This is a genomic window from uncultured Gimesia sp. (assembly GCF_963972345.1).
In the GTDB taxonomy this organism is placed as follows: Bacteria; Planctomycetota; Planctomycetia; order Planctomycetales; family Planctomycetaceae; genus Gimesia.
The window spans coordinates 1-57,671 of sequence record NZ_CAXAVM010000008.1; the positions used below are offsets into that span (position 1 = coordinate 1).

The 57,671-nt window shown below is 50.2% G+C and carries 48 protein-coding genes (1 of these 48 running past the window's edge); 22 read left to right on the forward strand and 26 right to left on the reverse strand.

What is annotated here, in order from left to right:
* The 13 genes from AACZ40_RS02320 to AACZ40_RS02380 all read left to right on the forward strand — a co-directional run.
* Positions 1-996: secretin N-terminal domain-containing protein (locus AACZ40_RS02320; RefSeq protein ID WP_339673061.1), on the forward strand; the 996-nt coding region annotated here is incomplete at its 5' end.
* Positions 997-1,052: 56 nt separating this feature from the next.
* Entirely contained in the window at positions 1,053-2,735 is a 1,683-nt protein-coding gene (locus AACZ40_RS02325; RefSeq protein WP_291175907.1) for a GspE/PulE family protein, read from the forward strand.
* A gap of 60 nt (positions 2,736-2,795) precedes the next feature.
* Complete coding sequence (locus AACZ40_RS02330; protein ID WP_291175904.1) at positions 2,796-4,004, forward strand: type II secretion system F family protein; 1,209 nt, start codon at positions 2,796-2,798, stop codon at positions 4,002-4,004.
* A 93-nt stretch (positions 4,005-4,097) separates the two neighbouring features.
* Entirely contained in the window at positions 4,098-4,550 is a 453-nt protein-coding gene (locus AACZ40_RS02335; protein WP_291175901.1) for a type II secretion system protein GspG, read from the forward strand.
* 49 nt (positions 4,551-4,599) lie between these two features.
* Positions 4,600-5,220: a prepilin-type N-terminal cleavage/methylation domain-containing protein gene (locus tag AACZ40_RS02340; protein WP_291175898.1), complete on the forward strand. Its 621-nt coding sequence runs from the start codon at positions 4,600-4,602 to the stop codon at positions 5,218-5,220.
* Positions 5,217-5,684, forward strand: coding sequence for a hypothetical protein (locus AACZ40_RS02345; protein ID WP_291175895.1), 468 nt, complete (start codon positions 5,217-5,219; stop codon positions 5,682-5,684). The genes AACZ40_RS02340 and AACZ40_RS02345 overlap by 4 nt, the downstream gene beginning before the upstream one ends.
* Positions 5,681-6,589 carry a hypothetical protein gene (locus AACZ40_RS02350; RefSeq protein ID WP_291175892.1) on the forward strand — a complete coding sequence of 303 codons (909 nt, stop codon included), beginning with the start codon at positions 5,681-5,683 and terminating at the stop codon, positions 6,587-6,589. The genes AACZ40_RS02345 and AACZ40_RS02350 overlap by 4 nt, the downstream gene beginning before the upstream one ends.
* Positions 6,590-6,608: 19 nt before the next feature.
* Positions 6,609-8,300 (forward strand): type II secretion system protein GspK, encoded by a 1,692-nt coding sequence (locus tag AACZ40_RS02355; RefSeq protein ID WP_291175889.1) that lies wholly within the window; start codon positions 6,609-6,611, stop codon positions 8,298-8,300.
* Positions 8,301-8,369: 69 nt separating this feature from the next.
* Positions 8,370-9,857 (forward strand): hypothetical protein, encoded by a 1,488-nt coding sequence (locus AACZ40_RS02360; RefSeq protein ID WP_291175886.1) that lies wholly within the window; start codon positions 8,370-8,372, stop codon positions 9,855-9,857.
* A 54-nt stretch (positions 9,858-9,911) separates the two neighbouring features.
* Entirely contained in the window at positions 9,912-11,810 is a 1,899-nt protein-coding gene (locus tag AACZ40_RS02365) for a cadherin repeat domain-containing protein (protein ID WP_339673072.1), read from the forward strand.
* 367 nt (positions 11,811-12,177) lie between these two features.
* On the forward strand, positions 12,178-16,110 hold the full coding sequence (locus AACZ40_RS02370; protein WP_339673074.1) for a secretin N-terminal domain-containing protein: 3,933 nt from the start codon (positions 12,178-12,180) through the stop codon (positions 16,108-16,110).
* A 3-nt stretch (positions 16,111-16,113) separates the two neighbouring features.
* Positions 16,114-17,010, forward strand: a complete 897-nt coding sequence (locus AACZ40_RS02375; protein WP_291175878.1) for a hypothetical protein — start codon at positions 16,114-16,116, stop codon at positions 17,008-17,010.
* A 93-nt stretch (positions 17,011-17,103) separates the two neighbouring features.
* Complete coding sequence (locus AACZ40_RS02380) at positions 17,104-17,826, forward strand: BON domain-containing protein (protein WP_291175875.1); 723 nt, start codon at positions 17,104-17,106, stop codon at positions 17,824-17,826.
* A 4-nt stretch (positions 17,827-17,830) separates the two neighbouring features.
* Here the strand turns inward: AACZ40_RS02380 and yegQ are convergent, their stop codons facing one another.
* From yegQ to AACZ40_RS02400, 4 genes are all read right to left on the reverse strand, one after another.
* The gene (gene yegQ, locus AACZ40_RS02385; protein WP_291175873.1) at positions 17,831-19,198 is read right to left on the reverse strand and encodes a tRNA 5-hydroxyuridine modification protein YegQ; all 1,368 of its coding nucleotides are present in this window, start codon (positions 19,196-19,198) and stop codon (positions 17,831-17,833) included.
* Positions 19,199-19,269: 71 nt separating this feature from the next.
* A complete protein-coding gene (locus AACZ40_RS02390; protein ID WP_291175870.1) occupies positions 19,270-20,199 on the reverse strand; it encodes a sialate O-acetylesterase in 930 nt (309 codons plus the stop codon).
* A gap of 109 nt (positions 20,200-20,308) precedes the next feature.
* Positions 20,309-21,757: a DUF1501 domain-containing protein gene (locus AACZ40_RS02395; RefSeq protein ID WP_291175866.1), complete on the reverse strand. Its 1,449-nt coding sequence runs from the start codon at positions 21,755-21,757 to the stop codon at positions 20,309-20,311.
* Between the two features lie 9 nt (positions 21,758-21,766).
* Complete coding sequence (locus AACZ40_RS02400; protein ID WP_339673082.1) at positions 21,767-25,054, reverse strand: PSD1 and planctomycete cytochrome C domain-containing protein; 3,288 nt, start codon at positions 25,052-25,054, stop codon at positions 21,767-21,769.
* A 460-nt stretch (positions 25,055-25,514) separates the two neighbouring features.
* Between AACZ40_RS02400 and AACZ40_RS02405 the strand changes: the two genes are divergently transcribed.
* Both AACZ40_RS02405 and smpB read left to right on the forward strand, forming a co-directional pair.
* On the forward strand, positions 25,515-26,252 hold the full coding sequence (locus tag AACZ40_RS02405; RefSeq protein ID WP_291175860.1) for a hypothetical protein: 738 nt from the start codon (positions 25,515-25,517) through the stop codon (positions 26,250-26,252).
* 244 nt (positions 26,253-26,496) lie between these two features.
* Entirely contained in the window at positions 26,497-26,991 is a 495-nt protein-coding gene (gene smpB / locus AACZ40_RS02410; RefSeq protein WP_339673086.1) for an SsrA-binding protein SmpB, read from the forward strand.
* Positions 26,992-27,048: 57 nt separating this feature from the next.
* Here smpB and AACZ40_RS02415 read toward each other — a convergent pair whose 3' ends face one another.
* From AACZ40_RS02415 to AACZ40_RS02460, 10 genes are all read right to left on the reverse strand, one after another.
* The gene (locus AACZ40_RS02415) at positions 27,049-28,173 is read right to left on the reverse strand and encodes a PASTA domain-containing protein (protein ID WP_291175852.1); all 1,125 of its coding nucleotides are present in this window, start codon (positions 28,171-28,173) and stop codon (positions 27,049-27,051) included.
* A 229-nt stretch (positions 28,174-28,402) separates the two neighbouring features.
* Positions 28,403-28,903: an LPS assembly lipoprotein LptE gene (lptE, locus tag AACZ40_RS02420; RefSeq protein ID WP_339673090.1), complete on the reverse strand. Its 501-nt coding sequence runs from the start codon at positions 28,901-28,903 to the stop codon at positions 28,403-28,405.
* A gap of 68 nt (positions 28,904-28,971) precedes the next feature.
* Positions 28,972-30,420 (reverse strand): outer membrane protein assembly factor BamD, encoded by a 1,449-nt coding sequence (gene bamD, locus AACZ40_RS02425; RefSeq protein WP_291175846.1) that lies wholly within the window; start codon positions 30,418-30,420, stop codon positions 28,972-28,974.
* A 37-nt stretch (positions 30,421-30,457) separates the two neighbouring features.
* The gene (gene recO / locus AACZ40_RS02430) at positions 30,458-31,204 is read right to left on the reverse strand and encodes a DNA repair protein RecO (protein WP_291175843.1); all 747 of its coding nucleotides are present in this window, start codon (positions 31,202-31,204) and stop codon (positions 30,458-30,460) included.
* Positions 31,205-31,541: 337 nt separating this feature from the next.
* The gene (locus AACZ40_RS02435) at positions 31,542-31,850 is read right to left on the reverse strand and encodes a hypothetical protein (protein WP_291175840.1); all 309 of its coding nucleotides are present in this window, start codon (positions 31,848-31,850) and stop codon (positions 31,542-31,544) included.
* A 213-nt stretch (positions 31,851-32,063) separates the two neighbouring features.
* Positions 32,064-32,840, reverse strand: coding sequence for a hypothetical protein (locus tag AACZ40_RS02440; RefSeq protein WP_291175837.1), 777 nt, complete (start codon positions 32,838-32,840; stop codon positions 32,064-32,066).
* 62 nt (positions 32,841-32,902) lie between these two features.
* A complete protein-coding gene (locus AACZ40_RS02445) occupies positions 32,903-33,652 on the reverse strand; it encodes a peptidoglycan recognition family protein (protein ID WP_291175834.1) in 750 nt (249 codons plus the stop codon).
* Positions 33,653-34,052: 400 nt separating this feature from the next.
* Positions 34,053-34,955, reverse strand: a complete 903-nt coding sequence (locus AACZ40_RS02450; RefSeq protein ID WP_291175831.1) for a DNA-binding domain-containing protein — start codon at positions 34,953-34,955, stop codon at positions 34,053-34,055.
* On the reverse strand, positions 34,952-35,881 hold the full coding sequence (locus tag AACZ40_RS02455) for a DUF692 domain-containing protein (protein ID WP_291175828.1): 930 nt from the start codon (positions 35,879-35,881) through the stop codon (positions 34,952-34,954). Before AACZ40_RS02455 ends, AACZ40_RS02450 begins: the two co-directional genes overlap by 4 nt.
* A 125-nt stretch (positions 35,882-36,006) precedes the next feature.
* The gene (locus AACZ40_RS02460) at positions 36,007-36,540 is read right to left on the reverse strand and encodes a hypothetical protein (RefSeq protein WP_291175825.1); all 534 of its coding nucleotides are present in this window, start codon (positions 36,538-36,540) and stop codon (positions 36,007-36,009) included.
* A gap of 932 nt (positions 36,541-37,472) precedes the next feature.
* On the opposite strand from AACZ40_RS02460, the gene AACZ40_RS02465 reads away from it, so the two are divergent.
* The gene (locus AACZ40_RS02465; protein WP_291175822.1) at positions 37,473-38,285 is read left to right on the forward strand and encodes a DUF255 domain-containing protein; all 813 of its coding nucleotides are present in this window, start codon (positions 37,473-37,475) and stop codon (positions 38,283-38,285) included.
* 145 nt (positions 38,286-38,430) lie between these two features.
* Here AACZ40_RS02465 and AACZ40_RS02470 read toward each other — a convergent pair whose 3' ends face one another.
* Complete coding sequence (locus AACZ40_RS02470) at positions 38,431-39,327, reverse strand: hypothetical protein (RefSeq protein WP_291175819.1); 897 nt, start codon at positions 39,325-39,327, stop codon at positions 38,431-38,433.
* Between the two features lie 346 nt (positions 39,328-39,673).
* Here AACZ40_RS02470 and AACZ40_RS02475 point away from each other — a divergent pair, with 346 nt between their 5' ends.
* Positions 39,674-40,510 (forward strand): hypothetical protein, encoded by an 837-nt coding sequence (locus AACZ40_RS02475; protein WP_291175816.1) that lies wholly within the window; start codon positions 39,674-39,676, stop codon positions 40,508-40,510.
* A gap of 27 nt (positions 40,511-40,537) precedes the next feature.
* Here AACZ40_RS02475 and AACZ40_RS02480 read toward each other — a convergent pair whose 3' ends face one another.
* Positions 40,538-41,143: a methylated-DNA--[protein]-cysteine S-methyltransferase gene (locus tag AACZ40_RS02480; RefSeq protein WP_291175813.1), complete on the reverse strand. Its 606-nt coding sequence runs from the start codon at positions 41,141-41,143 to the stop codon at positions 40,538-40,540.
* 111 nt (positions 41,144-41,254) lie between these two features.
* Between AACZ40_RS02480 and AACZ40_RS02485 the strand changes: the two genes are divergently transcribed.
* The 3 genes from AACZ40_RS02485 (at position 41,255) to AACZ40_RS02495 (ending at position 43,835) form a co-directional block, all read left to right on the forward strand.
* Positions 41,255-41,986 (forward strand): hypothetical protein, encoded by a 732-nt coding sequence (locus AACZ40_RS02485; RefSeq protein WP_291175811.1) that lies wholly within the window; start codon positions 41,255-41,257, stop codon positions 41,984-41,986.
* A gap of 117 nt (positions 41,987-42,103) precedes the next feature.
* A complete protein-coding gene (locus AACZ40_RS02490; RefSeq protein WP_291175808.1) occupies positions 42,104-43,366 on the forward strand; it encodes a pyridoxal phosphate-dependent aminotransferase in 1,263 nt (420 codons plus the stop codon).
* A 58-nt stretch (positions 43,367-43,424) separates the two neighbouring features.
* Positions 43,425-43,835 (forward strand): VanZ family protein, encoded by a 411-nt coding sequence (locus AACZ40_RS02495; protein ID WP_291175805.1) that lies wholly within the window; start codon positions 43,425-43,427, stop codon positions 43,833-43,835.
* Between the two features lie 30 nt (positions 43,836-43,865).
* Here the strand turns inward: AACZ40_RS02495 and zwf are convergent, their stop codons facing one another.
* Both zwf and ispG read right to left on the reverse strand, forming a co-directional pair.
* Positions 43,866-45,425, reverse strand: a complete 1,560-nt coding sequence (gene zwf / locus AACZ40_RS02500) for a glucose-6-phosphate dehydrogenase (protein WP_291175802.1) — start codon at positions 45,423-45,425, stop codon at positions 43,866-43,868.
* 68 nt (positions 45,426-45,493) lie between these two features.
* Positions 45,494-46,639 carry a (E)-4-hydroxy-3-methylbut-2-enyl-diphosphate synthase gene (gene ispG, locus AACZ40_RS02505; protein ID WP_291175799.1) on the reverse strand — a complete coding sequence of 382 codons (1,146 nt, stop codon included), beginning with the start codon at positions 46,637-46,639 and terminating at the stop codon, positions 45,494-45,496.
* 207 nt (positions 46,640-46,846) lie between these two features.
* Between ispG and AACZ40_RS02510 the strand changes: the two genes are divergently transcribed.
* Positions 46,847-48,304, forward strand: coding sequence for a tetratricopeptide repeat protein (locus tag AACZ40_RS02510; protein WP_291175796.1), 1,458 nt, complete (start codon positions 46,847-46,849; stop codon positions 48,302-48,304).
* 84 nt (positions 48,305-48,388) lie between these two features.
* The gene (locus AACZ40_RS02515) at positions 48,389-48,781 is read left to right on the forward strand and encodes a PQQ-binding-like beta-propeller repeat protein (RefSeq protein ID WP_291175793.1); all 393 of its coding nucleotides are present in this window, start codon (positions 48,389-48,391) and stop codon (positions 48,779-48,781) included.
* A 32-nt stretch (positions 48,782-48,813) separates the two neighbouring features.
* Here AACZ40_RS02515 and AACZ40_RS02520 read toward each other — a convergent pair whose 3' ends face one another.
* The 8 genes from AACZ40_RS02520 to AACZ40_RS02555 form a co-directional block, all read right to left on the reverse strand.
* The gene (locus AACZ40_RS02520) at positions 48,814-49,875 is read right to left on the reverse strand and encodes a GNAT family N-acetyltransferase (RefSeq protein ID WP_291175791.1); all 1,062 of its coding nucleotides are present in this window, start codon (positions 49,873-49,875) and stop codon (positions 48,814-48,816) included.
* A gap of 168 nt (positions 49,876-50,043) precedes the next feature.
* Positions 50,044-50,457 carry an NUDIX domain-containing protein gene (locus tag AACZ40_RS02525; RefSeq protein WP_291175788.1) on the reverse strand — a complete coding sequence of 138 codons (414 nt, stop codon included), beginning with the start codon at positions 50,455-50,457 and terminating at the stop codon, positions 50,044-50,046.
* Positions 50,458-50,495: 38 nt separating this feature from the next.
* Entirely contained in the window at positions 50,496-51,509 is a 1,014-nt protein-coding gene (locus tag AACZ40_RS02530; protein ID WP_291175785.1) for a PIN domain-containing protein, read from the reverse strand.
* 744 nt (positions 51,510-52,253) lie between these two features.
* Complete coding sequence (locus tag AACZ40_RS02535) at positions 52,254-52,766, reverse strand: biopolymer transporter ExbD (protein WP_291175782.1); 513 nt, start codon at positions 52,764-52,766, stop codon at positions 52,254-52,256.
* Positions 52,767-52,824: 58 nt separating this feature from the next.
* Positions 52,825-53,295: a biopolymer transporter ExbD gene (locus AACZ40_RS02540; RefSeq protein ID WP_291175778.1), complete on the reverse strand. Its 471-nt coding sequence runs from the start codon at positions 53,293-53,295 to the stop codon at positions 52,825-52,827.
* Positions 53,296-53,367: 72 nt separating this feature from the next.
* The gene (locus tag AACZ40_RS02545) at positions 53,368-54,234 is read right to left on the reverse strand and encodes a MotA/TolQ/ExbB proton channel family protein (RefSeq protein ID WP_291175775.1); all 867 of its coding nucleotides are present in this window, start codon (positions 54,232-54,234) and stop codon (positions 53,368-53,370) included.
* Positions 54,235-54,416: 182 nt separating this feature from the next.
* Positions 54,417-55,463: a tetratricopeptide repeat protein gene (locus AACZ40_RS02550; protein ID WP_291175772.1), complete on the reverse strand. Its 1,047-nt coding sequence runs from the start codon at positions 55,461-55,463 to the stop codon at positions 54,417-54,419.
* Between the two features lie 78 nt (positions 55,464-55,541).
* Positions 55,542-57,671 carry the 3' portion of a tetratricopeptide repeat protein gene (locus AACZ40_RS02555; protein WP_291175769.1) on the reverse strand. 1,509 nt of this gene lie beyond the right edge of the window, so 2,130 of the gene's 3,639 nt are visible here — the last part of the coding sequence; the start codon falls outside the window, past its right edge; the stop codon is at positions 55,542-55,544.

Consider the following 57,671-nt stretch of genomic DNA (forward strand, 5'->3'; position numbering starts at 1 on the left):
AACCAGTGGACCGTTTTTTACCTGCGTTCTGCCGATGCCACTGCGACCGCCAAAATGCTGGAAAGCCTGTTTCCCAGCAGTTCTGTCTCCGACATGGATGCGGGTTCCGGGATGTTCAGCGGTATCTCCAATATCGGTGGCAGCCTGATGGATGCTACTGGGCTCTCCACGCTGGGGATGGGACCTCAGACATTACGCATTATTCCGGAAGTCCGATCCAATGCACTTTACGTGACTGGGCCCTCCGATAAAGTCCGCTCTGTGGAACAGATGCTGAAAGTCCTGGATACCTCGGAACTGCCCGCTTCACTGCGAGATCGTTCCCCCGGAATTATTCCCGTCGAATATGCTTCAGTCACAGAAGTAGGTAACATCGTCAAAGAACTTTACAAAGATTACCTGCAGCCACCTCAACAGCAGAACAATTCCCGCAGAGGCGGCAATCCATTCGCCGCCATGATGGGAGGAGGCTCACAAGGTGGCGCGAGTGCTCAACCTGCAGAAGCCCGACTTGCTGTCAGCGTAGATGAAAATGCCAATCAACTGCTCGTCTCTGCCAGCGATTCCCTGTTCCAGGAAATTGAATCACTGGTCCGTGAACTGGACTACTCTGCAAAAATGTCACGAAAGTCGGTACAGGTCATCACTTTGAACAATGGAAACTCCGCTCTGATCCAGAACGCTCTGACTTCACTGTTACCCAATGTCACTGTGAGTACAACCGGTGATACACGCAAGAAAACAGCCGACCCGACACCTGATTCACCCTCTCAGTCTACCTCCCCCTCAAGTTCTGGTGATCGTGGTGAAGAAATCCGTAATTTCTTCGAACAGCGAATGCGCGAACGTATGGGATCCGGTTCTTCCGGCGGGGATTCAAGTCGCAGCAGTTCGCCTTTCAGCGGTCGCAGCTCACGCGGTTTTCGTTTCCCGGGCAGCGATGGTGGCAGCTCACGTGGCGGCGGCGGTCGCTCCAGCCGTAGTCGTGGTCGCTGAGACAACAATACAACATCCATCCCAATCTTCTGATATCAAACCATTGAGTCAACTCCATGGAAATCGGTGAAATTCTCCAAAGACGTGGCATCCTTGATGAACGCCAACTGCTCATGGCACAGCAGTCGGCGAATGGAGATCGTCTGGACCGGGTTGTCAGGGAAATGGGACTGGCTTCAGAGGAAGACCTGCTCAAAGCGTTCGCAGATGAACTGGGCATGAAATACTTTGAGCTCAAAGATTATCAGGTCGACAAGGAACTGCTGGCCCTGTTCCCCGCGACACCCATTTTTCGTAACGCCCTGCTCCCGCTGCAGCGTGATAACGGTCGCGTGCTGGTCGCTTCGGCAGATCCATTTGATTTTGAAGCCATCGATGAACTCAGTTCTCTCTCTGGTTTCAATCTTGAGCTGGTGCTGGCATTACACGATGATGTGGTGGAACTGATCAAGGAAAATCTGGGAGTCGGCGGCGATACGATTAATGAACTCGTTTCCCAACGCGCTGCGGAAGATGGCGTCGAACTCCTGGAAGAAGTTTCCGAGGAACATGGCGAACTGGCCGACATGGCGCAGACCGCTTCCGTAATTCGCCTCGTCAATGAACTGCTGATCGAAGCACTGCAACAGCAGGCCAGTGACGTGCACATTGAACCTCACGAAACCGGGCTGGTAATCCGTTATCGGGTTGACGGTCTGCTGCGGGTACAGTCGGTCCCTCCGGAAATCAATCATTTTTATTCGGCAATTATCACGCGACTCAAAATCATGTCGCACCTGAATATTGCGGAAAAGCGACTGCCCCAGGATGGACGCATCAAACTCCGTATCACCGGCCGGGAAATCGATGTCCGTGTTTCGATCATTCCCATGATCTACGGCGAAGGCATCGTCATGCGTCTGCTCGATAAAGAACGCATGGTATTTCGCCTGGACAATGTCGGCCTGAACCCTGAATTGTTGAAAACATTTCGCGAGATGATCCAACTGCCTCACGGTATCATTCTGGTAACCGGGCCGACAGGCAGTGGTAAAACTTCGACTCTCTACAGCGCCTTAAACGAAATCAAAAACCCGGAAACCAAGATCATCACCGTGGAAGACCCGGTAGAATATCACAGTGAAGGCATCAGCCAGATTCAGGTGAATTCCAAAATCGGGTTGACCTTCGCCGCGGGACTCCGCAGTATTTTACGCCACGACCCCGACATTGTACTCATCGGTGAAATTCGAGACGGCGAAACAGCCAACAGCGCAATCCAGGCTTCGTTAACAGGTCACCTCGTATTCAGCACCCTGCACACCAACGATTCTCCCGGTGCCTTCACACGCCTGATCGATATGGGTGTGGAATCCTATCTGGTCGCCAGCACGGTCGAAGCCGTCCTGGCACAACGACTGGTACGCGTGCTCTGCAAGCACTGCAAACGACCTTACGAACCGCATCCGGATAAAATCCCACCCGACTTCCCTGTTCAAAACATCAAAGAACTCTGGGAGCCGGTCGGCTGTCGCCACTGTCGTGAAATGGGATACTCGGGACGAATCGGGATTTTGGAACTGCTCGTCAATGATGCCGTTATTAGACGGCTCTGTACCGAGCATGCCAGCTCCGGACAAATCCGTGACTATGCCCGCAAAAATGGCTGGCAGACGTTAAGAGATGCAGGCTGGCAGAAAGTCCTGGAGGGAGTGACATCCATTGATGAAATCCTCCGCGTGACCAAAGGTGATATTTAAGCGAAATACGTATTTCAGTAATTAAAGTTGTGATAAGCAAACGCTACCAGAGTTAGAACCATGCCGGATTTTCAATACATCGCACGCGAAGCAACGGGCCGCCAGGTCACGGGGATTCTGTCGGCATCCAATCAGCAGGATGCCTTGAATTCACTGGCCGCGCGCAGCCTGTTTCCCGTGAAAGTGGATCTGGCAGATCAGGCGAAAGCGCAGCTGAAACATTCAGGCCGTCGTGTTCGCGCTCGATATCTTTCTATCTTTTACACACAACTGGCAGACCTGCTCAAATCGGGTGTCCCGCTGCTGCGTTCTCTGGAACTGTTAAATAAACAGTCAACGAATCCTTCTCTCAAACAGGTACTGGAAGAAGTGCGTGCAGAAGTCGCCGACGGAACCCGGTTAGCTGTCGCGATGGGACAGCATCCGAAAGTTTTTTCCGAACTCGCAGTCAGCATGGTCCGCGCCGGCGAAGAAGGCAGTTTTCTGGAAGACGTACTCAAGCGTATCGCCAGCTTCACCGACCATCAGGAAGAACTGAAAAATCGCGTTGTGGGCGCCATGATTTACCCCGCCTTCCTCACTACGTTTGGAACCGTTATCGTCAGTTTTCTGCTGGTTTACTTTGTACCCAAATTTGAACCGATTTTTGCACGCATGTCAGAACGGGGCGAACTTCCCTGGGCTACCACGACCCTGCTGGGGTTCAGTGCATTTATGCAATCTTACTGGTTTATCATATTTTTCTCGATCGGAATGGCGGTTGTCGCGGTTTATAAATATATCGAAACAACAGAAGGTCGATACAAATTCGATCAGTTCCGCCTGACAGCCTATGGGCTGGGGGACGTGGTCCGCAGCCTGGCGATTGCCCGCTTCTGCCGCATCCTGGGAACACTGCTCGCCAATGGTGTCCCCATTCTGCAGTCGCTCCGAATCGCCAAAGATGCCGCCGGTAACAAAGTGATCAGCAGGTCCATCGGGGAAGCTGCTGAAAGCATCTCTGCCGGAAAATCGATCGCCCAGCCTTTCGCTTCAAGCGGTCAATTCCCCGAAGAAGTCGTCGAGATGATTGCCGTGGGAGAAGAAGCGAATAACCTCGAACAGGTGTTAATTGATATTGCCGACAACATGGAACGGCAGACCAATCGCAAGCTCGATATGTTTGTACGCATGCTGGAGCCGTTAATGCTCCTGTTGATGGCAGCAGTTGTGGTTTTTGTGATGTTAGCGTTGCTTTTACCGGTTTTTCAAAGCTCAGGTTTACTATAATAAAAGTAGAAAACACGTATCGGTTTTATCTTCACACGGGTAGAACCCAGAAACGTTCCTTCTGGAAATGTATATAGCGAAAAGGATGGAGACATGTATCGAATTAAATCACAAACCAGACAACAACGTCGCGGCTTTACTCTGCTGGAAATGCTGATCGTACTGGGAATTATCCTGGTTATCGCAGCCATGGTGGTTCCCAACCTGCTGGGCAGTCAGAAAAAAGCCAATATCAAAGCCACCCGGGCCAGTATCCATAATCTGGAACAGGCTTTCAAACTGTATGCTGCCGAGAACAACGGCGAATACCCGCAAGGGGGGCCCGAACAGCTGGAACTGTTGATGCAGCCCGTCAGCACTGATGGACAGGCAGCTGAACCATTTATCGAATCCGTTCCCCTTGATGCCTGGGGAGAGGTCTTTCATTATGAGTACCCCAACAACAAAGCCAAATCCACCAAACCTGCCATCTGGTCATCCGGACCAAATCAACAGGATGAAAACGGCTCTGGTGATGATGTCAACAACTGGGATCTGAACGAATAATCTGTCTTAGCCAAAGGGCTGCTACAGATGATTTCAGAGGTCGTCGCACGTGATAAAACAGCCACACATTTTACGAAACGCGCATCAGCATCGTTCAGCCTTTACGCTGTTCGAAATGCTGCTGGTGCTGGCATTACTGCTGGTGCTCGTTTCCGTGGTGTGGCCCGCCGTCCTGCGAATCAGTTCCAGTAACCGACTGCGGCAGAGTATGCAGGATGTGAATTCGGCCTTCGCAGCCGCCCGTATCCGTGCGATTGAACATGGCGTGAATTACCATGTTTACCTGGAACTGGGAGGGACTCAGTATCTGGTTGTTCCCGTGGATCAGGGACTGCTGGGCATCAATACCGCAGAGAGCGGTTCTACCAAGACGGGTACCAGCGATGCTTTTATCGTCCGCGAGTTGCCTGAAGAATTTCAATTCAGTAAAACAATATCCGCGACCGTCACCGAACCGATCCTCCCTTTTGAATGGCTGTCCAGTCTTCCCAATGCCAAAGATTTACGCTGGGTGGAAAGTTCGTTCCCCATCACTTTCTACCCCGATGGAACCGCAGCTCTCAACCTCCAGCATGATATTCTGAAAAAAGAGCAACAGGTCGCACGCATCGAAGTTCGCGGACTGACCGGTAACACGACGATTTCTTACAAACAGGAGAAATCGCCATGAAAAGCCATCGACAGAATTTTGAGAACCTTAACACCGGGCGTGCGGGTTTGACACTACTCGAAGTATTGATCTCGCTTTCCATCTTCCTGGGTGCCCTGACAGCCCTCAGCCAGTTAATTGGAATCGGTTCGCGAGCCGCGGTGCAGACGCAGCTAAAGACCCAGGCGATTTTTCGATGTCAGTCGATTCTGGCAGAGATTCTGGCAGGCGCTCAGCCGATGGAATCAGTGGCGATGGCGGCGTTTGACGATGACAGCGAAAACTGGAAATGGAGCCTCAACGTTGAGCCAGGCGACTATGAAAACATGCTCAAGCTCACGGTGCTCGTACAATATACGGGCGACTCGGAAACCGTCTCTACCAGTTACCAGTTAATTCGCCAGGTACGCGATCCCGCCATGCTACTGGATGCCGCCAATACCGTGGAAACAACGACCGACACGACTCTGGAGGAACAGTTATGAGAATTCATACGATCCGCCAGTATAGAAATACCGTTCGGTCTTCCGGTTTTACCATGCTGGAAGTCATCCTCGCAATCGGCCTGACGAGCCTGCTGCTGGCCGCCATCTACTCTGCGCTCGATCTGTATTGGAAATACACTACGATTGGTCAGCAACAGGTCGAGCGGGCACAGATCGCGCGGGCTGTCTTCCAGAAATTTTCGCAGGACTTACACTCTGTCACTTTCATGCAGAAAACAGCGGAGGAAGAAGAATCTCCCTCCGACTCGTCCGAAACGGAATCCGAAGAAGTGGTCATTGAAGTGACGAATCCGGATGATGCCTACACGAATGGAAATATCGGCGTGTTTGGAGATGCACAATCCCTGGTTCTGCATATCAGTCGTCCCGGCAGACAGCCCCTGTTCGTCTCAAGTAATGGCAGTACCGCTGCAATGCAGAGCGACCTGCTCTCGGTTTCTTATTTTCTGGCGATCGCGGGAGCAGAAGGTCTGCAGGGAGCCGTGGGAGATCAGTATCGCAGTACCGCGACCACCGGTCAGAGCACGCAAGGGCTTGCCCGACTCGAAGGAGATCGGCTGGCGATGAGTATGGCGGACGGATCAGCTGACATCCAGGTTCTGGCACAACAGTCGCAACTCCTGGCTGCAGAAATCAGCAGCCTGCAGTTTCAGTATTTTGATGGTTCGGACTGGCTGGAAGTCTGGGACAGCATCGAATATGGAACCGTTCCGCAGGCAATCAAAGTGACCATCGGCTTCCAAAATGAAAATATTGAAGGTCTGGAAAAAATCGCCAATGAGAAGATCAATGGTTTTGAGAACAAGTTCAGTATGGTCATTGCCCTTCCCCTGGCTTTGCCTTCGACATTGCAGACCACCACACAGGATACCACCACGTTTTAATATGATTTGCAGATAACGTATGAAATCGTCCACATCACAATTCATTCCGCTTAATCCTTTTACTGATCAGAAAAAGTCGCGGAAGTTACGCGCCGGCAGTACGCTGCTCGTGGTACTTGTGGTCGTGGTCATGCTCAGTCTGGGCGCTTACACATTCTCTGAATTAATGATTGTCGAAGTCGAAGCCACAAATATCTACGGTCGCTCAATCCAGTCTCGCGAGCTGGCGCTGTCCGGAATTGAACTCGCCGCCGCCTATATTGGCGACCGTTCAGACATTGATGGCTGGAATTCCTATCACAATCCGGATCAGTTTCAGAACAAAAATCTGCTGCCCTCTGATGCACCGCGTGCCAGCGGTTATTTCAGTATCGTAGCGCCCGTCACAAAAGATGCTTCTTCGAACACAATCCGTTTTGGCTTGATGAACGAATCAGGTAAGTTAAATCTGAATATCCTTGCCAGTGAAGATGAACAGGAAGAAGGCGCTGCCGTCGATCGTCTGATGAATATCCCGAATATGACCGAAGAGATCGCTGCTGCGATCCTCGACTGGATCGACGATGATGATGAAACTCGATCTTATGGAGCAGAAAGCGATTACTACGAGACACTGGAGTCTCCTTACTTCACTAAAAACAGCCCCCTGGAATCACTGGACGAACTGCTGCTGGTTCGAGGCGTGACACCGGAACTGCTTTACGGCGAAGACACGAACCGTAACGGCCTCCTGGATTCCAATGAAAATGATGGTGATGCCACTCTACCCAATGACAACACCGATGGCATTCTCAATGCCGGCTGGTGCGAATACTTCACCGTTCACAGTCGTGAAATTAATATCCGCCCTGATGGCTCGGAAAAGATCAACGTCAATCAGACCATGCTCACAGAGCTCTACGATGCGCTCGAAACTGAACTCGGACCCGATGAAGCCCGGTACATCGTCGCCTATCGATTAAGCGGCCCTGTTGTCACGGAAAGTGATCTGGCAACCGGTGCGTCGAGTACGACCGTGGGTGGCAGCATGAGTGAAAAACAGGCCCTCAATGAGCTTGCCAACGGAATAGCCAAAGCCATGTTTTCCGAAGAGGGAGTCTCGGTGACCAGGGGAGGTATGGATCTTTCCCCCGGTGGTGCATTTACCATCAATTCACTTTTTGACCTGATTGGTTCTGAAGTCGAAACAGAAATCGACGGAACGAAAACAACACTCTCGAGTCCCTGGCTGGCTGATCCGGGAGCGATGACAGCAGAATTACCCGTGTTGCATGACCTGCTGACCACTTCCAAAAATCAATACATCGAAGGCCGTATCCAGATCGATGAGGCACGACTGGAAACATTGCTGGGCATTCCCGGGATGGAAGCAGATCTGGCTAATGCGATCGTCAATTCCCAGATGACTGCTACAAACGGAGCTCCGTCTACAGAAATCAGTCAGGCGCGCCAGACAACAGGATGGCTTGTGATTGAAGGACTAACGACAATTGAACAAATGCGGTTGTTGGCCCCTTATATCTGTAGCGGCGGGGATGTCTTTCGTGTGCAATCCCTGGGCTATTATGGACAGGGCGGCCCGCTGACACGCATGGAAGCCGTAATTGATGGCACTTTTATACCGCCACGTATTACAGCAATTCGGGACCTCAGTAACCTGGGAAGTGGTTATCCCGTCTCTACTTTACAGGGATTGGTGCAGGAAGAATAACACCTGCACTCACCCGAATCAGAACCTATAATTGATATATCCATCACTGGCGTTTTTGAGAAACTGATTATGGCAGACTACCTGGCAATCAACTGGGAAAAAACAGGGCTCACCGGCGTGGAAGGCCACATTGGCGTTTCCGGAGTCTCCGTGAAACGTATATTCCAGATTCCCTGGCCTGAACAGTTGCATCCGGAAAAAGATCCCGTCTCTGCAGGCAGCTGGTTAAAGAATGAATTCAGCCGCCTCAAACTGACGGCGAAACAGATTCTGATCTCGTTTCCCCGCCACGATACCACAATCCGACTGCTGGAGATTCCTGAAGTCCCTCTCGAGGAAGTTCCGGAAATTGTCCACCTGCAGACAGCCACTCGATCATCTGTTCCCCTGAATCAACTCATGCTGGACTACCTGTTATTACCAGCCCGTGAAGGAAAAGTGACGCGCGAAGTTCTCGTAGCCAGCATCGCAAAGCAGACTCACAACCAGGCAGTGAAAACCTTTCAATCAATTGGACTGGAAGTCACGGCTACGGGTATCAGCTCGATCAATAACGCGGTGTGGGTTACCCACTGCAAACCTGCCGTCATGGACGGACCGGCACTCATCGTCAACCTGGTTGGGACAAACCTGGAACTGACACTGGTCCATCAACGACAGATTTTATTCACCAGTTCCTCCACCCTGAGTTCGATCGAACCTGCCATCGTTGATCAGACCATCCACACTGAAATCAACCGGTTTCTGCTCTCGCGGAGTTCCCAGCTCGGCGGAGATAAAATCAGCCAGATCGTATTGATTGGCGGTCGTGAAGAATGCGCTGCCTTATTAGTTGAACGACTGCAGTGTGCCGTCGAAGTAATTAATCCACTGCAGCAGGAACACTTTTCACAGGAACCCTCAGAAGAACTGGCTTCCCCGGGTGTACTGGCAGGTCCCTTAGGCATTCTGTATTCTCTCCAACAGAAGCAGCTGGAAATCGTAAATTTTCTGCATCCCCATAAAGCAGATGAAAAACCGGATCGCCGTAAACTGCAAATAGGACTGGGGCTCGCGGGAACAGCGCTGATTCTTTTGACAGCCCTGTATCTGACCCATCGGAATGTTTCGGACCTGGATGAGCAAATTGCCGATCGACAGAAGATTCAGCGGGACATGGACGAGTTGCTCAAGCGGGGACAGCCGACCCTGGAGTCAGTCGCTCTTATACAGAAATGGGAAAACTCTAATCCCAAAACTTTGAAAGTTCTGCAGGAAGTGGACACCACTCTCCCGGGAACCGATCGTATCTACCTGAGTGAACTCGATGTAAATCGCTCGGCCAGCCAGACCTCTCTCAGCCGCCTGCGGGCGATCGGAAATGCTAAAGAAGATCTGGACGCCCGCGATCTCAATCAGCAGTTATCCAAAAATAACTTTCGGGTGCACCCCAAACGCAGTACGAACAAAACTTACGATGCCGAGTATCCGGTCCCCTTCGAAATCGATGCAGAAAAACTCCCTCCAAGACCAGAAGTAATACAGCCTGCCGTAACGGCAAAGCAGAATGGAAATTGATCAGGTTGAAAGTAAACCTGCTTCATCCACTTATTTGAGTTGAATGTTAAGACAATGCAAAAACGTGAAAAAATATTGGCTGCGGCTTTTGGAGCTGTCATTTTGATCTGGCTGGGAATGCCTTTGATCAACAGTACGTTCATTGAACCCGTCACAACGCGCCAGAATCAGTTGAAGGCTTTGAACCAGCAGATAGATCAACGGGAACAGAAAGAACTGGAACTGTTGCGCTCTGCCAGGCAACTCGGCGACTGGGTGGATAACAGCCTGCCCCCCGACGAACATGATGCCCAGCGGCTCTATCTGGAATGGTTGAATGACCTGGCAGAACTCTCCGGTTTTTCCAACCTCAAACTCTCACCCGGTCGACGGATGCGGGAAGGAAAAACCTACACTGCGATTCAGGCTTCACTGGAAGGATCGGCAACTTACGCGCAGTTATGCCAGTTTATGCTCCACTTTTATCAAACCGATCTGCAGCAGAATATTATCAGCCTGGAACTGAACAGTACCGGGACACGCGTGTCTGACCCCCTCGAAGTCAAACTGACCGCGGAAGGACTGGCCTTAGCCAAAGCCCGGCCACGCGAACTGCTGTTTCCCCGGGGAAAACTGCTTTCAACTTTGAATTTTGATGCAACGAAAATGAAGGTTCAAAACGTACTCGAATTCCCCAGCCAGACTCCATTTCGGATTCGTCTCGATCAGGAGTTCCTCACTGTTGAAAAAGTTGAAGGTGATACCTGGACCGTTGCGCGAGGCGCAAACCTGACAGTACCTGCCCGTTATGAGCCTGGGACATTACTGGAACTGGCACCGTTAAATCAATTCTCTGAAGGCAGCACGCGTCTGCAGCAGCCAATGACCCAGGATGCCGAGCTTCTTAAAGTACTCAGTACTGCCCATTTTCCTGTAGATCAGGCATTTCTGGTTAAAATTGATAATGAACTGCTGAATGTCATCAAAAGTGGATCCAGTGAATGGAGAGTCCAGCGGGGAATGCTGGATACAAAACCGGTAGCGCACGCAAAAGGCGCCGCTGTCACTCAGGCACCTCAGTATCTGCAGGCATTGTATGATTATCGCTTAATCGCCCGGGTCAGCCCCTTTGCCAAACCAGTTCCGGATAAAGTCTACAAACTGGATTTAAAAGAAATTGGTAAACAGACCGTCGTCCGGGGTGACACGCTCAATCTGACACTTCCTCTGGAGGGAGTCAATCCGTCTCTGGCGAATCCTCAGATTACCGTCAAATCAGATCTACCCGGTTTCGTCTCAGAAGCAGATAAACTGAAATGGTCCCCTGGTAAAGAACAAAAGCCTGGTAATTATCCGGTGACCGTGACTGTCAATCAGGAAGGTCAAAAAGTCGAACGCACTTTCCAGCTTGACTTTCTGGAACAGAATACCCCTCCGAAAATAGAAGCTGTTTCGTCCATCATCGCCTATCAGACTCAGCCCCTGACTCTGTATGTCAAAGCGACAGACCCAGACCAGCCGACACAGAAACTCCGATTTGGATTAGCCGGCGGCGTCCCCGAGGGCGTCCGAATCAATCCCGAGTCCGGAGAACTGACCTGGACTCCCTCCGCGTCGACCGAATTAAAAGAGTACCCGATTACAGTCACTGTGTCCGACTCAGGAACGCCCCCCGTCACATCCTCGCAGCAGATTAATGTATCTGTCTCACTGGATGATGCATTTTTTACATTTTTAACCGGCAGCATCGAAATCGACGGAAAAAAGATTGCCTGGATCAGAAATCGGGCAACCAACCAGAAACGGGAAGTTCAGGAGGGAGACTCCCTGAAAGTTGCCGACATCCAGGGGGTGGTAAAGACCATTACGGACCAGCATCTGATTCTGGAAATTGATGGAAAACCCTGGATGCTTTCATTGGGAGAAAATTTCAGATCTCTGCGAAACCTGACTTCAGTTCCGGTGTTAAATTGATGTCTCTCATTTCCTGTTTCTACTATTGGACATCAACACTTCTCCTCAAGCTGTTTCCCATACATTTTCCTCTTCCATTCCCCTCTATACATCCCATTCTGACTGCCACATCAATTCGTTGTTATTAACGAGCGGACATCGATACGCGCATCCCTATCTATTATATACACTTACAACGATTCTAACATTCCGCAAATCTCGAGTTTTCTTGCAGGTTTCTGCAACCTTTGTTCAACTACAATGTCAAACTTTGACGATATTAACGATTAAAGGGATTCTAGCGGAGTCGATCTCACCTGAGATGCGTCCACACTTTCTGACTCTCATTCCTAAAATCAAATCCTGGTAAACACGGGGTAAAACAGTGTTGTCTTACAAGCGAATCACCAGAAATTTTTCCAGTCATCTGCGATGCCTGCTGGCGGTGCTCGTTCTGAGTGGGCCCTCAATTTCTGCGCACGCCGAAGGGAAATTTGGTTTCTGGAATCGTCTTCGTAAATCGGACGAAGCTCAAACCAGTGAGTCCGGCTCAGCAGCCGTTGATTCAAAGCAGCAGGCCGAGGCGATTCAGAAGCAGGTACGCAAAGCCAGTGATGTCGCTGACATTTCCCTGAATCATGTCCAGGCAACCTGGGCACAGGTATTAAAACAGGTGGCGGAACAGAGTGAATTAACCCTGGTTATGGATGTCGTTCCCAAAGGCTTCTATTCCAGAATTGACAAGCGACCTCATACCCTGATCGAAACCTTTCAGATTTTAAACCGCGAGCTTGAGCCAAAGGGTTTTCGGCTGCTGCAAAAAGACAGCTTTCTGATCGTGCTTGATCTGCGGGAAGCAAAAGCCAAATATATTCGCCCCACAATTCAGTCGGCTGACCGGACTCCGAAAGGTAAACAACCTGGAGAGAATCATATTCGCCAGATGGAACATCAGGAACAGGCAGAACCATCACCATCTCCTGTCTCACCAGCTGATGCCCCCGCTCGATTTGAGAAGAGTGCCCGCAAAATTCAACAGAAAGAAGCGACGCCTCAGGTTGCTATTTTTACCGTCCGACCGCGTACTCTGAACAGCACGGAAATCCTCCGTCAGTTCTACCATGCCTTTGAATCGCGGGCTGAACTACAGGGTGAAGGTCCGCGCGGATTTCCCGGACTGGTCGTCTTCAAAAGCCAGGAAGCCAGCCTGATTGATGAGCAGACTCAGGAACCACTGAAAATCATCGACACGCAAATTGATTTTCGAGTCGGCATTGATAAAGAGAATAACGAACTGATTTTTGAAGCAGCACCGTCTAAAGCACATGCATTGAAAGCGACTGCCTTCAAACTGGACCAGGCAGCGAAAGGATTTTCACAATCCATTCAGCTGGTAACCGGATCACCACAAATTGGCCAGGTAGCTCAGAAATTACATAAACAAAACAATTCCACACCGGCTCCTGCAGCATCCCAACGATTACCCGTCAAAACGTACTCTGATAATTTTGTCTCTCCCCGTGATCAACAGATCGACCAGCTCAGACAGCGCGTTGATCAGATCGCATTTCAGGAACAGCAACCGGGGTCTGCACAAAATCCGCAGCAACCTCAACCTGCCGACAAACCCGCCCAGGTGGAACAACAGCGTTCCCTGCCTGAACTTCTGCAGGACTTGAGTGGCAACGTTAATATCGAATCGGTCCCGGATCTGGGTGTTCTGATCTTGCGTGGTAAAGATGAAGATGTCACCGCGTTAATGAAAATCATCAAAGAACTGGAAAAACTCAGCGAAGGCACGCGTCCCGATATTCACCTGTTAAACTTGCAGCATGTGAACTCGACTGCACTTGCCGAACTGTTGAATGGAGTTTACGAAGACCTGGTGAAATTACGTGCTATTCAGGGACAGCTCCAGAAAATCAAGATCATTCCACTGGTCAAGCCAAATGCGTTACTGATTCTGGCTCCGGATACAGACATGCCGTCGATCCTCAAACTGGCTGAAGAACTGGATCAACCCGTTAATCCAACGAATGAGTTTGCCGTCTTTCAGCTCAAGAGTGCCAGCGCCAGTCAGGTCGCGACGACCATTCGTGAATTCTATAATGAACGCGGCGGACTGGGAACACGCATCATTGTATCTCCCAATATCCGTACCAATTCCGTTATTGTCCAGGCACCACCACGTGACATGCAGGAAGTTGCTGCCCTGATTCAGAAAATCGATCTGGATCAGTCACAGGCTGTCAGTCGCGTCAAAATCTTCCCCTTAAAAAATGCGATTGCTGCAGATCTGGCGGAAACTTTGAACGCCACCCTGCAAAGTGTTCTGAATCCTGCTGCCGCTCAGACAGCGGGCCTGGGAACCAACGTCGGCGGTGCGGGTGGCGAAGCCGCACAGCAGTTACAGGAAGCCCGTTCCGTCGTGCTGGAGTTTCTCTCGCAGGAAGGAGCACAAAGTCGAGTCCTCCGATCCGGCTTGCTGGCCGATATTCGTGTTATCCCGGATCCTCGTGCAAATACCCTGGTCGTCACTGCCCCCAAGGACAGCCTGGATATGATTGGCGCGCTGATCGACCAGTTTGATGCGCGTGTTTCTACCGTGGCAGAACTGAAAGTATTCACCTTAAAGAATGCCGATGCAGAATCCATGGTGGCTTTACTGCAGTCCACTTTCTCTGCTGACAATCAGCAGACCGATCTGGGAATACAGATTGCCGGCGTGAACGATGCGAACAGTAATCTGATCCCCTTGAAGTTTTCCGTCGATCGCCGTACAAACTCAGTGGTCGCCCAGGGTGGTGCAGATGCTTTGCAGATCGTAGAAGCGATCCTGCTGAAACTGGATAGTGCCGACAGCCGCAAGCGGGAAACGACGGTCATTCAATTGAAAAACACCCCGGTCGCCGATGTATCGGTTGCCATCAATGAATTCCTTGATACACAACGTTCCCTCATCGCCCAGGATCCGGACCTGATCAGCAGTTTTGAACTGCTGGAACGCGAAGTCATCGTGGTTCCGGAAGCCATCAATAACAACCTGATTATCAGTGCCACTCCCCGTTACTTTGAACAGATTTCCAACCTGGTCAAACAATTGGATAAAGAAGCTCCACAGGTGATTATCCAGGCGCTGATTGTGGAAGTCGAACTGGATAACGACGATGAATTCGGGGTTGAACTCGGTCTGCAGGACTCCCTGCTGTTTAACCGCAGTATCATCGATAATATATTGACCGTGCAACAGACAGTCACCGGGGCGAGCAATGTCACCCAGACCAACCAGACGATTGTTTCCCAGGAAGCAACACCAGGGTTCCTGTTTAACAGCATCAATCCCCTGGGAACGAACAATACACAAAACACGAGCAACACGGCAGGACAGGCTCTCAGTAATTTCTCATTACAACGAGGGAACAGCGACCTGGGATTTGGCGGACTGGTTTTATCCGCCAGTTCGGAGTCGGTCAGCATTCTGATTCGGGCCCTGGCTGCCAAACGTAATGTGCACATTTTAAGTCGTCCACAAATTCGTACCGTGGACAATGTGACTGCCCAGATCCAGGTCGGCCAGATTGTCCCTGTCGTGAATGGTGTCTCGGTTACCGCCGTCGGTTCTGCCAACCCGGTAATTGAACAGTCCGAAGCTGGTATTATCCTGACCGTGACTCCTCGCATCAGCCCGGATGGAAACATCGTCATGGAAACCCAGGCTGAGAAGAGTGACTTCAGTGGAGCGAGTGTCCCGATCTTCACCGATGCCACGACCGGAAATGTAGTAGAATCACCTGTCAAAAACATTACCCAGGTACAAACAACGGTCAGTGTTCCCAACGGACAGACCGTCGTGCTGGGGGGAATGATCACGGAATCGGATACGACCATCGAGCGCAAGGTACCCTGGCTGGGTGACATCCCGCTGGTGGGAATTCCTTTCCGCTATGATTATACCTCGACCCGTCGTAAAGAACTGCTCGTCTTCCTGACTCCCCGCATCATTCGTAACGATGCTGACTCTGAGTTTATCAAACAGGTTGAATCAGAACGTATTCACCTGCAGGTTGAAAAAGCGGAACAGATGCATGGCCCGATCTTCGCGGTACCTCCCGGAGAACCTGAATTCATTCCGGAAGGAGAAGGGTTGCTGGAACCGATTCCCACTACCGTGATGCCCCAGGAGAATCTGAATCCGGAGATCATCAACAACCAGCAGCCTGGCGGCATGATCCAACAGATGAGCCATCAGTCAGAACCACCGAAAAAGCAAAAGAAGAAACCAGCGATACAATCGAAATTTCCCTTTTGGGGGCGAGACTAAGTGATGAAACACCTGATTGTGCCTGTCAGACTTTTCATGCTGTTGATGTTATGTGCCTCGACGTCCCTCACTGGATGTACGACGCTGGCACTCTCTCAATGGAACTGGAAATCAGACCCGAAGTATGCGACTGCCAAAAAACCGGCCATCGATATCGTCGTACTCTGGGAAGCGGCCGAAGGGAAAGGCGTGGATGGCAAGCCAACAAGGGGTTTTGCCGGTCAGCTGTTGTTCTTTCAACATAATAATACTTCCCCCGTTTATGTGAAGGGCGACGTTTATGTTGACCTTCATGATGAACAGGGAAATCTCGAAACTCCCAACAAACCAATTCACCAATACAAATTTGACTCCGGTGCCTGGCAGGTCCATGCGGTGGAATCAACACTCGGACCAGCCTATCAGGTCTTTATCCCTTATGTCCGGAAAGGGAGAGATCAGGTCGAATGCGCCCTCCGTGTGAAACTGGTTCAAAAAGATGTTCCCGAAATTTACTCACGCCTGATTTCGGTGAAACTGGAGGGACACACACCTGAAGTGAAAACAGAACCTCTTGTACAGACTCCCGTTAACGATCAGCCGGACGCCCAGGTAGAAGTCGATACCCTGGCCCGTCGTGAAAGGGGTAAACAACTGGAGTTGTCCCCGCAGAATAAAATCAGACAGCTCAAAAAGACACTGGAAGAAAGCAGCAAGATTGAACAGGTCAACGCGGAATCAACGACCCCTGCAGCAGACGAACGAGATGAGCGTATCCGTCGTCTGGAACAGCAGTTGGGTGAATTACTCAACCAGCAGAATCGTGTCACGCAAGCTGGATATCAGACTTCCGAACAGGAGGGTTCTTCTCAACAGTCGATCCGCTATCAGCAGTTCCGATTGAACAGCCCCGAGCAATAACCGGAAACAGATTATTTTCTTGGCGGACAGGTGGACGATGTTATAATTGAGTAGAATATTTTATCCCGTTATTAATCGCATTCCGGATTACCCATGATCAGCCTGAAATTCAAAAATCCCTGTTACACCATGCTTTATGCATGTCTGGCGTTTGCCCTGCCTGCGACTGGCGAAGCACAGGTTCAGAGCCTGTCCAGCAGTAATACTCCTCAGAATAGTGGCAGTACAGGAACAACGGTTGGAAATCTGAATTCCGGAAATCGGGCAGGCGGCAGTGGCAGTACCCAGTCTGGTCTCTCGACCATGGGTAATTTTGATAACCTCAACCCCCAAAGTGGATTTATCGGACGGTCTGAAGACACTCAGAATAACTTTATCGGCCGCACGAATACTCAGGGTGCCACAGGCGCGAATAACGGACAGAATCGCAACTTTAACCGCGCTACAACTGGCGGCTTACGAAACGGGCAGAATCTGAATAACACCGGACAGACGGGGCCCAAGGTTCCTGAATTCCGGCCTCAGTTACGCATCGCGTTTTCTGCAGCCCCTCTTCCGCTGAGCAACGTACAGAATTCGATGGGGGATTCCTTTACACGGATCAAAGAACGCCACGAAAAATTACGCGATGTCGAGTTCCAGTTGAATGCTGACCACAGTGTGACACTGCGTGGCCAAGTCGATTCTGCAGGTGCCAGAAAGCTGGTTGAATTTCTGGCGATGCTGGAACCCGGAGTCAGAACTGTCAACAATGAGCTCATTGTCGCAACTCAACCGGTGATCCCGCCTCCCGCAACTCAGATCAACCAACCCTGACATATCAGGCGAGTGAAGGTTCCGCCGGTGATTTGACGGACTTCATCAACAGTGCATACTGGTGATCATGCTCAGTCAGTTGATCAGCCCGGTCACCCAGCCGATTTTCAGCATAGGGAATTTTCACAACATGACCACTTCCCGGAGCCACTTCAATCGAATCTGATTTCTGATTCAGTAATGCATTCAGGTTGAAGACAGTGTTGCCGGTCGGCGTCATCAACTCCAGTTCATCGTTCAGGCCAAACTTGTTTTTGACATCCACGATGATGCCATCCTCATCCCGGTCGATGATATCGCCGACAAACTGCTGCTTATTTGCCATCGAACGGCCATGCTCATAATTCTGCATGCTTTCGGACGCGTGTCGCTGGAAGAAGCCTTCCGTGTAACCTCGATTGGAAAGACTGTCGAGCATTTCCAGCAGGTTTTCATTGAACTCCACGCCTGCAGCGGCATCATCAATGGCTTTACGATAAACCTGCGCCGTCCGGGCTGCATAAAAGAAGGACTTGGTTCGCCCTTCAATCTTCAAAGAACTGATTCCCATGTCGGTGAATGTTTTCACGTGCTGAACAGCCCTGAGATCTTTTGAATTCATAATATAGGTGCCATGCTCATCTTCGTAAGCGGGCATGTACTCGCCGGGACGCTGTGGTTCTTCCAGTAGAAAGACCTTATCAAGAATCGGCAGTTGTGGGTTTTGTGGCGGGGGTGGATTCTTTAATACGATGTCCCCTTCCAGTGTTTGCACTGCGTCACTGACTTTATAATCCCAGCGGCAGGCGTTCGTGCAGTTCCCCTGATTGGAATCGCGGTGATTCATATACCCCGACAGCAGACATCTTCCGGAATACGCGATACAGAGTGCACCATGGACGAATACTTCCAGTTCCATATCGGGACACTCTTCCTGGATCTCTGCGACTTCTTTAATGGAAAGTTCTCGCGAAAGAATGATGCGGGTCAGCCCAAATTTCTGCCAGAACTTGACGGTCGCATAATTGACGGCGTTTGCCTGCACTGACAGATGGATGGGAACGTCGGGCCAGCGCTCACGCACCATCATAATGAGACCCGGATCTGACATGATCAGCGCGTCAGGCTTCATATCAATTACCGGTTCCATGTTCTTCAGGTAACTCCGTACCTTCAGATTATGAGGGGCAATATTGCTGGCGATATAGAATTTCTTACCGAGACGATGTGCTTCTTCGACCGCTTCCGCCATCACTTCCAGCTTGTTGAATTCGTTTTCCCGGACACGCAGACTGTAGCGGGGCTGACCTGCATAAACGGCGTCTGCACCAAACGCATACGCGTACTGCATGGCTTTACGGGTTCCCGCGGGTGAAAGAAGTTCCGGTTTCATTCTGATACCTGTATCACTTTTCATATTCAAAAACGTAGATTTGAAAGCACATCACTCAAGGCAGGATAGTATTAGTTCCGGGGAACTTTCCATAGGGCCTGGGCAAAATTCCTGCCTAAATCCAGATAACCTTCTGAATTATAGTGCCAACGATCAGAATAACCATACTCATCCGTACTGGTCACGAGCGCGGCACGCTTGTCTTTCTCTACAAAAGCCGCCTGCGCTGCACGTACCGTGTCACCATATTTCCAGACCTTTCCCTCCGGATTGTCACCCGAATCCGAAATGCGGCCGATCACCACAGGCAGGTCATCTGCGTACAACGTTGCACGTATTAAGTCCATAAGACGCTTCAGGTTGGCTTCATACTCCTTCGCAATTTCTTCTGTATAGGCGGCATCACTTTCCCCTTGCATCCAGACAATTCCTGCAGGAACCAGGACATCTGCTTCTCCATCCTTATCGATATCTGTCGTCTGCAGTGCCCGTTTCATGCCAGCCAGAAAATGGTCATACTGATTGATCCCCTGCCCTTTTCCTGTCCCTTTTTCAAAATCAGGATCCCAGCAGCCAAAGTTTCCGGCCGCATCGACGGCGATTGAAGTCCCTCCCCGCGAGATCTTGATCAACGCGATATTCGCATCCGGATCCAGCTTCTGCAGCGTTTTAGCGAAAGAAAGTTCCACGCCAAACCGGTTGGAATAAGTATTCTCCTTGCCATCCGACTTGAAACCAACCCCATGACCGGGTTTCAATTCGGACCAGAGTCCGCGGCCATCGACGGGAACGGCATCTGGCGCGGGATTCGCATGAAAGATCCGCACGCCGGGAACCGACTGCTGGAGATCAACAGGCAGGTCTCTGGTGTAACCATATCCATCCATATTGGACTGACCACCCAGAAAATATACCTGATAGGTTTTTGCGACTGCAGAACCTGGTCCCGCCAGCAGCGAAAACACAACCAGCGGCAAAACCATACACAGAGAACGAATCATCGGGAACCCTTTCACTATAAACCGGCAGAGAAGACATCAGCGGCGATCAATAATCGCAGGTCTGCATTATACCGACGTAGCGGGTCCCGGAAAATCGTAGCAGGGCAGATCAGGCTATGATCTCGTCAATCGGATGACCAAAATCCATTTCAAGACGTTTATGGCCAGGGACTTCCAGACGTTGTGCTTTCAATCCCAGCTGCTTCAACAGGGTGGCATGCACGTCGGTCACATAATGCGGATTCGCTTCCGCATGGAAACCGAGTTCATCAGTCGTCCCATGGGCCACGCCCCCTTTAATGCCACCACCGGCCATCCAGATGGAAAACCCGTATGGGTGATGATCGCGGCCATTACTTCCCTGCGAACCGGGAGTCCGTCCGAACTCGGTTGCGAACACCACGATCGTGTCTTTCAGTAACCCGCGACGTTTCAGATCTTTCAACAGACCGGCAGTGGGCTGGTCCACCTGTCTGGCCAGTTTGGAGTGACCTGACTTCAGATTCGAATGCGAATCCCATGCACCGGCGGCACCATCGCCGTGCATAATCTGAATAAAGCGTACGCCCTTCTCGACGAACCGCCGCGCCGCCAGCAGCTGCATTCCGAATTCCTTCGTTTCCGGCTGGTGCAGTCCATACAGTTCCTGTGTCTCTTTGGTCTCCTGGTCGAAACGAATGACTTCCGGCACAGCAGTCTGCATCCGAAACGCCAGTTCGTAGGATTTAATGCGCGCCTGCAGGGTACTGTCGTGGGGAAACTTTTCCGCACTCAATTGATTGAGTTGATTGATCAACGAAAATTCAATTTTCTGCTCGGCACTCGAGAGATCCAGTTCCGGCTTCGCATACGGCAGTGGATTTTGGGGATCGACTTTCAAAGGAACCGAATCATAGGCAGGTCCCAGATAGTGACCGTCTCGGACGTCAAAAAACCGAGGTCCCATGTTAATAAACTGAGGCAAATTCTGATTGAGTGAGCCGAGCCCATAGTTCACCCAGGCACCGATGGTCGGCACACGACCATCCAGCATATGTCGGCCGGAGTGAAACTGGACCTGGGCACCATGATTGTCATCAGTGGTCCACATGGAACGCACGATCGACAGGTCATCCACGCATCCCCCGATGTGAGGGAACCAGTCACTGACTTCAATCCCGCTCTCGCCATACTTTTTATAACCGACCTGCAGGGGATAGACTTTATTCCGCTGCTGACCGTTGGCATCGTTAACTACAACCACACGCACGCGTTTCAGCTTTTCCGATTCCTGCACCGATTTCCAGGGAGTTTCACTGATGGACTTCCCGGCGTATTTGTTGAGCATCGGCTTGGGATCAAAGCTCTCCATGTGGCTCACGCCGCCCCGCATAAACAGCCAGATCACACTTTTCGCTTTAGGAGGAAAGTGGGGCTGGCCATCCGGAGCCTGATGCACGCCGGCAGCGCGGGACTCGTCCTGCAGCAGTGATGCCAGTGAAATCCCCGCCAGTCCGGAACTCAGGTTCGTCAGAAAATGGCGGCGAGGTAATACTGTCTGTTGAATATGATTTGTCATGACGTGCCTTCAGCGGATCGTAATGAAATCGTTATGGTTGAGTAAGGCATGCACCAGATTTTCGCGTGAGCGCCAGGTCGGGTTCTGATGGTTCGCTGCTTTTAAAGTGGCCTGTGTTTCCAATAACGCCTGAGTACAGATCTCGAGTTCTCGAGGCATTGGTTCCACACACAGAATTCGCTCATAAGCCAGCCTGATAAATTCCTGATCACTCAGCGAAGGATGCTCCGCGCGAATTTTTTCGACGATCTTCCGGGCCATCTGCAAAGAGACTTTACTGTTCGCCAGCGTGAGTGCCTGCTGGGGAACGACGCTTTCATTTCGACGATAACAGGCAAAGATATCAGCCGCATCAAACATGCCGATGAATTTGTCTTGCGAATCGCGCGAGTAGGTAAAATACAGGCTGCGGCGTCTGCTGTCCGAATTCCTGTCAGGATCAATCGTGGGGCCGCCCATCGTCAGATCCAGTTCTCCCGCCAGGTGCAGCAGGCTGTCACGAATCACTTCTGATTCCATCCGAACGGTATTCCGTTTCCAGTAGTACCGGTTCGTTTCGTCTTTCGTCAGATTCTGCGGCTCTGCATTCCGGGTAGAAATGCTGAGCTGATACGCCTGTGAAGTCACCATCAGCTGATGAAGATGCTTCATACTCCAGTCGTGTTCCATAAAATCCACTGCCAGCCAGTCGAGCAGATCCTGATGCACCGGCCGTTTTGCTCGTAATCCGAAATCGGTCACATCTTCTACCAGTGGTTCACCAAAATGACGCAGCCAGATATGATTCACGGCAACACGCGCCGCTAATGGATTTTTCCGATGCGTGATCCAGCGGGCCAGAGCCGAACGTCGTCCGGTACTGGTTTCGGGATAGGGTTGCAGTCTTGTATCATCCTTTTCGTCCGGACCTTCCAGTGCTTTCAGCGAGGCACGGACCCGTGTATATTTTTCACCCGGCTTGCTGACAGCTTCTTTTGCTGTCTCAACATGCTTCTCTGCAGCCGTAATCTCTTTACTCAGTTTTTTCTTTGCATCTTCGCTGGCGGTTTCCGCTTTTTCTCTCGCTTGCGCCAGTTTTTCCTCAGCCAGTGCCAGCTCATATTTCCGGGCTGCCAATGCCGCAGCCTGCGTTAATGTGGTCAGTTCGTTTTCGGGAACGTCATTCAGGCGGGCTTTTTCGACGGCATAAGCCGTGCGTAATGTTTCCGGGTAGAGCGTCGCTGCCTGCAGGCTGGCCTGCGCACGAACCGACTTTGCCTGCGCCAGTTCGAGTGTCATTTTCGCAGGCTGCTTGCCTTCGATCATCGTCTCATCCGATGCGAGAGTCTGAATACTGATCTGTTCGAACTCTGCTGTGGCGTCAAATGCCAGCAGTTCCAGTTGACCGGTTTCACGCGGGAGCGGAAGCCGATACGAAAGGGCATGCGTGCCATTGATGGCGACATTCACCAGTTGACCTCGAACTTTCAGCTCCAGTTCATAGGATTGATTCAGTTTCACTTCGCAGGCATGTCGTCCCTCGGCGGGATAAACAGAGTTCCCATTTTCTTTATAAGAGACCTGCAGCTTTGACCCTGGTTGAACCGCACTCAGGTAGATCATCTTTTCCCGATCGCCGATCACGTCAAACGCGAGGCCAACAGAACGCCATTTGTCTCCTCCCGTGGTCTTGAACTGGAAGCGGGCTTTGAAATCACGGGGATGGTTCGGGATTGAACGCAAAGAGGCGCGCCCATAACCGGTTTTTGTCTGGATCAGTTTGCCTTCCAGGTAGGACCATTCACCAGGCCCCAGTGTCCAGAATTCAGGTTTTTCATACTGGAAATCATCTTCCACAAATGTGGCTGCCTGACCTGATACGTTTTCAGCCACCTGGTTCTGTGATGACTGTTCCAACTGCGCCAGTTGTGTTTTTGCCTGTTCAGAGACTTTTTGAGCTGCAGCAATTTTTTCGTTAGCTGCTTTCAGCTGATCCTGCAGGACAAACTCCTGTAAGGCCGGGTAATGCGCTTCCGCCGGAAGCTTAACCGGCGTGACTTTGAATTCATCGAAAGTGAATATCTCGGGAGTGGCCGGCTGCATCGCCTGGCTCTGATCCGGATTTTTCTCATCGCCGCGGATATGTAAATAAGTTTTCGTGTCAGCGTGGGCATCAAAGATGCGCGGCAACCCATCCTGTTCCAGATCGGTTTCTCCCGGCAGGGGATCCAGGCGCACCTGATACGGCTCGAAGATTGCCCGCATTGAATAATAGTCGACGGGGCTCAGTGGATCGTATTTGTGATCGTGGCACTTGGCACAATTCATCGTCAGACCAAGAAACGCTTTGGAAGTATGCTCCAGTGTGCTGTCCAGCCAGGTTGTTCGGTTAAACAGGTAATAATGCCGCGCCAGAAAACCGGTAGCGCGCAGTGCATCGTGGTCGGTCGGTTTCAGTTCATCCGCGGCGAGCATGTCCTGCACCATTTCCGCATAACTGCTGTCACGGTTCAACGATTCGATAATCCAGTCGCGCCAGTGCCAGATATGCTTCTGGCTGTAACGCAGTTGCTTACCCAGACCATACCAGTCGGTGTACCGCCAGATATCCATCCAGTGGCGTCCCCAGCGTTCGCCGTATTGCGGGCTCGCCAGTAATTTTTGTACAACTTTTCCGTAAGCATCTTCAGAGGAGTCGTTCACAAACTGTTCGATGTCCTCCTGTGTCGGAGGCAGGCCGATCAGATCCAGGTAAACGCGTCGAATCAAGACTCGACGCGCTGCCGGTTCGACAGTCACCAGCCCCTGCTGCTCCCGTTTTACTTCCAGAAAAGCATCAATCGGATTATTCAAGCCCACATCGGGAACCTTCGCCTTCACGGGTGCCTGAAAGGACCAGTGATCTTTGGGGCGACCGGGAATCTCTTCTTTGGGTGTGACGGCGCCCTGCTCAATCCAGGTTCGGATGAGGGCAATGTCATGCTCCGACAGCCGCGACCCTTCCTCAGGAGGCGGCATCTGCTCATCTCCTTTGGCCAGAATCCGCTCCAGCAGAATGCTCTCGTCCGGCTTACCAGGGTGAATGACGGCCCCCGAATAACTTCCCTTGAGCATCAGCTCCCGGGTCTCAAGACGCAACTCCGCTTCCTCTTTCAGAGCGCTGTGACAGGCAAAGCACTTCTCTGCAAAGAGGGGCTTAATCTCTTTCAGGTAGTCTACTTTTTCCGCAGACTGGACTGGCCTGGCAGATCCGGTCAGCAGGAACAACAGTATGAGGAAAGAGGCGGGTCGAATTTGTCGAGGATATCGTATGCTCATACATTAATATTAACCAGGGAACCCAAACCGTGATAAGTGCTTACTTTTGATTTTTATATATTATATATATTTTTCATTGTATATTTTATACAAAATAGAGATTGTTTCACTCATAATCAGGACAATACGAATAAGGGAACCTGTCGGGCTGGAAGGATTGGAGTACAGTCAGGAATTGACGGCAGCCAAACGGCTGACAGCTTCTGAGTTGATCAGCCTTGAAGTCCGAACATTTCGCGTCTACTATTGCTGCACGGAAAACAGGAAGTTCAAACGCGATAAACTGAATTCTGTCCGGTATTTCGGCTGCAGGAAGTAGCTCCCCCATTTCCAGGTAAATTAGAAATTGATCGATGGTTTCATGATCCGCACCGGGAATCGAAACGTTTACTGCTGCCAGACATAATACACGTTCACATCCGCGTCATTCAACCAGCGATTACACATAAGGGATTTGACAATGACTGAAGATACTAATTTGAGTAAAGAACCAGGAACTCACAAAGAGTTTTCTCAGGATAGTATCTACCTGATTTCCTATCCCAAAATCGTATTTCTGTACCCGACCCTGATGGTTTCAGTTGCTGCTGCGATTTTCATGACCTTCGCGGGAGAATCCGCCCACATCGGTGGAGAGCGTGAGCATGTAGCGGAAGTCATGGCGCTGATCTTTCTGGGGGTCTTTGGATTTAATCTGACCGTCCTCGCATTTGATTTCCCACGTACGACTTCGCTGACGCTGTTCTTTCTGGGCGCTGCAATATTTATGGGGGCCTGGATGATCCTGCGGTTTAATCCGGATATCGTCCCTCCCCTGACCAATCTGCTGAAAGGTTTGCGTCCCTGGGCGAATTCGCAGATGTACTGGCTGTTTTCCGGAATCCTGGGGCTGATCTTTATCTGTGTGGGCATTTATGTTCGCTTTGATTACTGGGAAGTCAAAGGCAATGAACTCCTGCATCACCACGGTTTCCTGAGCGATCTGGAACGTTTTTCTGCACCAAACCTGAAGATCGACAAAGAAATCAGCGATATCTTTGAGTATCTCCTGCTGCGTTCCGGGAGACTGGTGCTGCACCCGCGAAATGAACCTCGGGCGATCGTACTGGAAAATGTACCTTTCATTTCCAGTAAGGAAAAACAGATTACCCGCATGCTGGGTGCCCTACAGGTGCAGGTGCGAACGGACAATTCCTGACGAGGAGCAGACTGAACCTCTTTTTAGAGACGCGTGTCGATCAGGAATGGGTTTCCCTCGATTTAAAGTAAGTTTTAACCTCAAGTAGTAATCTGTCGCTGAACCAGTGTCTTATCAGACCTCGAATGGCACGTTGGCCAAAATGGTCCGCACGCTCGTTGGCGTGCTCGCCTGACATTGACCACCTGTCAAGACAGGATTGATAGACCACCAGACTGGTCGGCGGCAGTTGGAGATGCTGGTAATGGGTAAAAAAGGGAAAAAGAAAGCTTCGAAAGAAGACCCGAATTCACGTACCATCTGCCAGAACCGCAAAGCCCGGCACAACTACGAAATCCTGGATACGCTGGATTGCGGGATTGTGCTGGCGGGCAGTGAAGTCAAAAGTATTCGCGCCAATAAGGTTTCGATCGAAGAAGGCTTTGCGCGGATGCAGGAAAACGAAGTCTGGCTGTTCAACGTTGATATCGCCCTGTACCCGCAGGCCAATACCATGAACCACCAGACCCGCAGGCCGCGAAAACTGCTGATGAAAAAAGCAGAGATCCGCAAATTCGCCGAGCGGTCTGAAAACTCCAGCCTGACGTTGATCCCGCTTACCATGTATTTCACACGCGGACTGGTGAAAGTCAAACTGGGTATCGCCAAAGGCCGCAAACTGCACGACAAACGCGAAAAGCTCAAGAAAGACTCCGCCCGCATGGATATCCAGCGGGCAATGCGAGCCAGAAATAATTAAGGCCCCGGAGATTTCTCCCCGGGGCTTTGAATGTTCTGTCGGATTTTCTTCTCCGAATTAATTCTTTTCTTTATTCGGATCGATATACAGTTTGAGGTGAACTGTCTGACCTTTTTTTGCAGTAGCACCTGGTACGGGGACCTGCTGATAAACGTGGTGGATCAGTCTGGGCTCCTCCGCAGGATCACCGGGCCATACTTTAGTCTGAAAGCCCATTTTTTGAAGTAAGGCTTCGGCAGATTTATAGTTGTGTCCAACCATATTGGGAACTTTGAAAGCTGCCTGTTGAACAGGGGCAGCTTTGGGAACCGGACGCTGTACGTTTTCTTCTCCTGCGTCTGCCACCACTTTTCCTTCCAGGCGGTAGTCGTCCAGATCGGGAGTGAAAGGATCTTTTCCAAAGATGCCTCCGAGGATTCCCCGGTTCTTGTTAGCGACGACATTGCTGAAGATATATACGGTCGATTGATTTCCGCTGGGATGAATCAGTTGCACGGCTGCCGGTAAATAGGTCTTCGGATCCAGCTTGATTTTTGCTTCGCGGTAGTTGGCTGCGTCGGCTCTGCGACGTGGTTTCGCAGCGATGATGATCTGCTCGGGCGTATTCACCAGCAGCTTCAGGAAGTAACGCTGTTTGGCAACTTTCGCTGGCATCCCAAACAGAAACGGCAGGGGCCCTTCCATGATATTGACGCCGCGTCGCTCCAGGGGAATCGGAAAGACTTCGTATTTTTTCTCATTTTCGTCGATGGAAAAGATCCGCTTGCCATCACAGATCCAGCGTTCGTCCTGCCCTGGTTTCAAGGCATAGAAATCGCCTTTGTCATTCGGCTTATCGCTTTTTGCACCCTCAGGAATTTTCATTCCCGCAATATCAATCCGGCCCTTGTCTGGCTGCTCGTAATAAAACCGGCCTTCCGATTTCTTCTCAATTTGAAATACATCGTCGTACTCACGCCGAAGATGATTGCCTTCCAGTTTTTCGATTTTGGCTGATTCCCGTTCCCAGTTTCGCAGGATCTCTTCCAGGGCAGCCGGCAGTTGTTGTTCTACCTCGGGTTCCTGATTGGCGGCCGGTTGTTGCCCAAGCGCCTGGGAAAGCTGATTGCTCAGCAGCAGGCCCGCGGCAGCACAGCAGGTGAATACGAGCGCACTTTGAAGTAAGACAGGTTTCAGTTTCATTGTTTATCCAAATCCTTCCCTGAATTGCAGGTCTGGCAGTTCTCTGTGCCAGTGAGACTGGCGGTGGCCCGATATGATAATGCAATCCGTGCTATTGAAGAAGACAGGTTCATCGAGTGAGGCGGGGAGTGAATTTCAGCTGATTGACGAGAGAAATGGTTTACGGTGACAAGTACTCGAATTTTAACAGGTTTCCAAAATCGTGACTATCCAGATTTCGTGATCTTATTTACCAGGGGGATTCCATTAATTGCACAATCTGGTTCGCCAGACTGTCCGTGGCTGTCTGAGTGGCTGTCGCCAGTGATTGCCCGACTTCCGGTGCAAAAGAAGCCTGTGAAACCAGCTGCACGACATCCGCAGAAATAGGCACTTCCTGTTGTGACAGAATCCTCCCTGTTCGCGTATCTTCCCAGGTCACATCAACCACAAACCTCAGGTTCAGGTTTCGTGGGTCATTATCCTGGGTTGTTGCTAACACGCTTTTATCAATTTGTCTGATCGTTCCGGTTAAACGTGTATCAGCCTCGATTCCTTTGGCCAGGCGAAAGGGGGTGCGTGACTGAATTTTTCGCTGGACCGCTTCGGTCAGCTGATATTCATAACCGCGACGAAACGTCTTATTTTCAAAGATGGGTACATAAACGGTCTGCACGTCTGTCTGATAGGAATTGCCAACGGTGTACCCGCAGCCTGTCATATCACAAGACAACAGTAACAGTAATAACATTTTAACCAGGAAACGTTCCATAAATTTATTCAACAGATCACTGAGAATCGGACCTGCAGGCACAGCTGTTACAATTTGACGCGCGCTGGCTCTGCCTCTTCTTCCAGAGGAATTTTTCTGATCGGTTCTCCAAAACCTTCCAGTTGCAGTCGTGCCGGTGCTTCCAGTTCACGGGGTGCCTCGGCTGCGTTCGCGGGGGGATTTACAGGAGCCGGTTCAGATTTTCCAAACCCAGGCAGACCCGGCAGAAATGATTTTGCTGGCTCAGGCTGTTCGGCGACCTGCTTTTTGGGTGTCGCATAATTCGCCCAGAGATGGCTGGTATTCTCTGCCCCCAGTTCTGCCAGCAGTTCACGCGCCTGATTGGCAAACGGAGAAGTCGGATAATGTTCAATCAGCAGGTTACAATAAACGGCGGCAGACTTGGGTTTACTGCGACGCATCCAGTATTGCACGGTTTCCCACTCACGCTTTGCTTTGGCATGTTCGATTTTTTTCAACTCTTCTTTCAACCGGGCCTGTTGCGCTTCGGGAAACAGTCTGAGTGTTGTCTCTTTCAGTTCTCCTGCATCTTTCAGCACGGTGGCATCATAGGCGGGCCCCTGGTAGGACATGAGTTTCACATGTGTTCCCAGCATGAAGGCATCTTTGAGATGCGGGCTTTTCGGATATTCTTCCCGCAGCAGGCTGAAAGTCCGGTCGGCATCCATGTAGCGGCCTTTTTTCAGATAGTGACTGGCGGTCAGCATTAAAGAATCATCAGCCAGGGGGCCGGTCGGATCGTGGAGCCAGATCGATTTGAGCGCTTCCAGTGCCCTGTTTTCGGTATCGAAGACGGGGCGGCTGCGATCAAACAGATTCGGGATTAAAGCCCAGCGTGTTTTTCGATCTTTTCCGTCAGTGGGAATCTCCGGTGTTTCAGAGCCGGGTTCTTCCAGATTGACCTGCTGAATGTCACCGCCTTTGACAATACTTGGCTCCTGCAGCCAGTAACGGGCTATGGTAAACATTCTTTTGGTTGTCTGATCCAGATGCCGCGTCGAAGGGAAATCAATCAACAACTGGTCATAGCTGTCTTGTGCCCAGGAGTATTTCTTTTGAGCAAATTGCGATTCCGCCACCATGAACTGGGCGTCTTCTTTGATCGGATCGTTTTTAAACCGCTTTACGATCGACTTGAATTCCTTTTCCGCTGCTTTAAAATCCTGTGCTTTGAATGTTTCGTTGGCCTTCTGATATTCGGCAGCACCGACGGAAGGTTCGATGAAGTTGGCTTCTTTCTTTTTTTCCCACATTGCGGTCTGCATGATCCGCTGCATCGGGCCACGCACACCCTCGATGGAGGGATCATCCGTCGCGCTCTTCTTAGACCAGGGAGGTTTCATCGCGGAAAAACCGGATTCACGATCGCCAAACATGGCGCACCCCGAAACCAGACCACAGATCATCAGTGCAGAACTGAGCAACAGGAATCGAGGCTGGCTGGAATTTTGATATTTTAAGTATGAAGTGGACATGGTCATCCCTGACTTCCACCTGGGGGAAATGATGTGATTATAGTTGAAGGTAGGGCGCCATTTTGGGGCGGCGGCCCAGGATATGAGACATGGTTGTAGACAGTAGCTGTCGAATTTCTCGTTGTTGCTGAAGGGACAAGTTTAATCGCTGGGAAAGTAATGTATTCTCGTCAGACAGCTTCTGCAGGATCGCAATTGCGCCACGGGAAACACGTACGTTACCATGCCGCTGTTGTTCACAGTCCTGACAGTACAGCCCGCCATTACCGGCATCATACAGATACGATTCCGACGGCCCGAGTTCTCGACTGCATCCTGCACAGTATTCGAACTGAGGTAGCTGACCAATTTCTTCTAAAATGCTTAACTCAAATTTTATCAACGATTTCTGAAAATCATCGTGTTCCTGCAGGTGGTGCAAAACTTCACAGGCCGCATCATACAGCTCTGGATGAGGATCATATTCCTCAGTCAGGGCATCCAGTAATTCGGCAATGTAGTAGCCCACATACAGGTTGGATAGACTTCCAGGATAAGGGCGAAAACGATTTACCAGCTGAGCTTCGGTCAACAGATCGAGCCCGCCGGAAGATTTTCGGATGAAGACTATCCGACATGTGGCTAACAAGTCAATAGCAGCCTCAAACGAGCTTTTCAGCCTTTTCGCACCTTTTGCCAATGCTGCAGTCTTCCCAAAATCCCGGGTAAACCAGGTGATCACTTTGCTGGATTCGCTGAAATCAGCCAGACGGATCACGATACCTTCGGTTTTTTCATTCGACATGGATCAAGCCAGAATACGCTCTGTGAGTTCAACCGGATTGTCCTGTCCCGGTAAGGGAATCAGAAACCTGGCTGACGTAGGGTGAACGGGAAGATTGGATTTTAGGAAGTGACGTAGCGTTCTGAAAAGGAGAATCAGGAGTATTTCAGACAGGCAGAGGGGAAATAAAAATAGCCTGCGAACACGTTCGCAGGCTGAATTGTTGCGCGAAGGCAACCAGCGCTCAATTGGAGACACACTTTTAACTTTAAAGCGTGTACACTTTCAGGAGGCCCGTCAGGATCCTATGCGAGATCCTGTATGTCAGGCAGAGTATGGAAACGTCTGCCGGTGATTCTTAGAAGACGTCCAGATGGAAATGATTTCCTGAATGGTAAGGACGCTCACTGGGATAAAAATTATGCCAGCTTTTGTTGTAGACAGGAATCCGCATGTTTTCCGGATACCGATAGTAGAGGTTATCGTAGCTACCCTGTGGTCTCTGGAAGTTCTGGGGATAATACACATAGGGGTAGTGATAAAAACGATTCCAGTCAGTAGGTTGTCCACGACCAGCCGCCAAAGCATCCGAAGGCGAAAAGGTAGACGTGGCCAACCCAACCACAAACAGGAACAACCCTGCGAGCATGAGACGCCGCACCATCATAGTTCTCTCCTTGCCAGTCGGTAGAATAAAGCGATCAGTCCAGCCTGGACTGTCCTTGAAAATCAGCAGAGGAATTCCTGAATTATCAGGACTCCACAATATTCATCGGCCTGGAGAACGGCGTCACAACAGGAAACTTCTGCACAAACGGATTAATCAGCGTAATTCAAACTGATCACACGTATCAAACCTCGACTGGTCGCTTGCCCGGTCTCACACGAGCCAGGCTGTCGAAATACCTTCCATGATCCAGCGATCCAGCAGGCTGAACAGTTCTGACTCCTGAGTCGTTTCTGTTTTCAAAGAATTGACCGTTTGAATATCCGCCCCTGTCGTTTCCCACATCCGGCCCAACCACTGTGCTGAGTGCTTGCTGTCAGATTGAGCGGTAGAGCGACGGTCGAGCAGGACCCGGTTTTTCTTCAGGCTGGCACCGGCTGTTTTTTGAAAATCCTTATCACTGAAATTCCCGTTAAGCAGAGCAGCACCGGCAAAAAAATGAGGCGCTTTCAACAACAGTTTCGTGGCCATCGAACAACCGCTGCCAGTCGCCGCCAGATAGATTCGATCTTCATGAATATTCAGAGCTTTACGGAGTTCGACGACTGTTTTCTGAATGTTTTCCATGAACTGGGCGGCAAACAGATGACTGTCGGGCCAGTGGTAGCCGTTGTCTGGCGCTGCGGGATCAATGGCAGGTGCACGGAAGGAGAGCCCCAGGTAATTTCGCAGGCTGATTTGAGGCATGATTTGATGCAGGTCATGCTCTGATCCCCCGTCAGAGTGCAGCCAGATCACCAGTGGATAAGCATAACCCGGCTCATAATGCTCGGGGCGAAACAGGGAAATATGTTTGAGAGGCAGTTGGATCGGCGATGCCGTACTGCCCTGTAATCCCAGGATCCGATTCTCTGCCGATGATTGCAGATGATCCGTTTGTTCTGCATTCAATGCCTGTTCAATCCATTTAAGACGCTGCGTAAAATCCATTGTCAATCTGCTTTCGAAGAGTAAATCAGGGGGTAGTCTTAAATGTGGGGGAAGTTACGAATTTATTTCTGAGCGGCCAGTTCCATTTTGGAGGCAGGGTTCGTCCCGGCAGGGCTGGTTGCACCATACACGGGAAGATCAATGGACGAAGCCACTTCGCTCATCGGGAAGTATTTACCGGGGCAGGCAGTCGCTTTGACATCGCGGTGCCCCTGTACATGATCACTGGAAATATTGTATTCTGCTTTGAGAACACCCACCAGTTTTTTGACCGCAGCCAGCTGCGCATCGGAGGGTGGCTCATTTTCGAAGTTACCAACCAGACAGATGCCAATTCCATGCTGGTTATACTTGTTATCGCCGGCGTGGGCACCATGCATCTGCTCGCGCCAGCGGAACGTGGACTCGATCGAACCGTCGGGCATACCGTTTCCGTTACCAATTACAAAGTGATAACCAATGCCCAGCCAGGTGTTCCCTGATTTATCTTTTTTCTTACTGTGCAGTTCATGAATACTTTCCACGCTGCCTGTCGTTGAGGCAGTATGGTGAATCACAATGTATTCCCAGTCGCGGACTTCCGCCTCTGGTTTCCAGGGGTTCTGCGGCTCAATCGCCAGTGGTTCCACCGCGATCGTAGGTGGTGTCGTAAATAAAGGCGCACCAGGCACGGGTTTGGCAACCTGAGGTGAGTATTGGGGAGCCGGCGTTGGTGAATTGATCGCCACAGGAGGTAAGGAGTTCCGCTGAGTGCATCCTGAGATTTCAAAGGCCGGCAACATCGCGACGCAACACATTATGATGCCCTTCATATTGCTGCCCTCCCTGACAGCGAATCTGCAGATCAACTCATTTGAAAAAAGGAAACGGAATGATTTGGATCCAGACGGTGATTACTTTAAGTCGGGACTGTAATTCCGAGCCCTTTTTGTGTCAATGCGGGGAGTGCTGGTGCTTTGAGCGGTGCACAAACCGCAATAGAAAAACTTGAATCCAATCACACAGAAATTGGAAAAAACTCCTTATATCACCCAAATCCGGGACGCATCTTCAACCCGTCTGACCTGTTTTATCCATTTTGCGCAACAGACACGATTTCGAGCAAAAAATCAAGATCCGAGATGAAAGACTCAATCTGGCCTCGCAGGCAACCGCAAACATGTGGCATCGAACAGAGGACACAATCACCATAAACAACTGTTAAAAAAGGGGTTACACTACTTTTGAATCATCTCTGCGATTGACATCTGTAAAATAAGCCGACTCGGTCCAGTGCTTAAACCATACATGCAGCTGTTCCGCCAGCTGATCTGCTTCCATGAGCCCTGCTGCTGCGAATTCATTGATCGCCTCACCCACTCGCATTCCCTGATGCAGGCAGGAAAGCAGAAAAAACTCCGCTTCAGAGATGGCTGCGCGACGCACGATATATTGCCGACGCGTGATGGCCAGATATGTGATGTGCGGGTCCGGGATCGCTGGGGTCTCACCCCGTTTTGTACTGGTGATATATTCGTGAACGGGAAACTGAAACTGCAGTAAACGAAAGCAGGGAGCCATCTTCAAAGTCAGATCGGGCCATTCTTCCGGAGTCACTGCCTTCAGATTCTCCGCTGTCAGCAGTTCCTGCTTTTCGATTCCGGGACCATCAAAGACTTCGCTGTAAACCCGCTCCAGCGTCGCCAGTTCGATCAGAAAATCAGTCCAGTCGGCTGCTTCTGCCTGCGACTCGGGTTCAGGTCGACTCTCCTGCAGGAAGCGGGGGAAGCGTGCTCCCAACTCTCCGAGTGTATAACTGGCAGGAGGATACTTCTGCAGATACTGCAAACTGAATGCACCAAAGGCGGCGGTGCCCATCGCGGTCACCAGGGCCGCATATTCCTCACTGAGACATTCGAGCAGCCGCGCATAGTAGGCATTGGCATAAATACCAATGCGTTCCTGGCTCGTCTGCTGACTGGATCTGGTAATTACCGACTCCAACTGGTGGTCTAGCAGCGGTATCTCGCGTTGTGCTTCTTCCGAAGCGATGCCCGCTGTGATTCCCCCCGGCGCGCTGATCACGGTCTGCATCCAGCGCTGCAGCTGTTCCAGTTTGCGTTTCTGCTGGCTCATTCCACTTCCGCCACAATAAATGATGCTGGATGAGGAATCGCCTGCGAATCGATGTGGACAGGCTCTATCTCTGTTTTCATATTTTGCGCCGCGGGAAGATTTTCATCCATGTACTGACGGGCCTTTAATACTTCCTGATGCACAACGGGAAACGGAGGAATCTCCGCGTCCCATTCCAACAACGTTGAGACTCCTCCGGTACGCTGATGAAGTAAGCGAAACAGATTCCAGACCGGGTCGACCACATGCCCGTCATGAGTATCAATCAGATGAGTTCCGCAGTTGGTGTGCCCGGCAAGATGACACTGCACCACCCGCTCTGCAGGAATTGCTTCTACATAAGCGACCGGATCAAATTCATGATTTACACTGGAGACATAGACATTATTCACATCCAGCAGCAAACCGCAGTCCGCTTCTTCCGCCATGCGACAGACGAATTCTGACTCGCTCATTGTGGAATCCTGAAATTCGAGATAACTGCTGGGGTTCTCCAGGACCAGTGGTCGTTCGAGAATGTCCTGTACGATTCGAATCCGTTCCACCAGATGGGAAAGTGTCTCTTCGTTGTAAGGAATGGGGAGCAGATCATGTGAATTGCGGCCGGCGACACCGGTCCAGCAGACATGGTCGGAAATCCAGCGTGCGTGAATCCTTTCCGCCAGTCCTTTCAGTTTTTCCAGATAGTCACGGTTCAGCGGGTCGGTACTGCCTATCGACAGCGAAACGCCATGCATGACGATCGGATAGTGTTCCGCAATTTGTTCCAGAACAGCACGTGGGCGACCGTTTGAATCCATAAAGTTTTCAGAAATGATCTCAAACCAGTCTACTTCCGGCCGGTGTTCCAGGATATGGGAGAAGTGTACCGTCCGCAGACCGACTCCCAGCCCCAGATTCTCATGTCCCAGACGTGGTTTCCGCATGCGTCTTTACTTTCGTTCCTTGAGTTAAAACTCTGAGGAGTGTTGCATTCAGGTTCTGATATAAAGCGGGCTCCTTCACAAACTGTTTGAAAAGGAGCCCGACTTCCCTGTCTTTCAACTGACTCTTAATTTTTTTTGGGTTCTGGTGCAGGACCGACTTTCTTACCCGCTTTTTCCATGGCTTTTTCGAATTCAGCTCGTGCAAGCTTCCAGGCATCAGGCATCAGAGGAATATGACAGCCTCCTTTACCTTTACACGAATTCATGCCGGGGTTGCTGCCACAGCCGCCCTGCCCTTTACACTCGTTTTCACCAGAACAGCTGTGTTCGGCAACGGAAGCACATGCTCCCAGGCCGGCACATTCATTTTCAATCCCGGCGTGTTTGCCTTTGCAGGTATTCAAACCGCGGCAGACATGAGGTTCTTTCATCAGCAGGCTGACATCTTTATCACCTGTTTCGGCTCCCCCTTCAGCAGCATGGTCATGATTGTCATGCGCATCAGCAGTTGTACTTCCGGCTTCTGCATCAGCATCAGGTGTTGCAGGTGCAGGTTGAGATGCAGGCTGACAACCTGCCATGGAACCTGCAACCACTCCTCCAAAAGCAGCAAAGGTCAGTCGATTAAAATCGCGTCGATTCATTTCCGGACGTTTCATGGATTACCTCGAAGTTTCTATACGGCAAAAAGATGTGAGATCTAACTGAGAATTCAGACTAAACAGCAAGCAGCACCCGTTCTGTGAGTTATCTCACATTTCAACTGGGAATTAAACTGAGGATATAGTTTTTCAATCATTTTTTGAACTTCTTTTTAATCAACCTGCGTCTCAACTTTTGACTTGATTTCAGTTGCATTTCTTCAATGTTGACTATCTTTAACCAGCGCCGTTCCCGCTGATGTAATCAAACTCACATATTCAATTTTGAAAACGTTCGATACTCATTTCAGGCAAACTGCTGTCTTATCAGATCTGAAATGAGACCTTGCTTGAAACACCGCGTTAATATCGAAGGTTGCGAGATCCCTGTGAAAAGAAGCCAGTGAAATGTCATTGATTTCGAATGGATCAGTCCTGGATCAGGGAGAGAAAAACTGTAATAGAATCCCATCAAAACGGAATAATTGACGTATAAAGTATAAGCCCCGAGTGAAACAATCTTTCTGGACGTTTTACATTCTGATAAACCCTTCCAGTCATAACACTTACCTGAAGTCATTCTCGATCGGATCTGCCGTTGCTTCTGAAGTCAGTCCGTTCTCTGATTCATTCCCGTTTATCTGTACAAGATCCAAACAAATCAACTAATTACACTCAAGTTACCGGACAACTACGGAATATCCCGTTTTCTTCCGGCTGAAGATTAAGTCAGAGCACTGCAGGATTTACCTCACCCCTGCTCTGTCAATGCAGAGAACTTAGACAGCTTGCGAAACACCCGTAACCGTATACTGATCAGTAACCGACATAAACCTCATATCAATTACAAAAATCTGAACCAGAATAATCCTGCAAACTGAACAGACCATCAAATATTACCGATATGTAAAGCGTGTAGGACCTCTGGATATTTATCATAAGGAACCATTATGCGTACCGGGCATTTTATCATTTTTTCGCTGAGTTTATTAAGCCTTCCCTTCTTTGGGGAATCCACATACGCCGAAGAGATCAAATGGCAAACTGATTTAAAACAGGCAGCAACTCAGGCTCGTTCTGAGGACAAAGCAATGTTGATTCAAATTGGTGCGTCCTGGTGTGGATTCTGTCACAAAATGGATCGTGAAACTTATAAAGACGCAAAAGTCATCAAGCATATCAACTCCTGTTTTGTTCCCATTCGCGTGGATGCAGACGAAAACTCGGAGCTGGTAGAAGCGATTGGCGTTGCCGGACTGCCCACCACTGTGATCATTACTCCCCAACTGAAAATTGTAAAAAAGATTTCCGGTTACGTGGCAGCTCCCGAAATGCAGGGGCATCTCAGTAAAATCTGCCTGGTGAATCATGAGCAGGCAGCGCCTCCCCTTAAACAGCAACCCATCCAGAAAATGAGTCAGAAGCAGGTCGCACCTGAGTTTGCCTTCAAAAAGATCTGCCTGGTAAGCATGCTGGATGATCAGGAACTGGTCGAAGGCGATGTCCGATATACAACAGAATACAAAAGCCAGACGGTCTGTTTCGCGTCGATTGAACACAAGCAGAAATTTGATGCAGCCCCTGAAAACTACTGGCCCGCTTTTGAAGGAAAATGCCGCGTCTCACAGCTGGAACGCAATCAGTCTGTAGAGGGAGATCCCTATGCCGGAGGCGTGTATCGCGAGCGACTCGTATTTTTCACCTCAGAAGCAGAACGGGACAAGTTTACTTCAAATCCGGGTTATTACCTGATCAGTAAGTAAAGAAAAACACCTGACAGTCATCCTCAACTCCGGTTGGAAGGGAGAGAAACAAAATCGCTGTCAGGTGCAATTGCAAATTCATTCAACAGCCTGTCGCCGACTGTGGTGACAGGCTGTTTTTTTTATTGATCGTTTAGATTGAAGGTTATTTAACAGTTTCGATCGATTGAGGTTCCAGCCAGATAAACTTGCCTTTCTGAGCAATCTGTTTACCTTTTACATTGACTGCCAGGCTCTGAAAACGCCCTTTATATAATTCAGGATGTGAGGCATGTGCGCCTTCAATCACATAAATTTTTCCGTCGTCACTTTTGACCGCCAGGCCTAATTCATCCGGATTCTGCCTGGGATGCACCCCGAATTCACAGGCAGCACAACCGGTGGTCCCTCTAATGGAAACCAGTTCAGAGGCAGCAGGCGAATCACTGGCGGCTGCCTGTTTTTTATTTAAGCCAGCGACATATTTCGCAGGATCTTTCTGGAACTTCTGCATCACAGCCTGGCTGGGGAACTGATATCGCAGCCCCTGGTAGATCGACGTAAACTCCGGTTTCCCAGGCACGTCTTTCCCGCCATCGACTTTACAGACAATACATTTCCCATCGCAGGCCAGATCAACGTCAGCGTATTCTGCAGGTGATTTATCAAAAACCGCTTTAATACTTTCATTCGGAAACAGAAATACGCGTCCCTCGTAAAAACTGATATGATCAATCTTACCCGGCTTCCGCAGGCCATCATGATGAGCAAAGCAGACGGTGCAATCTCCTTTTAAAGCAGGAACATATTGTACCGGTGCTGCTTTAAACTTCTGTTTCACTTCCTCTGAGGGAAACAGATAAGTCTGGCCATCATAGATCTCAGCAAACTCAGGCTTTCCGGCCACCACTTTCTTACCGTTCACCAGGCAGACAGCACAGTTCCCCTCCAGGGCAACGGGAGCCTGTTTTTTCTGACTGTTTTCTGTCGCATTCGCAGCATCATTGAGACAGACTACAGATACCAATACTGCTGCTGTCATTCCAAACCGAAACAAATTCATCTGCATCTCCTGAAACGTTCACTCTGTTTGCTATGAAGGGAAGCCGCACTGCTGGTAATCATAATGGTCAACCTCGAACAGAATCCCTGACACACTGATTCATAGTTGATGAACCAGAACAGTCTCAGTATTGCGGTCGTTGCGGGTGTGATCTGTGCTGTATTTCACAGTCATGAATTTTTTTAGAACTGAAGCCAACAGTCTGCTCACTGCATGACCAGTGAGAAAACGGTATTGCATGAAATGCTCAAGTGTTGATAATCAAAGCCTCTCTCCCAAACAAAGATATTCACAGACATTTCTCAAGTCCTCTCTAATTCTTCAGTTATAACAAACCAGGTGCCTTATGTGGTGCACAAGTTGCCAGTCCGATGTGGCTGCCGAAGTTTCGCCAGATTCCAAACGCGTGCAATGCGCGACGTGTGGAAGTGATCTGGGCACAACATCGGCTGCGCGTATCAGTGACAAAACCAAAGAGGCCCGTGAACTGCTGGCCCGCTGGTCGAATCGCGAAATCCTGGATCCATACGGTCCCCTGACGCGATCCGAGTCGCGCGCTCATAGTTCCGCATCACTGTTTGAACAACCTGAACCACCACGGGCAGAGACAGGTTCACAACCGGTGAGAAAAGCAGAACCGGAACCCGCTCCTGCTTTTCAGACAAATGAATCACATATGAATTCGGAGACTGTTCTCGACCAGACTGACGCGGATGCTTTTTACGAGACGGATCAGGTAGAAGATTATGAAGAAGAGATCCTGCCTCGACTGCATTCTGAGTACCGCGATATTCAAGACCTGATTGAAGAAGATGATCAGAAACCCAACTGGCTGGGACTGGTGGGACAGTTGATGGCCTATGGTGGCGTTGCCGTTTTGACAATTGGTACCACGCTTGTCTTATGGGGCTATTATGGTGGCCCTGCAAACTATGCATCAACAGGCTGGCTTATCAGTACGGCAGGTCAGATGTTGCTGTTCCTGGGTGTGATCACACTCGTCTCGGCAGGCATGGAACAGACCACCAGTTCTGTCAGCCGCCGGATTGATCGTCTGGGCAAACGCATCTTTCTGTTTGAACAGGCCATGCTCGAACAACAGCAGACAATGCAGCGGAAACGACGTGCTTCCACTGCTGTGAAACGTGCTGCAGCAGAAACGGCGTCACGCAAATCGGCCTAAGCCATCACCTCACCTCTCAAAACCTGATCAGAATTCCGCCCGGGATTCCAGCAACAACAGGTGTTCTTTAAGCGATGTTCCCTGTGGCGCGGAAAAGCCACCCAGCTTCCCCCCGGATGCAATCACACGGTGACAGGGAATCAGAATTGGAATCCGATTTGAAGACATCACGGTCCCCACCGCACGTGCAGCACGCGGTGAACTGGCTCTCTCCGCGAGTTCACCGTAAGTAATCTGCCTGCCATATCCAATCTGCTGTAAAGCTTGGACGACACGCGACTGAAATGGAGTCATCTTCGTTAATTTCAGTTTCACGTCCTGAAATTCCACATGAGCCCCCTGAAAATAATCCTGCAGCCGTTCCTGCAATTTCGGATACCAGTTCGATTCAAGGACTGATTTCGCAGAAGACTGTCCATCCCGATGAGTCTCCGCCCTGATTACACGCAGCAGATCATTTCTGGCAGGCAAGCCCATCAGGAACCGTTCTACAGTCTCTTCCCTCCCCTGCAGACCACACCAGCCGATTTCCGTCTGAAACAGCGACCAGTATGAGTCTGATTCAGCAGCAGAAGTGGTTAAATGTTCTGTTTCAGGAACTACACGCTTTACATAAACAGTTCTTTGACCCATCTTAATTTCTCCGATAGAATAAGTTCCACGAATGAGCCTCGGCTGACAACTTCTGGCCGGAGTCGTCAGTCCCAATTATATGATGATCGAGCAAATATGCATCCATACAGCATGCTGTCTGATGATTATTTCATCAACTTGAACCTGTGCACGGAAATGACACTCCCTTCCTCGCGGGATACCGTTTTGAATTTTTTTGAACGGGTCCAGAAATCATTTCCCAGCATGCGGAATTTCTATAATCGCGGTGAAAATGGTTTCATCCTGGAAGAAGATAAAGAAGAAGTCGGGCAGCAGCGCTGGATGTCTCTGGAGTCTCAGCGAATCTGTAGTGGCTATTTAAATCCGAAGGATCCCGAAGACTGCCTGGAACAGAACCGGCTGATGCTGGAACTGGTTCCTTATATGCTGTCTGTCAGTCCGCTGGATTGTGAAGCCCTGGATTATATCGTCGGTTTTGATTTTACTTATCGGGGTAATCATGATGCCCTGGTCGCTGAAGTACTCGGTGCCAACCATGCCGTCGACAGCCTGCTGCAGATTCCCGGTTCACAGGCTTTGAACTACGAGCCTTCAATTACACTCAGCCTAGAAGATTCCTGTCGCTGCCAGGCACGACTGCTGATTGAAACCCGAACCAACGCCTATCAGGTTAAACGGGAGGAGTATCCCGACGAACAGATTTCCGTCTTCTTTACGCTGCGGCAGTACGGAAGTCAGTCTGCAGACACGAGGTTGGAAGACACGATGCTGGATCTGAAAACCAGGTCGGACCAGTTACTGAAGGACTATGTCATCGATCAGGTACTGCGTCCTCTGGCCCAGGCCATTTCAACGAAATAAACCGAGTTTTACAGATTCGGGGCTGGTCCAGTTTCAAAAACCGGTTTCCCGTTATAGAGTAACAGTTTATAAAGAGAATGCTTCTGGAATAACATCAAACTCAAAGGGGATACCCTCGTGGCGCTAACATTAAGTGATTTCGCTCAGTCTCTTACCGTGGAAACCGCATTCAGCGTACTGGCCGTTGCCAAACAGCTTAAAGCAGAAGGTAAAGATGTCGTCGAACTCGAAGTCGGCGACAGCCCGTTTGACAGTACCGCTTCTGCCAAAGCCACCGGTATTGAAGCTATCCAGAACAATCAGTCACACTATTGTGCTTCGCCGGGAATCCCTGAGTTCCGCAAAGCTGCCGCAGAATTTGTCTCCCGGGAATTCAATGTCAACGCAAAGCCGGAAAACATCGTCGTCGGACCTGGTGCCAAAGTATTCGAGCAGTTCTTTTGTGAGGCATTTTTAAACCCCGGTGATGGCGTGCTGGTGTTCAGCCCGTATTTTCCCACCTATCTGCCCAACATTGAACGCCGCGGCGCCCGGATGGTATTGTCTGATCTCAAACAGTCCAATGAATTCCGACCTGACATCGCCGACATCAAAAAGTTTCTGGAAGAAGATCCTGCCCCCAAAGCCATCTTCCTGAACTCGCCTCATAATCCTACTGGTGGCGTCATTGAGGAATCGGACCTGAAAGCCATCGCTGATCTGATTCGCGGCAGGAATATTGCCGTATTCAGCGACGAACCTTACTGCCACATGGTCTGGCAGGGCAAGCATCACTCCATCCTTGCACAACCAGGTATGCTGGATCAATGTGTTTCCGCTTACACATTCAGTAAATCCTACAGCATGAGTGGCTGGCGTCTGGGTTTCTGTGTGGCTTCAGAAGCGGTCGCGACTTCGATTGGAAAAATGGTGAATACCACGCTTTCCTGCACACCCCCGATTGTCCAGCTGGCAGGTGCTGCTGCCCTGAACTGCGATTCCATTGAGCGTGACGAAGTCATGTTGAAATTCCGCGAGAAAGTAGTACTGCTGACCAATAAGCTGAACGAGATCGAACATTTCCATGCGCTGGATCCGCACGCCACATTTTATGTTTTCGTCAACGTTGCTCCGGTCTGTAATCAACTGGGAATTACCAGTCATGGGCTGGCGTTGTACCTGCTGGAGGGCGCCGACGATGACTTCGGAATTGCCTGCCTGGGGGGTGAATGTTTTGGAGAAGCCGGACATGGATTTTTACGGTTCAGCTGTGCCGAGCCGAATGATCGCCTGGAACAGGCGATTGATTTCATTCCCGAAGCACTCTCTCGAACCGAACGTATCGCCAGCTATCTGGAGTCACATCCGGCTGCCCGGTTGAAAGCTCCCTACCCGGTATAAATCGCCACCGCGACGCTCGGCTCTACCGAAAGTCAGCCCCGTTGTTTTCAGGAATGTTATGAACCGTTATCAATTCGTGATACGCAGCGGACTGATTCTATACTGGGTAATCCTGTTTACCGCGACTCATATTCCACTTAAAAAAGGAACCATCCCCCAGGGAACCGATGTGCCTCTGCATTTCATTGCTTATGCCGGGCTCGCATTTCTCCTGACATGGTGGCTGTCGCTCAAATGGGACAGTCTGACACTCAAACGCCTGATTCTGATACTGGTCGGAGTCAGTCTGTTCGGTGCGCTGGACGAACTGCTGCAGGGCATCCCCGTATTACAGCGTGAACCAAGCATTAAAGACTGGATCGCTGACACGACAGGTGCCCTGTTGGGAATGACCCTGTTTCTGATCGTCAGTAAGCCACTGCATCGCATCAGCAGCCACTTCCAGCAGAAATCCGACCCACGGGATTAAGTACCCGGTACGGCTGGCTCGTAAATCCGGTTACAGCTTCTTACGGGTAGAAGGAGTGCGCCAGCGTCGCTTTGATTTTTCCAGCAGCGTCAATGCGCCAGCGGGGCCCCAGGTTCCAGCGTAATAAGGTTCGGGCGTATGCTCGGGACGCTCCCATTGTTCCAGTATGGGCGTCACAAACTTCCAGGCGGCTTCCAGTTCATCACTGCGGGTAAACAGAGTCGAATCCCCGCGCAGAACATCCATCAGCAGCCGCTCATAAGCTTCAGGCAGACTCGTGTGATACGCGTCTTCAAACGCGAAGTCCATCGTGACCGGCTGAATCTGATACTGCATGCCGGGGCGCTTTGTCGAAAATTTCATGGAGATCGACTCTTTAGGCTGAATCCGGAAGATCAGCTCGTTCGGCTTGCGTTCCACCATCGAGCAGATATCGCCGTCACATTCCACTGTCGTAAACAGATTCATGGGAGGATGTTTGAACTGAATCGCAATCTCGCTCACACGCTCCGGCAGACGTTTTCCCGTGCGCAGATAAAAGGGGACTCCCTCCCAGCGCCAGTTTTCCACCAGGACTTCCATCGCGACAAAAGTTTCTCGATGAGAGTCGGCAGGCACGCGTTCTTCTTCCCGATAACCGGGAACCGCCTGATCCTGCGACTGCCCCGCGGTATATTGACCGGCGACCGCCCATTCCGATATGGGGCCTTTTGAGCCCGGAGACAGGGTTTTCAATACTTTCAGTTTTTCGTCACGGATTTCTTCCCCGCTGAATAACGCCGGTGGCTCCATGGCGATCAGACACAGCAACTGCAGAACATGATTCTGCAGGACATCCCGCAAGGCTCCGGAACGGTCATAATAACCGCCACGCCCGTGCTCGATCCCCTGTGATTCCGCGACAGTGATCTGCACGTGATCAACATGGTTGCGATTCAGGAGAGGCTCAAAGATCGAATTACTCAGTCGGAACAACAGAATATTCTGGACAGTCTCTTTTCCAAGATAATGATCGATACGATAGATCTGATCTTCGGATAAGAGCTCACTTAATTCCTGACTCAGTTTTTGTGCCGACTCTAAATCGTGTCCAAACGGCTTTTCAATGACAACCCGTAACCATTGATCATCGGAATTGCGGGGAATCATCTCTGCTCGAGAGAGTGCCTGTACCGCAGGGTAAAAAAGCGAAGGCGCTGTCGCCAGGTAAGCCACGCGTTTTGAAATCACATCTCCCACTGCTTCACGTTCCACATCTTCGATTGTGGATTTCAGAGAAACGTGGTCGCTTTCATCGGTGATATCGACTTCGCGATAAAAGAGCCGCCTGGAAAAAGTCGTCCATTTCTCATCGGTCACCGTTCCTGTACGGGTAAACTGCGAAACAGACTCACGCTGCTCAGCGCGAAACTGCTCGTCTGTTTTAGAACGACGGGCCAGCCCGATAATCGGCAGCTCTTCAGACAGAAAGCCTTCACTCCAGAGATCGTATAACGCGGGTATCAGCTTACGCGCTGTCAGGTCACCTGACGCACCAAAAATCAGGATGGTGGCAGTAGTCAGGTCGACTGAGGGGCTTGAATTGGCCATGAGACTTACATCCGTGTTTTTTCGAGAAATGAGTTGAGGAATAAGAAGAGCGCACTACAGGCGAAAGACTAAATCTGTGCAGACTGCTGTTCAATCAGCGCGTCCAGTTCGCCTTTCAGGCGAGGCAGTATATCATCATAAGAAAAGCGACCCAGTTCTTTGCTCCCCTTTTTCAGATTCACATAATTCGGCCCGCACCAGAGTCCCAGATCCGCGTCGTCCGTTTCGCCGGGACCATTGACGCGGCAACCCATTACGGCAATCGTGATTTTATGGTCTCTGGCATAAGCGGTCATCTGTTTAACGTCTGCAGCCAGATCGACAAAAACTTCATTTTCGACGCGGGAACAACTGGGACAGCTGATGATATTCAATCCCTTCTGGTCGAAATCGACGACGGAGCGAACCCGGCCTGCAGCGATATCATTCAGAATGGAATGCCCGGCTTCAATCTCTTCTCCTTTGCGGTCATTGGGTACCGTCAGAGAAACGCGGATTGTATCACCAATGCCTTTGCTGACCAGTTGCTCAAATGCGATCCGGGTTTTAATGACTCCGTCGGGAGGCAAGCCCGCTTCCGTAACTCCCAGATGCAGTGGGATATCGGGCCGTTTGGCGGCAAACCGGGTATTGACTTCAATCACTTTCGCAGGATCAGAATCTTTCAGTGAAACACAGAACCGCGTGAAATCAATCGATTCCAGAAATTCACAATGATCCAGCGCGCTTTCCAGCATCGGTGAAATGGAATCATGGGGATCATATTTTTCCAGTTTGGCCGGATCGACGGATCCGCAGTTCACGCCCACCCGCATCGCACAATCATTGTCTTTCGCGACTTCGGCAATGAAACGGACTTTTTCCTGCCAGGCTTTTTCGGGCTCATGATGATACAGGTGCCCCGGGTTGTACCGCAGCTTATTGACATACGGTGCGATCACTTCCGCCAGGCGATAATTTTCCTGCAGGTCCACGGTCAATGGAACCGTGGTCTGTTTGCGAATTTCGATTAAAGCGGCTGCTTCCCGCTTATTATCGACTGCAATTCTCACGATATCTGCCCCCGCCTGTTCGAGCGAGTGAATCTGGGCAACCGTCGCGTCGATGTTGCTGGTCTTGGTCGCAGTCATGCTTTGGACGGCGATCGGATGCGCGTTTCCGATCGTGACTGTACCAATTCTCACTTCTCTGGTTGGATTACGAGGTAATTGCAAGTTGTTTATTCCTTATAAGATAATGCCGCTTATCGGCCCGTGAGCGGGCTCCCGGATTGTAAAAGATCGCGGCCTCAACGTCCATTGATGAAAAATGCGAAAAATCAATTGGGATTGACAGATTTTCGTTGTCGTTTTACAAGCCTTCGGTCAATTAATTGCATTTTATGCAAAAAGTGCGGATATACAAAGTAGGTGATATTAAAAATGAATCGTCAAATTGCAGGGATGCTAGTCGGTTTATCGTTGTTCAGCGGATGTGGTTCTGAGTCACATCCTTCTGCACAGCAAGCAGTTAAGCCAGAGAACACCACTAATAACACAACCCAGACAGCGGCGGCTGGCACTCCAGATCCTGCGAAATCAGATTCTGCGTCAGGACAGAAACCGCAACCAAACGCATCCCCCAATACACAGGCTAACGTCGATGCGGCAGCCCTGCAGAAAGCCGAAGAATTCTACCTGCGCGGAATGGAATTCCAGAAACAGGGGAAGCTGGCAGAATCGATTCAGGAACTGACCATGGCGATCAAATTGAATCCCCAGGTCTCACGGTTCTATTTTCATCGAGGCAGCGCCTGGGCCGATTTAAAGCAGGACGCCAGCGCCATCGTCGATTTGACTAAAGCTATTGAGATGAACCCCCAAAACGCACAATATTATTATACACGCGCGCTGTTCTTCATGACGCGGGGGGGTGCCGAACTCGCAGTTAAAGATTTTACTAAAGCCATTGAAATTAAACCAGACAGCCATCAGGCCTTGAATAATCGGGGACTCCTGTTTGCCACCACGGGAAAGCTTAAGGAGGCCCGCGCAGATTTCGAACGGGTTCTGGAAATCAAATCAGACAGCATTGATGCAATGAATAATCTCGGATTCGCATTGATGAATCTGAATGAAACTGACAAAGCATTAGAAGTTCTGAATAAAGTTCTGGAGCAAAACCCCAAATATCTCAACGCTTACGATAACCGGGGACTGGTCTGGAAGAAACGCAAAGAGTATGACAAGGCGATTGCTGATTTTACCAAAGCCATCGAACTCAGCCCGAACAGTCTGAAATTTTACCGACAGCGAATGGCGGTCTATCAGGAGTCAGAACAGCCTGAGAAACAGAAAGCAGATGAAGAAAAAATTGTCTGGCTGCAGAAGCTGGCGGGACTGAACGAGCGGATGGCCAAGTCCCCCGAAGATACAGAGCTGATCCTGGAGCGTGCACAGTTTTACCTGGCATCAGAGATGCGTGAGCAGGCAATGAAGGATTATGCAAAAATCGTCGAACTCACACAGGACACGGGCCGCGGTTATTATATTCGCGGTGCCCTTTATCTTGAAGAAAATAAGCTGGATCGCTGTATCCAGGAATGTTCCCGGGCCATCAAAATTCAGCCTCAGCCGGAAGCCTATTCTGTTCGCGGGGATGCATTCATGAAGCGCGGAGATGTGGAACACGCGTTGCGTGACTTCGAACGCGCCAAGCGGATCGATGAAATCGTCGCCAAAGCATACCTGATGCGTTCTAAATCACATAAAGAACGTGGCGAGTACGAAAAAGCAGCGGAAGATTACGAACGCGCTGTTGCCATCGACCCTTCCCTTGGCCCTGGAAAACTGGACAAAGAAAAAACAGCCGGCAAACCTGTGATTCGGCCCATTCAATAAGAGTCAGATCCAGATCTGTTCTAAACTGGATTCTCCTCAGATCGCATTTTTTTCAGACAGTTCAATTCATTCAGGCAGGTCTTCATGAGTGGCGGATTTCTGGATGACAATGAGTATGCAGCTCATCCTTCCCAACCGGCAAACGGACTGGATATCAACGACCTGTTATTAGTCAGTTTCAATTCACGGGTCGTCGCTCTGCACCGTGATACCGGTAAGCTGCTCTGGTCATGGAAATCACCCAAAGGTCGTTCCAAATTTCTCGCGATGCTCATTGACGAAGACCAGCTCTTTGTTTCAATCGACGGTTATACCTACTGCCTGGATCCCTTCTCTGGACGTGAAATCTGGTTCAATCCACTGAAAGGGCACGGTTATGGTATTCCCAGCCTCGCTACCGCAAATTTTAATACAGGATCCGCGGCGGCAGCAGAACTGATCGCCCGGGAACAGCAGCAGCAGCGTGGCGCGCAGTAACAGAAGTAAGTCGCTCCTGAAAGACATCGCGTTCAGGAAAGCAGTTCCGCGTTCGTCAGGTGCCAGCGATTCGGGTTGAGAAGTGGTTCGAGTGAGAAATCCGGGCAGGCAGGATTCGCATACACAAACACGTTCGTCTGTGAGTGCCTCTGGAAAAATCCGAAACGGGCCAGCAGTTTCGAAACTTCTTCGCGACCAAAGTAATTGATCACGATCGTCTCCATACCAATCTGTCGACAATAACCGCTGAAAGCTGTCAGCATCAGCCGAAATGATTTCAGATCTCGATAGAAAAAATCCTGAATGCCCGCTGCATAATCACCACTGCGCCCCGTCTCTCCCAGTACAAATACCATGTACCCCAGCAGCCTCTGGTTGCGGTCTTCCAGAGTCATGATCTGAAACCGTGTAGTGGGTTCCTGGCGAAATCGCCATTCCAGAAACTCACGCGTCCGCTCAACCATGACCAGTCCTGCGGAATGCTCTCGAAACAGGGCTTCAAAGCGTTCATCAATCGGGGCATCAAAATTAATTTTATTCTGATGTGGCAAAAACGTCCGCGTCTCCTGCGAATAAAGTCGTAAGCCCAGATCTGCCAGACTGGCAACTCCTTTTCTGATCAGCGGCGATGAAATTCGGTCTTTGAATTTGTATTCCGTCCGAATCGGTTTCACCCAGTGCTGGAATGTACCCACCTGTTGATAGCGACAACGCTTGAATACGGCGGTCGCGGTATCAGTCATGCCGTACACAAAATTGAAGTTGGTATGAGGCAGGTGCGCGATCAATGCTCTTTGCAACTTCAAAGCCGCCTGAGCAGAGCGATGCTCTTCATCGATATTAATCGACTCGGCCTGACCGACGGCAAACGGTTTCCCACCATAACACATGCGACGGGTTAATAAACCCGTTGAACCGATCAGCTTTCCGGCTGATTCTTCATGCGCGAGCCAGCAGTAGTTCTCACCGAAAGGGTTTTGATGGTGAGACCAGTTAAACCATTGAGAGCTGGTTTTCTTAAAATTCCGATTAATCAGGGAAATCAGTTCTTCCTGATCGTCACTCGGGGTCGCCTGAGTGATTGAATAGCCCATGCCCTGGAAACCTGTCAATGCATTCTGATGAGATGTGAAAACAATCGCGCGATATGTTGATTAAACCTAGGTCACACAGGATAAAAGTCAAATCAAAGCGGGCGTTCTCTGTTCGCCTTCTTCCGGTCAATGAAACCAGATCAGGATGCAGTCTATTCAGCTGCAGGTTTATTCGGAAGCAAACTCTTTCACCAGCAACTCGACGATCTCAGAATTTGCCGCCGGGAAACTCAAATCAGGCAGTTCAGCAGCCGGGATCCAGTGAAAGCCATGCAGAGTCTGCTGGAATAATTCATCAGAGGCATCGGCGGGCCGACAGAGCCAGAAATCCAGATCCAGTTCTGCATGGTCGTAACTGTGTTGAACCGACAGCAGTTCATGGACAGGTATGACTTCCAGACCGGTTTCTTCCCTGCATTCTCTGGCGGCACAGGCTGACGAGGGTTCTCCGGTGTGGCACTTCCCCCCTGGAAATTCATGATAGCCTGCCAGAGGCGAATCTCCATTGCGAATTCCCACGAGGAATCGCCGCTGATATTCCACAACGGCAACTCCAATATGACTTATTTTCCGGTTACTCATGATAGCGCTCCGTTTCCGCCGGAAGAGCTGTGCCTGTCTCAGCGATTGTCAGTGACGCGACCGAAAATCATACGACCTGCACTACTCTGTAGAACACTGGTAACGACAGCATCCACATCACGTCCTACAAGGTGATTGGCCTGTTCACATACCACCATTGTACCATCATCCAGATATCCGACACCCTGAGCCTGTGATTCTCCTTCTTTGATGATCTTCAGCTGGATATGTTCGCCTGGCAGATAACGTGGTTTCAATGAGTTGGCAACATCATTCAGGTTGATCACATCGACCCCCTGTACGCTGGCAACCTTATTCAGATTGAAGTCGTTGGTGACAACCTTACCACCCAGTTTTTTCGCAGCAACCACCAGTCTCTGATCGACGGTCAGCCCTTTTTCCTTGTCGGTTTCCTTGGCTTCGTACATGGAAATATCGACGTTCGGGTTATTCTGCAGAGCCGAGAGAATGTCCAGCCCGCGACGACCTCTGACGCGGCGAACTTTATCACTGCTGTCGGCAATATCCTGAACTTCTTTCAGTATAAAGTCGGGAACGACCATTTCGGAATCCAGAATTTTCGTCTCGACGACATCTGCAATCCGTCCATCAATCAAGGCACTGCTGTCCAGTACCAGGGGACGTCCCCCCTTCAGTTCTCGCGAGAACTCAACGTAAGGGACAATAAACCGAAAATCATCTTTGGTCTGCAATAGAAAAGAGATACACAGATAGGGCAGCGTCAGGGTCGTGATCATAACCACTCCCTCACCCCACGGTGTTTTGGATATCACCGGGTTTAACGCCTGGATCAGCAGGTAACTCAACAACACTCCCACCAGCAGACCAAAGTAAATGGCCGACATCACTTCGATCCGTTTACGGCTGATAAGCAGATCCAGACAGGTTACAGCCTGTGTCAGAATCATCAGCAGTACAAAGGCAATCAGTGGATACTGATCAACGGGGCTGGGCGGGTTGGAACTGACAAAGGTGGCGATGGCCCCTGCACATACAAATGCGTAGAGCACTCGAATACTGATTAACAACATTACAAATGAGTCACTTTAAGTCTAAGGCAAGATTTCAGTTACTTGTTCCCATCGATTCTCGCATGCCGAAACTCATTGTAAAAAACAGGTGATTCAGGCCGATTTCAATCGCTTGAATCCGATTCAGTAATATCCCTGTTCTCCGGAAATAAGTCTCAGACATCCAGAGAGTTTGGGAATGATTTTGATTTTTGCTCTAACAGGCAGACAGCAGACCGGGCAATTCCCGCTCTACTTCCCGCCTTGTGAACAGTCCTGATCCGGAGTTGTTTATCTCCAGACCGCACCTGATCCCCTCTGTTTATGTTTTGATTTGTGACAGTCAGTCAGATTTCAATTCAGGACCTCGTCTGCTCCTTCACTGAAACTTCTTCTTATCGACCGACTTTAACTCCTCTTTCCCTTCACAGAGTGCGAGATAACAAAATCATTGTGTGATCTCCCAAACACACAACAGACATCAGCTGTCGTTTTCCGATCTGTTAAACCGTGAAATACAAAGCTGTTATTAAAAACCTTGATACCCGTTTCAGGCAAAGGATAATCGTACACTATAGCCAATCAAATTTGCGGTTGCTACTGAAAAGGAAATCAGAACCATTGATTCTCACATGAATTTTGCAAACATTCTGCAGGCAGCATCTCAAGAGATCTGATTTTATTTCCACTGGTACTATACAATGAAAACAGCCCACAGACAGATGTATCCGTGAGCTGCGCGAATTCTTGATTTTCCCGAGAGGGTTAACTGCCCGCATTCGGACCACCCACCGGTGGTGCAAACTTGATTTTCTCTATGTAACGGATGATGTGTTTCCCGGAGGGATCCAGGCGTCCGGTACAGGCACTCACGGCTTTCAGGGTATATTCATAATGCAGGTTGTAATCGGATTCCAGCTCGACCTCCATATCTTTGGTAATGGGGCTCCCTGGTCTACCGATAATTTTCAGGATCTCATGATTCAGGCCGGCAAATACATTGGGACCATTACCCAGATTGAGCTGTCCCACACGAATCGTATTGAGAGAACCATCTTCATTTGCAACCAGCCTGACTTTTATATCCGTCTTAAGCACAGGTTCGTCGGAAGCTTCCGTGCTGTCAGTAATAGGCATGTTGACATTAAAATCACCTTCCGGCTCCACGATATTCAATGTCAACATAAAGAAGATCAGAAGCTGGAATACCACATCGATCATCGGTGCCATCTGTGGCTCGATCTTTTCTGCTTCTCGACCTGAACTGCGTAACTTCATAGGAATTGATCCTGACAAATTAAAAACTGTTTAGCCAACAGTAGTTTTCTAAGAGTCGTCATTCAATTTTTTGAGTTGCTTTGAAGGCAAACTTGGTAAAGCCGTTTTCCTGTGCCAGCTTTATCAGATCCTGAACCAGACCTGTTTTAACCAGTGCATCGGCTCTCAGAATCACAGGCACATCCTTGGGGTCCTGGTTTTTCTGTTTGTAAATACGCGCTTCCTGTTCGAACTTCGGTCCAAATTTCAGCACGGGAATCTGCTCACCGTTATAAAATATATACGCTTGGGGATCCGTAATCTCCCCTTCAGCGTTCCGATCAAAACCGATATTCAATACCAGTTCGTCCGCGGCTTTGACTACCGGCGGTTTTGCCAGGGAATCCGAAGGCAGCTTCACGCGCTCATCAGCCTGAATCTGCTCGAAGTTGGTAATTACCATGAAAAACGCGATCAGCTGAAACACGATATCAATCATCGGCGTCATATCAACGTCAGCAACCGCTGGCTTTTTGGTCTTGATTTTCATTGAATCACTCTTTATTCAATCAGGGTATGACAGACTGCGACACGCAGCCTGTCTGTTTGATCGATAACGATATTATTTGCTGCTGGAGGAGAAACGGTTCATCAGGCTTTCGCTGATCATGCCGACTTCCAGTGAAAAACGGGCCACCCGGTTTCTCAGCAGGCTGTAGAAAATCATCGCAGGAATCGCCACGGTCAAACCCTCGAGTGTTGTAAACAACGCGGTGGAAATACCGTCTGCCAGCTCGGAGGGCTTGGGTGATGTCGCTGAGTTGGCGATGGTCTGGAAGCTCAAAATCATACCATACACGGTACCCATCAGACCGATCATGGGAGCAATCGCACCAATCAGAGCCAGGTAACTCAGTTTGTGTTCCATGGCCATGTTTTCGTCTTCACCAACTTCCTGCATCCCCTCAACTGCTTCAGAGTAACCCTGGTTGAGTTTACTCAGGCCCGCAGCCAATACACGAGCAACAAACGAATCATCACTCTTCGCCAGTTCGTAGGCTCCCTGGTAATCTTTATTGTTGATTTTTTCTTCAAAGGCACCAATCAGATCGGGAGGCATGAGGTTGTCTCGACGGATCGAAAGAACATTTGCCATGATCAATGCTACCATCAGAAATGAGAGCAGTAACAGGATGAGACCGAAAAAGCCGGAAGCTCGAATCATCCACGCCAGAAAGCTTTCCTGTGCAGCAGCCGGTGCCGCATTTCCAGCAGGAGCAGCTTCACCACCACCGGCAGCAGGTGCTTCGCCCGCTGGCTCAGCAGCCGGTGCCGCTTCATTCTCTGCTGCTGGAGCATCACCAGCCGGTGCCGCTTCATCCTGAAAAGCCCAGCTGTTCGTTGTCAGACCGAACGGTGACAGAATCACAGCCAGAAGTAATAATATGCTCAGGCTACGAACAGCCAGTGAAGTCTGATTCCGTTCCAAGGAATTCCCCATCATCATCGTTGTGGTCTCCGGTCTACTGAAAGGAGTGTTAATCGTGAATAGCTTGTTGTGGGACTGAAAGTGTCTTAAATACAAGTGTGTTATTATTTATAGGCCAAAATTGTATTGTAAAGGGAAGACCTGACGAATCTTGCCAGCAATCTGACTTTCCTGTCAATTTATCAACCTTTAGTGGCTTTTTGCGTCCATTCACTGTCGGGATACTGTTGTTGCAGCACTGCCCGGGCCTCGGCACCCCGCTCTGGTTTCTGAATTTTTCCCCAGAGATTCGACAGGTGGTATAAGGCTTCCGCGTGCACAGCGGGTTCTGATGGAAACAGCACGTCAACATGCAGATAAGCGATCAGAGCTTCTTTTGATTCACCTAAAGCCTGGTAGCAGTCCCCTTTTTTCAGATACGTTTCCGCCAGCAGACTGCTCTGCTGTGAACTGACTTCTTTGATGATCTGATCCAGAACTTTGATGGCATCCTGAGGTTTACCATCTTTTTCCAGACAAATCGCACTTCCCAGTTGGGCAGCATGCTTAGTGGCCAGTTCGCCTGGTGTCTTGCCGTCCATTTTGGCAACGGCTTCGAAAGCGGCCAGCGCCCCCTTGGTATTTCCCTGGGCCAGCAGAACCCGGGCTTTCATATTTTTGGCATCCATCTGGTAATCTTTCCAGGGGGATCGCTCCACTGTACCAAATGCCGAATTCGCTGCCGCATAGTCTTTTTTCGCCAGGTAAGTTTCCCCCAGCAGTTTCATTGCCGGATAATATCGGAAGTGATCACCGTTGGCTTTGACAAAATCATCCAGCAGCTTAATAGCATTATCCAGGCCGGCAGGATTCGATTTGGCACTGCGGGCCGTGGCACGGGCAACCATGAACTGCAGACTCTTTTTCAGATTCGGGCTCGCAGAGCCTTCTGCCTTTTTATACTCTTCCAGAGCGGCTGCATAATTCCCATTCTGCTCCTGATTGCGGGCGATATTCAACTGAGGAGGCTCTCCATCCCAGCGAACGCGTTCAATTTCATTCGCCGGTATTTTGACATCGGAGGCCCCGCGTTTTAATGTCAACTCAGTCTTCGTGTAACCAGTGACATCTCCCAGCAACGGGCTGCTGCCATCATATTGATAAATCGTATCTGCGGCAGTAGCATTTGACGCTGTCAGAATTGAAATTCCTGCCAGCAGAATCAAACTTGACCAGAACGGACGTTTCATGAGTTTGTTGCTCCTCAACGATAATTGATGTCTCATCTCGAGATGATTTCTATTATTCAGAGTCATACCAGCTGAATATCAGCTATCCTGAGATTCATTTTCAGGACGAGGTCGTGACTGTTTCTGTTGTTTTGCCTGAGCCGCCTTCTTTTTGGCAATCGCCGCTTTGCGGGCTGCTATTTCTTCAGGCGACATTTGCGCCAGCTTTGCTTTGCGGGCAGCGATCTGTTCCGGAGTCAGCTTGCGTTTTTCTTTGCCGGATTCACTCTTGTCGGAATCTGTTTTCTCAGTCGGCTGCCTGGTCTTGGACTTCTCGGGTTCTGCTTTGCTGCGTGATTTCTCTACAGAGACGCCGGGCGCCGCCGACTTCGATGATGCGGATCGACTTGGTTTAGGACTCGCAGGCGCAGGAGCCGGAATATCGGCAGGCATCGTGACATTGGTTGCCAGCTGATACGAAGGCCTTGTTGATTTCTTACCAGGTTTCATTCCGAAGAAGTAAAACGCGGCAGCACCACCAACGCCGACCAGCAGGAGCAATACGATGATCATCGTATTGGATCCTCCCGTTGCCTGTGCCACCGGCTGCTGTGCCACTTTCTGACTGGTATCCGCCGGCGTTTCTGTTTCCAGAGGAGTCGCATCGTTGGCGGCAACCGTTTCGCTGGCACTCACGCGTCGCGCCAGATCCTGGGGATCTTCACCCATATCAACCTGGATCTGTCGATACAACTTGTTGAACCGTTCCCAGACATCGTCGGGCAGGTCAACGCTGATCTGGCCCAGCACATTGATTTCGGATTTTGCACGCTCCAGTTTTTCAGCATCATTGACGGCGATCGCATACTTTTGCAGCGACTCTACCTTATTGTACTGGGCATCGTAATACATCTCTTTCAGGTCTTCACGACCTGGTGTATCCATCGAATTCTGCAGTAGTCGCGCCAGATAATTCCAGCCTTTAATTACCGCACCATTTTCCAGTTCCATTCCATTGATGGCATCCATATATTTTTTACTGTTGTCACCCTGACCGCTTGAAGCCCAGGTCTGCAGGAGATTTGCTGCCTCAAACTGTACTTCCGGTGATTTTTCTTTTTCTTTCAGTATCGGGGCGAGCAGTTTCAGAGCTGCTTCGTATTCGCCCTGTTCCCGTTTGCAGTTTACCAGTCGCAGGGTGATCCCCACTTGAAAATCACCTGGGATAAAATCGCCTGTTGCTGCCTGGCGTTTCAGAATTTCTTCGAAAGCGGCTGCAGCTTTGTCATAATAGCCCCGTGCCACCGCTGGGTCTTCGCTGGCTCCCTGCCCCATGCCGTAATAAGTTTCACCAATCCAGACCAGTGAGCCGTAGGTCTGATCTTTGCGTTTGAAAATGTCTGTCAGGAATGTTTCCAGCGATTTTCGAACATCGTCGATTCGCTTGGTGTCCCCAGCCGCCTTGAGACGTTCAATCTCTTCAGTTATTTTCTCACCCAGCTGACGGTACATCTCCGTGATGGATTCTCCACCGGAACCTGAAGCGGATTCTTCCAGCTCTTTCATCGCTTTCCGGGCCAGGTCGATCTGCTGCAGTCCAATATAGCCCCGCAGCTGCAGCTGGTAGACCAGATTTGCGAACTCGCTGCTTTGCACGCCTTTGGCAGGTCGCTTGGTTCCTTTTGCAACATGGATGGCTTTCAGAACCGCATGCGGATCCTTGGACAGGATATCAATCGCATCCTGATATTTTCCGTTGTTTAAGGCAATTTGTGCGAGTGACGTTTTTGCGGCCGTTAAATCTTCAGGAGTCTTTGCTTCCGCAGGGAGTGATTTCAATGTTGCTGCGATTCCCGTGCGGAGATGCTTTTCAGCTAGCTCAGACCACTCTTTTGCGTTTTCCGGTTTCGTTTCGGATCGCCGCGACATTGCAGTCAGATAGCTGTTCCAGTATGCCTGACCGGCCCTGATCTGGGCATCCGTGTATTGCGGCGCGGCGGGGGGAACCTGTGAAAACCATTTTGCTGCTTCGGCAGGTCGTTCGGTGGAGCTGTAGATATTTCCAAGCTGGATCCGGGCGTCATTCGCACGACCACTTTCAGGCCATCTGCTGGTAATCAGGTTGCAAATCTCTTCCATATGCTGATTATCAACGTAGCGCTGATCCTTGGGGGAATCGTTATAAGCCTGCAGATAACCGGCCAGAGCCAGGTAGGCTGCATCCAGTGA

Excerpts from the sequence above, each read along its gene's own strand:
- AACZ40_RS02325 (WP_291175907.1), top strand. The coding sequence starts at position 1,053 with ATGGAAATCGGTGAAATTCTCCAAAGACGTGGCATCCTTGATGAACGC.
- AACZ40_RS02330 (WP_291175904.1), top strand. The coding sequence starts at position 2,796 with ATGCCGGATTTTCAATACATCGCACGCGAAGCAACGGGCCGCCAGGTC.
- AACZ40_RS02335 (WP_291175901.1), top strand. The coding sequence starts at position 4,098 with ATGTATCGAATTAAATCACAAACCAGACAACAACGTCGCGGCTTTACT.
- AACZ40_RS02345 (WP_291175895.1), top strand. The coding sequence starts at position 5,217 with ATGAAAAGCCATCGACAGAATTTTGAGAACCTTAACACCGGGCGTGCG.
- AACZ40_RS02350 (WP_291175892.1), top strand. The coding sequence starts at position 5,681 with ATGAGAATTCATACGATCCGCCAGTATAGAAATACCGTTCGGTCTTCC.
- AACZ40_RS02355 (WP_291175889.1), top strand. The coding sequence starts at position 6,609 with ATGAAATCGTCCACATCACAATTCATTCCGCTTAATCCTTTTACTGAT.
- AACZ40_RS02360 (WP_291175886.1), top strand. The coding sequence starts at position 8,370 with ATGGCAGACTACCTGGCAATCAACTGGGAAAAAACAGGGCTCACCGGC.
- AACZ40_RS02365 (WP_339673072.1), top strand. The coding sequence starts at position 9,912 with ATGCAAAAACGTGAAAAAATATTGGCTGCGGCTTTTGGAGCTGTCATT.
- AACZ40_RS02375 (WP_291175878.1), top strand. The coding sequence starts at position 16,114 with ATGAAACACCTGATTGTGCCTGTCAGACTTTTCATGCTGTTGATGTTA.
- AACZ40_RS02380 (WP_291175875.1), top strand. The coding sequence starts at position 17,104 with ATGATCAGCCTGAAATTCAAAAATCCCTGTTACACCATGCTTTATGCA.
- yegQ (WP_291175873.1), bottom strand. The coding sequence starts at position 19,198 with ATGAAACCGGAACTTCTTTCACCCGCGGGAACCCGTAAAGCCATGCAG.
- AACZ40_RS02390 (WP_291175870.1), bottom strand. The coding sequence starts at position 20,199 with ATGATTCGTTCTCTGTGTATGGTTTTGCCGCTGGTTGTGTTTTCGCTG.
- AACZ40_RS02395 (WP_291175866.1), bottom strand. The coding sequence starts at position 21,757 with ATGACAAATCATATTCAACAGACAGTATTACCTCGCCGCCATTTTCTG.
- AACZ40_RS02400 (WP_339673082.1), bottom strand. The coding sequence starts at position 25,054 with ATGAGCATACGATATCCTCGACAAATTCGACCCGCCTCTTTCCTCATA.
- AACZ40_RS02405 (WP_291175860.1), top strand. The coding sequence starts at position 25,515 with ATGACTGAAGATACTAATTTGAGTAAAGAACCAGGAACTCACAAAGAG.
- smpB (WP_339673086.1), top strand. The coding sequence starts at position 26,497 with ATGGGTAAAAAAGGGAAAAAGAAAGCTTCGAAAGAAGACCCGAATTCA.
- AACZ40_RS02415 (WP_291175852.1), bottom strand. The coding sequence starts at position 28,173 with ATGAAACTGAAACCTGTCTTACTTCAAAGTGCGCTCGTATTCACCTGC.
- lptE (WP_339673090.1), bottom strand. The coding sequence starts at position 28,903 with ATGTTATTACTGTTACTGTTGTCTTGTGATATGACAGGCTGCGGGTAC.
- bamD (WP_291175846.1), bottom strand. The coding sequence starts at position 30,420 with ATGTCCACTTCATACTTAAAATATCAAAATTCCAGCCAGCCTCGATTC.
- recO (WP_291175843.1), bottom strand. The coding sequence starts at position 31,204 with ATGTCGAATGAAAAAACCGAAGGTATCGTGATCCGTCTGGCTGATTTC.
- AACZ40_RS02435 (WP_291175840.1), bottom strand. The coding sequence starts at position 31,850 with ATGATGGTGCGGCGTCTCATGCTCGCAGGGTTGTTCCTGTTTGTGGTT.
- AACZ40_RS02440 (WP_291175837.1), bottom strand. The coding sequence starts at position 32,840 with ATGGATTTTACGCAGCGTCTTAAATGGATTGAACAGGCATTGAATGCA.
- AACZ40_RS02445 (WP_291175834.1), bottom strand. The coding sequence starts at position 33,652 with ATGAAGGGCATCATAATGTGTTGCGTCGCGATGTTGCCGGCCTTTGAA.
- AACZ40_RS02450 (WP_291175831.1), bottom strand. The coding sequence starts at position 34,955 with ATGAGCCAGCAGAAACGCAAACTGGAACAGCTGCAGCGCTGGATGCAG.
- AACZ40_RS02455 (WP_291175828.1), bottom strand. The coding sequence starts at position 35,881 with ATGCGGAAACCACGTCTGGGACATGAGAATCTGGGGCTGGGAGTCGGT.
- AACZ40_RS02460 (WP_291175825.1), bottom strand. The coding sequence starts at position 36,540 with ATGAAACGTCCGGAAATGAATCGACGCGATTTTAATCGACTGACCTTT.
- AACZ40_RS02465 (WP_291175822.1), top strand. The coding sequence starts at position 37,473 with ATGCGTACCGGGCATTTTATCATTTTTTCGCTGAGTTTATTAAGCCTT.
- AACZ40_RS02470 (WP_291175819.1), bottom strand. The coding sequence starts at position 39,327 with ATGAATTTGTTTCGGTTTGGAATGACAGCAGCAGTATTGGTATCTGTA.
- AACZ40_RS02475 (WP_291175816.1), top strand. The coding sequence starts at position 39,674 with ATGTGGTGCACAAGTTGCCAGTCCGATGTGGCTGCCGAAGTTTCGCCA.
- AACZ40_RS02480 (WP_291175813.1), bottom strand. The coding sequence starts at position 41,143 with ATGGGTCAAAGAACTGTTTATGTAAAGCGTGTAGTTCCTGAAACAGAA.
- AACZ40_RS02485 (WP_291175811.1), top strand. The coding sequence starts at position 41,255 with ATGCTGTCTGATGATTATTTCATCAACTTGAACCTGTGCACGGAAATG.
- AACZ40_RS02495 (WP_291175805.1), top strand. The coding sequence starts at position 43,425 with ATGAACCGTTATCAATTCGTGATACGCAGCGGACTGATTCTATACTGG.
- zwf (WP_291175802.1), bottom strand. The coding sequence starts at position 45,425 with ATGGCCAATTCAAGCCCCTCAGTCGACCTGACTACTGCCACCATCCTG.
- AACZ40_RS02510 (WP_291175796.1), top strand. The coding sequence starts at position 46,847 with ATGAATCGTCAAATTGCAGGGATGCTAGTCGGTTTATCGTTGTTCAGC.
- AACZ40_RS02515 (WP_291175793.1), top strand. The coding sequence starts at position 48,389 with ATGAGTGGCGGATTTCTGGATGACAATGAGTATGCAGCTCATCCTTCC.
- AACZ40_RS02520 (WP_291175791.1), bottom strand. The coding sequence starts at position 49,875 with ATGGGCTATTCAATCACTCAGGCGACCCCGAGTGACGATCAGGAAGAA.
- AACZ40_RS02525 (WP_291175788.1), bottom strand. The coding sequence starts at position 50,457 with ATGAGTAACCGGAAAATAAGTCATATTGGAGTTGCCGTTGTGGAATAT.
- AACZ40_RS02530 (WP_291175785.1), bottom strand. The coding sequence starts at position 51,509 with ATGTTGTTAATCAGTATTCGAGTGCTCTACGCATTTGTATGTGCAGGG.
- AACZ40_RS02535 (WP_291175782.1), bottom strand. The coding sequence starts at position 52,766 with ATGAAGTTACGCAGTTCAGGTCGAGAAGCAGAAAAGATCGAGCCACAG.
- AACZ40_RS02540 (WP_291175778.1), bottom strand. The coding sequence starts at position 53,295 with ATGAAAATCAAGACCAAAAAGCCAGCGGTTGCTGACGTTGATATGACG.
- AACZ40_RS02550 (WP_291175772.1), bottom strand. The coding sequence starts at position 55,463 with ATGAAACGTCCGTTCTGGTCAAGTTTGATTCTGCTGGCAGGAATTTCA.